The following is a 55,587-nucleotide window of genomic DNA, read 5'->3' on the forward strand; positions in this document are numbered from 1 at the left end:
CTGGAGCGGCGCGACGAGATCGGCGCGATTGCGCGAGCGCTCGGCGTGCTCAAGGTTCGGTTGGCGGAGCGTGCGACGCTTCAGCAAAGGCAAAGCGTGTCGGAGGCCGAGCAGCGCGACCGCCAGCAGGGCGTCGACATGGCGATCACGTCGTTTCGTAGCGAGGTCGGGCTCGCGCTGGAAGCGTTCAAGAACAATGCCGAGCGGATGCGCGAAGCCTCGGACGGGCTCGCGCGCGTCGCCGCCGAATCGTCCCAGCGCGCCGCTCGCGCCGCCGACAACGCCCATGGCGCCTCCGGCAACGTCGAGAATGCCGCGCAGGCGGCCGAGGAGATGGGCGCGGCGATTCGGGAGGTCGAGTTCCAGGTGCGGCGCGTCCGCACCGAGATCGTCGAGGCGGCTTCCGCCTCGCGCGACACGGCCGGCTCCGTGCGCGAACTCGACGAGACGGCGCGCGCCATCGGCGAGGTGGTCAACCTGATCCGCGACATCGCCGCGCAGACCAACCTGCTGGCGCTCAATGCCACGATCGAGGCCGCGAGGGCGGGCGAGGCGGGGCGTGGTTTCGCCGTCGTCGCCTCCGAGGTGAAGTCGCTGGCGGCGCAGACCGCGGACGCGACAGACCGTATCGTCGCTCAGGTCGCCGCGATCCAGGACGCCACCGGACAGGTCGTCGGCGCGATCCAGAACATCGCCGAGCGCATGAATGCCATCGAGAAGTTCGCCAACTCGGTCGCGACCTCGATCGAGCAGCAGGCGATCGCTACCGGCGAGATCGCCAGCGGCGTGGCGATGGCGAGTTCCTCCTCGCTCTCGGTGTCGAGCGATCTCAGCGTGCTCGCCGACAGTGTCGAGGAGACCGGCCGCTCGGCCGAGCAGGTGCGAGGCGCCGCCAGCGAGGTTGCCACCCAGGCGCAGCGTCTCGATTCGACGGTCGACCAGTTCCTGCGCAACGTCGCCGCCTGAGCGAAGTCGCATCACCGCAACGAAAAACGGGGCCGCAAGGCCCCGTCTGTATTTCCAGCCTGCGGTAAGGCTCAGGCCTTGGCGGCGTCGTAGAGCTCCGCGACGTAGTCCCAGTTCACCAGGCTCTCCAGGAAGGCCTTGAGATAATCGGGACGACGGTTGCGGTAGTCGATGTAGTAGGAGTGCTCCCAGACGTCGACGCCGAGGATCGGCGTGCCGCCATGGACGAGGGGGTTCTCGCCGTTCGGGGTCTTGCTGACGGCGAGCTTGCCGCCCTTGACCTCGAGCCAGGCCCAGCCGGAGCCGAACTGGCCGACGCCGGCCGCGGCGAAGTCTTCCTTGAATTTCTCGACCGAGCCGAAGGCATCGACGATCGCCTTCTCGAGCGCGCCCGGGATCTTGCCGCCGCCATTCGGCTTCATCCACTTCCAGAAATGGAGGTGGTTGTAGTGCTGGCCGGCATTGTTGAAGACGGGGGCGTTCTTGCCGTAGGAGCCCTTGACGATCTCCTCCAGCGACTTGCCTTCGAATTCCGTGCCCTTGATCGCGTTGTTGCCGTTGTTGACGTAAGCGAGGTGGTGCTTGTCGTGGTGGTACTCGAGCGTCTCCTTCGACATGAAGGGCTGGAGAGCATCATGGGCGTAGGGAAGATCAGGAAGAGTAAAAGTCATGAGGTCTCTCCTCGGGCTATGAAAATCGCTTGAATGAGAATGGCTTGCCATCACTGGACGGGGGCAGGGAAGCCCTGCCATTCCATGCGATAGTTAAGCCCCCCGGCGCCGGTCGACAACCGCTGCCACTGCGAAATGCGCATGTCTTCTCGACAGGCGGCCACAATCGCGCCAGATTCCTCCTTCTTAGCCGTCCGGATTGGAAACTCTCCCTTATTCAATACGTTAGATAGTCATGCGCCTTCGCTGCGTCCCAGCGCTGGTGCGGCTCATGCCAAGGATGCGAAATTGATCGCGATTTTTACCGTTCTGGGCCTCTTTCTCTTCGGTGGCGGCGCCTATGCCATCTATGACGGCTGGCCCTATCTGGTCCTCGAGCGCGGTTTCACCCAGGTCATCATCGGTTCGATCGCAAGCAGCGCCGGGTTGATCCTTATCTCGCTCGCCTGGGTCCTGCGTGAGATCCGCACGCTCAAGCGTTCGCTGGCCGAAGCCGCGCAGATGCGGCCCGATTTGCAGGCGCCGGCTACAGTCGATGTCGTGCGCGTGCCGTGGGAGGCCGCGCGTCCGGACAGCGCCTCGGGAAGTTCGGTGCTCGCGCCCGCTGCCATCGGCGCGGCAGCCGGCGCCGTCGCTGCCGGCGCGGTGGCGGATACGCTTGGGATGCCGGCCGTGGAGACGGCGCCGCCTGCGACCGAGGGCGCTTCCACCCCAGAGCGCGATCTGTTCGGAACGCTGGTGGCACGGCGCCTCGAGGAAGCGGAAGCGAAGCAGGACGATGTGCAGGAAGAAGCGGCGTTGATCGAGCCCGCCGAACCGCTGCCCGACATGTTCGAGGATGCGCCGTTCGAACAGGCCGAAGAGGCCGAGGAAGCGCCGATCGCGATCGCGACGGAGAGCCATGAGCCGGCGGAGATCGTCGCTGCGAAGATTCAGCCTGTAGCGGAGGATGAAGCTCTCGCGCATGCGGCCGAGCCGATCGTTGTCGCCCCCCCGCCTTCTGAGGAACATGCTGACGATCTTCCTGCCGCACAGGATGAAAACAAGCCTGTCACCGGGAGCGCGTCCGGCTTCGACGAGTTCAGCCTGCTGCGCGAGAGCCTGGCCGGCCATCTGAACGAACCCATCGGGGCCGACACGCGGGTGGAGCCCTCGCTCGCGCCGGAGGCCGATCCGTTCGCGCAGGCCGAGGCCTGGATGGACAAGGCCTCGCCACGCAAGGAGCCATGGTTCGAGACCCACGCTCCCACAGATGAGGATGCCCCCGAGGCAGCTTCGCTGCCCTGGCCCCCACGGACCGAAGCCCCGGATTTTACGGCTGCCTCAGAGCAGGTCGTGGCGGAGCCTGACGAAGAACCGGAGGCGGTGACAGCTTCGGACGATGTTCTGCCGGAGCATGAGGTCGTGCCGGAGCAGGATGAGCAGGAGACCCCCCCGACGACTGTAGCGGCCGGCGAGGATGCGGCAGAGGACGATCCGGCCCCGTCGTCGGAGCGCGCGGCTTCCGATGAGGGCATTGTCGGCGCGTATCAGGTCGGCGACGCCCATTTCACCATCTATGCCGACGGCTCGATCCAGGCCCGGACGCCCGACGGCGAGTACAGCTTCGCCTCGATGGACGAGCTCAAGGTCTATCTCGCCAGCGAGAAGAGCCGGCTGGGCGTCTGATCAGACGCCCTTCGTCGACGGCCAGCCATCCCCGGCCGTCTGGATCGCGAAGGCATAGGCCAGAGCCGTTTCCTTGAGCGAGTCGAACCGCCCCGCAGCACCGCCATGGCCCGCTTCCATGTTGGTGTGGAGCATGATCGGGCCGCCGCCCGTCATCGTGGCGCGCAGCCTCGCCACCCATTTCGCCGGTTCCCAATAGGTCACGCGCGGATCGGTCAGCCCGCCCATCGCCAGGATCGGCGGGTAGTCCTGCGCCGCGACGTTGTCATAGGGCGAATAGCTGCGGATCGTCTCGAACGCCTTCACGTCGCGGATCGGATCGCCCCATTCCGGCCATTCCGGCGGCGTCAGCGGCAGCGTGTCGTCGAGGATCGTGTTGAGCACGTCGACGAAGGGCACTTCCGCGACGATGCCGGCGAAGAGTTCAGGTGCCATGTTGGCGACCGCGCCCATCAGCATGCCGCCGGCGCTGCCACCTTCCGCGACGATCCGGCCATGGCTGGTGAAGCCGGCATCCGCCAGCGCTTCGGCAGCGGCGATGAAATCGGTGAAGGTGTTGCGCTTGTTCTCTCGCTTGCCGTCGAGATACCAGCGCCAACCCTTGTCCGTGCCGCCGCGCACATGGGCGATGGCATAGACGAAGCCGCGATCGACCAGGCTGAGCGGCCGCGTCCGGAACGAGGCGGACATCGCCGAGCCATAGGAGCCGTAGCCGTAGAGCAGGCAGGGAGCCGAGCCGTCGAGCGGCGTATCGGCGCGATGCAGGATCGAGATCGGCACGCGCGCACCGTCCTTGGCCGTCGCGAAGATGCGGCGCACCTTGTAGGCGGCAGGATCATGGCCGGAAGGGATCTCCTGGCGTTTCAGCAAGCTTCGCTCGCCTGTCGCGAGGTTGTAGTCGTAGGTCTCGGCCGGGCGCGCCATCGAAGCATAGATGAAGCGCAGCGTATCGGTGTCGAATTCGTAGCCGGCATCCATGCCGAGGCCATAGGCTTCTTCGTCGAAGGCAATGCTGCTTTCCGCTCCGCTGGCGAGGTCGCGGACGATGATCCGCGGCAAGCCATCCTCGCGTTCCAAGCGGATCAGGCGCCCCTTCAGGCAGACATGGCTGATGACCAGCCGTCCCGGCTTGTGCGGCACCAGATCGCGCCAATGCTCGGGCGCGGGTCCGGCCACCGGCACGCTGACGATCTTGAAGTCTTCGGCTTCGTCGGCATTGGTCAGGATCAGGAAGTCGCCGCCATGATGCTCTAGCCCGTATTGCCGGCCGATCTGGCGCGCAGCTATCAGGGTCGGCCTGGCGGTGGCGTCGTCGAGATCGACCACCCGCGTCTCGGATGTCTCGTGGTCGCCGATGGTGATCAGCAGGAAGCGGCCGGATTGCGTGCGGTCGATGTCGACGAACATGCCCGCATCCGCCTCGTCATGCAGCAGCTCGTCCGCGCTGCTCGGCGTGCCCAGTTGATGGCGCAGCACCCGCGACGGGCGATGGTCGGCATCGAGAGCGACATAGAAGAACGCGCGCGAATCATTGGCCCAGACGATGTCGCCGGTCGTATCGCGGACCTCGTCCGGCAGGTCCGTGCCGCTTTCCAGGTCGCGAACGCGGATGGTGTGCAGTTCCGAGCCGGCTTCGTCGGCGCTCCACGCCAGCAGCTTTTGGTCCGGGCTATGCGCGGTGTCGCCGAGATCGAAGAAGTCCTTCCCTTCGGAGAGGGCGTCGGCATCGAGCATGATCTGCTCGCGCGCCTTCTTCGGGCCGACGGCTTCATCGCGGGGGCGACGGCAGATCAGAGGACGCTCGGCGCCCTTGCGGTAGCGTGAATAGTAGAGAAACGGGCCATCCGGCTGCGGCACGCTGGAATCGTCTTCCTTGATCCGTCCGCGCATTTCCTTGACGAGGTCGCGCTGTAGCGCTCGCGTCGTGGCCATCAGGTTCTTGCAATACGCGTTTTCGGCTTCGAGATAGTCGCGGATGTCGTCTGGCAGTGCATCGGGATCGCGGAGGACGTCCTTCCAGTTCGATGCCCGCAGCCAGTCATAGTCGTCGCGCAGCACGACGCCGTGGACGACGGTTTCCTTCGTCCTGATTTCCGCTCTCGGCACCCTCGACCCTGATGGCGGCGCGCCGCGAACCTGACGATGCTGACCCGAGTGCATGGGAATTCTCCGATAGTGGTGGCGACAGGTAGAGAGCAGGGTGCATACTCTGGCAAGATGCATGCGAAATCGTACGTTTGATTTTACGGTGCAGTGAAAATTGCTCTCGCTGCGGTTGAATTATAGAGGTTCCAGAATTTCAATTGTTGGGAATTGTTCTCTTGCATGAATAGTCGGCATGGACTAAACGCATATCCCGATCAGTCCGCGTTGTCCGACTCTGAACGTGGTAGTGCTTGATCCGCTATCGCAAAGTTTGGTCACAAATCAGGCAGAGCAAAACGGGCGATCCTCAGAAAACCGCTTCCAAAAATGATAAGGAGTGACATCGCCATGGCCGATAACGAGGGGTCGGACTTCATCGAGCTGACAGCGGATATCGTCTCCGCTTATGTTTCGAACAATTCCGTGCCTGCATCCGAACTGCCTGCTCTGATCAGCGAAGTTCATTCGGCATTGAGCCGGGTCATTGGCGGCGCTGCCCCGATCGTTCAGATCGAGGCGCCGAAGCCCGCTATTCCGGTGAAGAAGTCGATCACGGCCGACTACCTGATCTGCTTGGAAGACGGCAAGAAGTTCAAGTCGCTGAAGCGGCACCTGCGCACGCAGTACAACATGTCGCCCGAGCAGTACCGCGAGAAGTGGGGCCTGCCGCCTGACTATCCGATGGTCGCGCCGAACTATGCCGAGGCGCGCTCCCAGCTTGCGAAGAAGATGGGTCTCGGCCAGCAGCGCCGCAAGCGTCGCTGAACCGACCCGCCGGTCTCCGGATCTGGCAATGAGGAAGCCGCCGATCGCTCGGCGGCTTTTTCATGCCTGTCACCTCGTGGCAGGAGCCGGGGATAAGGCCGAGTCCGAGCTTGCCAGCCAGAATTTAAGAATATAATCCTATTATCGAAATCGCCATCGAGGAAACCGGCGGGTCGATAATAGGAACATATCATGAACTCAAGCAATATCCAGAGCTGCGTTTCCTTGCATGCCGCGGCGGGTGCGCGTTTGGCCGAGGCCGCGGTCGCCGCAACGGCGCGGGTTCATCTCGCCGGCATGCGGGGCGCTACCCGCGGCCCGCAGCGGGAGGCTCTGGCGCGGCAAATGGCGATGTATCTCGCCCATGTCGCTTTCGGTCTCAGCCTGACACGCGTGGGCATCTGCTTCGGCCGTGACCGCACGACGGTCCGGCATGCCTGCGCCCTGATCGAGGATCGGCGCGACGATCTGCGCCTCGAATGCGGGCTCAACGCGCTTGAGGCGGCGCTTCTCGCCTTGAAGAGCAGCTTGGAACGTCACGCCGGGAGGGCATGCTGATGACGACCGAACAGGATCGCAACCAGCAGACGCGCCTGCTGCGGCATCTGGCGGCGCCGGGATGCTATGCCGTCGCCTCGCCGCTGGGCTGCGGCCGCATCGCCCTCTATCGGGAAGCGGGCGGCACCAGCCTGGGCGCAGGCTATGTTTCGGCGGAGACGGCGGCCGCACTGGTCGCGGATGGAGCTGTCGCCTGGACTGGAGCGGGGAGGGCGGCGAGACTCGGGCTGTGTGAGCATGTCCAGGGCAACCAGCAGGTTGAGGAAGCGCGCTCGGACACATCCGATCAAGCCAGGCCCGCGCTGGACGAGCGGGAGAGCCCGTTGCTCTGGCTTTATCGCCGCCCGGGGAAGGACGGAAAACCGCAGATCGGTGACGAGGAATTCGCGGCCGGCGAACGTTTTCGGGCCGATATCACCCTGGCACAGATGCTGCCGCGCACGACGATGAATTGGGACGCTGCGCTCACACCGGAGCAGCGCAGCCCGGGGCCTCGCGACGTGGGGGGAGCGTCCGATACCTCCCTCGCGGCGCGCCAGCGCGTCAGGATGGCCTGCGAGACGTTGGGGCCGGAACTGTCTGGGCTCGCCATCGATGTCTGCGGCTTCCTCAAGGGGCTCGATCTCGTCGAGAAGGAACGCCGCTGGCCGGCGCGCTCGGCCAAGGTGGTGCTCCGCATCGCTCTGGCGAGGCTGGCGACACATTATGGGCTGGACCGCCGGGCGCGACCCGCAGGACTTCGAAGCTGGCAGTCGCAGGATGCCAAGCCCGCCCTCCTTCCCGTGGCGGCCGAGTGAAGCCGCTCAGCCTGCCGCCGCCGCGCGGGCGTCGTTCTTGATCCGGTCGATCATCGCGCGCACGCCGTTCGAGCGCTGTGGCGTGAGATGGGCGGCGAGGCCGAGCTTCTCATAGATCGCGAAGGCATCGGTCGCGAGGATCTCGGAAGCCGGCCGGCCCGAGAAGATGGCGAGCGCCAGCGCAACCAGCCCGCGCACGATATGGGCGTCGCTGTCTCCCAGGAAATGCAGGCGTGTCTGCGGGCCGGGGCCACCCTCGCGATGGACATCGAGCCAGACCTGGCTCGCGCAGCCGCGCACCTTGTTGACGTCGTTGTGGGCAGCTTCGGACAACGGCTCGAGACCCTTGCCGAGCTCGATCAGGTAGCGATAGCGATCGTCCCACTCGTCGAGCAGTTCGAAATTGGCGACGATGTCGTCGAGAGATGTTGTCATGTCCTGCCTGGCCGCGGTCGCACATCCCTAAAGATGGGCGGCGCGACCTCTTCCCGCGAGGGGCGCGCGACGTCAAGCGCGCTAACGTGACGAGGGCTTCGCCGTCGCAGTCGTCATCGCCGTATTCAGGATGCGCTCGCGCATCACGGGGTCGAGCCCTGCCAGAATCTCGGCCGCCTCCCGCGCGGCCGTCAGGCTGCTGGCGGCGTTGCGTGCGCCCGCCTGGGCGCTCTCGACAGCCTGGCGGACGGCCTGCGGCAGCGTCGTATCGGCGGGCTTGCCGCTGTGAACCGGCGAGTTCACCGCGATAAACCCGATGATCGCGACCTTGCGCAGGAAGTGAGCCATCTCAATCTCCATCGCCGGCGCGTCTCGTTCGGCGCCGGATGACAGACACTACGCGCCGATCCGGAAAAATCGCGTCATTCCGAAGGCTCAAATGCGAGTCGAATGCAACGAGCGATCTTCAGTTTCCGTTCACCCTGCCGCGAACATCGCGATGCCTTCGAAAATTGCGCGGTCGCAGATTAAATGCATGAAAAACATCAGATAATTTTACTTGAATGGCCTGAATGAGAGTTTCGGCGCAATGGGCCTTAAGCCCCGCTTAAACCGCTCGTGGCGAGATGCAGGGCGCGGACGGTTGGTCCGCAGAGTTTGGGCGTTGCGTTCCGTATGGCGATCACGGCACTGAGGACACAGGCGGCGGCACTGGTGCACGCATCGGTGCGGTCGAACCCGGCCGAGCGGTTGCGTCACGAGCGCTTCGTCCTGTCGCGCCTGCTCGTCGGTGGCGGCGCGCTCAGTCTCGCTCCGGCCTATCTTGCGTGGCGCGGTGCGCTTGGCGCTTTCGAGGCCGCCATGGTCGTTGCGGCAGCCCTTCTGGTTCTGGCCGTCGTGCTGCTCTCCCGCACCGGCCGGCTGGAAATCGCGTATCTGATCTCGTCGGCGGCGCTGTCGCTCTTCATCGTCGCGCTCGCCGGAGCCACCGGCGGGCTGTCCTCCCCGCTGCTTCTCTGGCTCTTCGTCGTCCCGGTCGAGGCCGCCTTCTTCGGCTCCCGGGATTTCGTGCTGCGGGCTGGCTGGACGGCTGTCGCCGCTCTGCTTGCGGCCATCGGCCTGCAGCATCTCGGCCTGCTGGCCGGTCCTGCGACCTGGACCAGCGAAGCGATGTCGATGCTGGCCGTGGTCGCGCTGGCGCAGGCGCTGATCGCCGCCGCAGTCCTGCTGCGCCGGCGCGACGCCGAAGAGCGGACGCAGCGCGCGGCGGATGCACGCGCGCAACTGCTGCTCGATCATGTCGGTGATCTCGTCACCTGGCACGATGCCGGGGGCGCCGTCGTCTTCGCCAATGCGGCTGCGCGGACGCTGGCCGGCGCCGAGCCGCGTGACCTGATCGGGCGCGGGCTGCTCGACCGTGTCCATGTCGCCGACCGGCCTCTCTTCCTCAAGGCGCTGAGCGATGCCGCCCATGGCAATGGCGCTGCCACGATCTGCTTCCGCACTCTCTTCGTTCCACACGAGGGCGAGAACCGCCTGCCGGTATCGCTCTGGCTGGAGATGCAGGCCTATCGCACCGCCGAAGCCGGCTCCAGGGACGGCGCCGCGGTGGTCTGCGTGATGCGCGACGTCACCGCGCGCCGTGCTGCCGAGGAGGAGCGCGATCGCGGCCATGCCGAGGCGCTGCGGGCCAATGACGTCAAGGCGCACTTCCTGGCCACGGTCAGCCATGAGCTGCGGACGCCGCTGAACGCCATCATCGGCTTCTCGGAAATGCTGGGCGCCGAGGAAAACGGCTGGATCGATGCCGCCAAGCGGCTCGAATACACCCGGATCATCCATGCCTCCGGCCATCATCTGCTCGAGGTCGTCAACACCTTGCTCGACATCTCGAAGATCGAGAGCGGCGCGATGGAGATCGAGCGCGAGCCGCTGGATCTCGCCGCGCTGGCCCGCGATTGCTGCACGCTGATGGCGCTGCGCGCCGAGAGCGGCAACGTCGCGGTGGATCGCGTCGCCGGCCCGGCCCTGCCGATGGTGGAAGGCGATCGGCGCGCGCTGAAGCAGGTCGTGCTCAATCTCCTCTCCAACGCCATCAAGTTCACGCCGGCCGGCGGGCGCGTCGTCCTCGCCATCGTCCGCGACGGCGACACGATCGACCTTTCGGTTTCCGATACCGGCATCGGCATCGCTGCCGCCGATCTGCCGCGGCTCGGCGACCCCTTCTTCCAGGTCAAGGGCGCCTATGACCGCAACCACGAAGGGACCGGCCTCGGCCTGTCGGTGGTCCGGGGCCTCGTCGGCCTGCATGGCGGCCGCATGACGGTCGAGAGCGCGCCGGGCATCGGGACGCGCGTCTCGATCCGGTTGCCGGTCGGCGGCGCCGATGGCGTCGAGCAGCCTGCCAAGATCGTCACTTTCGCCCGGGCCCCGCGCAAGGGGCTCGAGACCAAAGAACCATTCCGCCTGACCGCCTGAAGACCGAGCTGAGCAATGTCCGTGACCATGGCCGCCCGCGCCCATTCCAGCGCTTCTCTCTCCGCACCGGTCCGGCGCGCCCAGCCGGCGCGTCGCAAGTCATCATGGCTCGGCCGGGTCGGCCGCATGGTCGGCCGGCGGCCGGGGAGGACACTCCTGTTCCTCGCCTTCGGCATCGCGACCTGCGCGATCCTCGCCAATGCCCTGATGTTCCAGAAGGCGCGTCATCCGGCACCGATGCTCTCGGCCGCGCCGGCACCCGCGCCTCGCGCCGCAGCCGAGCGCCGTGCCGAGCCGGTGCCCGTGCAGGAAGCCGCCACGACACCGTCTTCGGGCCCGGCGGCGGTGCCGTCTCGGCCGCCCGCACGGCCCGCAGACCTTTCGACGGCGCAGCCGGTGCGCGAGGCCGCGCCGCGTCCGCCGGCACCGATCGCCAGCCAGCCGCGCACGGCGCAGCCGGCCACGACATCGGTGCCTAAGGCGGCGCAGGCTCCGGCCCGCGACCCGATCGCCGATCTCCTCAATGGCGGCGACCTCCGTCCGCCGGCCGACGTCAAGGGCGCGGCCTCGCGCTCTGCCGCCGCGCCGCGCCGCTCGGCCGTGAACTGAGCCGGGCCGTCGGGCGATGGCGCGCCTGACCAGCGATTTCTGGGTATCGGCCTATCTGCGCCAGGCCGGGCATGACGGGCTCTTCGCGATGCTGCGTCGTCGCGGTGCGCGCGAGGCCGGCGCGATCTTCATCAAGCTCGATCGTCTCGACGGCACGGCGGCTCTTTATGGCCCGGCCCCGCAGTCGCTGGCCGAGGATGACGGCGAGCGCCGCTTCCAGCTGCTGATCGATGCCGATCCGCTGGCGGTCGAGGACCGGGTCGATCGCGAGCTGCGCTTCGACAGCGACCTCTGGCTGGTCGAGATCGAGAACCGGGCCGGCGATCCGCGCCTCGCTCTCGTCGACGCCTGAGCGTCTCGGCTCAGCCGCGATCGCGCCGGGCGCCGATCCGTCCCAAGACCTCGGATAGGCCCGGCTGAGCCTCCGGGCGGGCCGCGCCGGAGCGCGCCGGGGTCCCGCTCGGGTCCATTGCCGGCTGATGCTGGCCTTTCCGCTGCGACGCGGAGACGGGGTGGGCGCCCGCGATCAGCATCGCCAGCCTGAACGCGATCGACGGCCTGATCGTCCGCATCAGCGCAACCAGGGCGAAGATCCGCTCGACCGAATGCGCCGTGTCGTCGCCGAGGCGGATCAGAAAGCGTGTGGCTTCCTCGACGCTCGCCCCGCTGGCGACGAGGCTGAGCGCCGCGAGGTCGCGCGATCTGTCATTCGCGATCGCGGCGGCAAGGGGCGCGCCGCCGCCGAGATGTTCGGCGATGGCGCCGAACGCACTCGCGCGATCGTCGCCGGCCAGGCTGAGCCAGCCGGCAAAGGCATCGTTGGAGATGGCAGGCCGCCTCTCACCGGGATGCAAGGCCTCGCGCGCCATCAGCGATTCCACAATGGCGAGCCGGCGCTCCGGCCCCGCCCGAAGGAAAAGCGGTGCCAGTTCGAGATTGGACAGGTCTTCCCGCGCCAGCAATCCGGGCTGGTAGGCTGCGTCGCTGCGCGAGCGCGCGATCAGGATCTCGACGGCGGCGCGGGGCAGGGGCGCATCGACATTGCCGATCAGCGCCAGGTCGATGGCGCGATCGGCTTCGGAAACCAGCAGCAGCACTGCGGTATTGCTGAGGTCCGCGCGCACTGCCAGTCCGGCGCGGATCGCCTCGTCGCCGGTTTCGGCGAGGTGTTCAAGCTCGGCGACAGAGAGCGGCATGCCATGGCGCAACAATTCGACCAGCACGGAGCCGCCGCGTGCCGCCAGCGCGGCCAGCACGGCCCCGGGCGTATGGCGCCAGCCGGCAAGCTTGCGCGCCAGGATGAGGGCGGTGGGCTCGTCGATCGTCGGAATCAACGTGCTCGCCATCTCGCTGAAGGCGGCGATGTCCTCCTGCGGCGGCTGGGCCGCCGACATGAGCAGGTCCGCCTTCACCCGGAGCGAGACCTGGCTGAGGTCCAGGTCACCGTCGCGTGCGAGGCGGGCGAGGTCGGCGAGTTCCTGGGAAATACGGGCAGGCATGGCTGGCTCGGGTAAGGATCCGATGGATTCGCGAAGCTTATCCCCGAGGCATTAAGGCCACGTTAACCATGTCGGAGCCTGATGGGTCTTGAGGGCCTGCGACTCGGTGCGGCCTCGGGCACCAGGACGGCTCTCGCGATTGCAACTCAGCGCTGGATAGGAGGCGCTTCATGGCCGTCGTCATCCCTTTCGCGCTATACCGGCGCCGGCAGGATCGGTCCTGCCCGTTCCCGCAACGCTCGGCGGACATCCTGTTCTTTACCGGTGTCCGCTATGAGCGCCCCAGAGAGGCGCGGCCGCTGGAGGCCAAGGCCGCCGTCGTGCGGCGCCCGCGCAAGGTGTCCGCTCGCAAGACGGCTCGCAGGCAGCCTGCGTGAGACAGCCTCGGGTCGAAGAGCAGCGGCGCTCCTGGCGTCCGTCCGGAGCGGCTATCGCTCTTTCGCTGTCGTCAGCGTTGAGCCTGACTGCCTGTACTGCGACCGACGGGGATCTGGGGCGCCCGCGGCTGACGGTATGGTCGCAGATCATGGCGCCCGAGGCCGGCTTCTGGTCGGCGACCGCGCGCGGCGAGCAGGCTTCCTATTTCCGCCTCACCGACGATGAGGAGCAGATGCGCGACCGCGCCTGGCGCTTCATCATGCCAGCCAGCCCGCACAGCGTTTTCCAGGGGGAGGTTTCGAACCTCGCCCATTCGCGCATCGTGCCGGTCGCAAACCAGTCAACCGATGTCTCCGACTATTTCCGCGGGTTGACCTCGGTCTCCTTCGCCTCGCAGGCCTCGCGCTACAACCGCCTTGCCCAGGACAGCAACGCGGACCGCCTGCTGATCGGCCCCTTCCGCGCCAATGCGCTGCGGGTCGTGAGCATGGATCGCGTCCGGATGCGCACCGCCGAATCCTCTCCCGATATCGCTCCGGGCAAGCAGGAGCCGGCGATGGCGCGCGTGATCGAGAATGAAGGACTGATCTTCTGGGTCTGCGAGCGGCTCGATTTCCGGATCAGGAGCTATCGTTACGCCCTCGCCAACCTCGTCGTCGAGATGCCCTCCCGCGAGGCGGTTCGCGCCGAGCGCGCGATCATGGCGCTGGAGGCCGAGGCGGCCCCGCTCTGCCAGATGCCCCTGAATGGCGCCTTCGGCGAGGGTGGCAAGCGGCCGGTCGTCTACAAGGGCTGAGCCGCACCCTCGGAGCGTGCCTCGTTTTCATGGAAATGCGGGTCATCCCGGCCGAAGCGAAGCGGAGAGCCGGGATCCATGCCTGAACCTTGATCGGCGGCGCTCCGGCATGAATCCCGGGTCAAGCCCGGGATGACGGCGTGGTTTCGTGCAAAAACAGCACCCTCGGAGTTTCTCAGTTCGCGGGCCCGCATGCGACGCCCGTCGCGAGCGCTTCGGCATCGGCCTTGTCCGAAGGCAGGCGCACGAGGACCCGCGCCACGATCAGCCCCTGGCCGGCGTCGGAGACGATACGCAGCTCCCGGCTGCTCTCCCCTTCCTCGTCGGCGGCGATGCGCTCGTCGAGCTGGGCTTCGGTCATCACCAGGAATTCGAGCACGCCGCGGATCGCGGCGCGGTCGGTGATCGCGTAGATCACCCCGCCGCCTTGCCGGTGCAGCGTCAGGCCGAGCGGCAGCACGCCGGTCTTCGCGACGACGCGCATCGGCCCCGCAGAGAGGTCGTAGCTGCAGATCGCCGTGACGACGTCGGGGTCGGCCTCGCGCAGGGCGGGAATCCTGCGCCCCTGGCCCGGCGCCGGAACGAGCTCGGCATGGCCTTCGATGCCGATATCCCGATAGGCATGCGCGGCATCGTTCCGCGACAGCACGGGCACGGCGAGGATCGTGACGATATGCACGATCCCGGCCAGCATCAGCCCGGCCAGTGTCGTCATGACGATGCGCGCAAGGCCGCTGCGCAGATGGGCGCCCCAGTTCACCGAAGGCGGGACAGGGGTCTGCGCCACGTCGTGATCGATCGCACTCATCGGCAGTCGAGGCGCGTGATGCGGGGCAGGTTGGCGGCCCGCGTCTCGCCGGTCTGGCTGGAGATCGGGGTGTCGTAGAGCCGCAACCGCAGCTGGAAGCGGCCGCTCGCCGGCAGGGGCAGCCAGTTGCCCGCTTCGGGCGTCGCGGCGGCGGCGATCGCCAATTGGCCATCCTCCGGCCGGACGATCTCGGAATCGGTGAAGCTGCTGCGCTCAAGCGGCAGGCGGAAGGGCAGGCCGTCACCATCGCTGACGCTGAGCGTCCAGCCGCGCGTCGTCGGCGTCGCGCCGGAGAGGCTGTAGCGGCAACGGCCATCGAGCGGCCACCCCTCGTCGTCGCGCTCCGCGATCAGCTCGAGGCCCTCGCCGGAGCCCAGCGGCAGGTGTACCCCCCGGGCCAGATAGGCGCGCATATAGGGGTCGATGTCACGGCCGCCGCTGCGCGGCCAGGCCATCCAGGCGCCGACCTCGACCTTGCCGAGGGCAGGGCGCCCGGCCACGGCCCAATGCGCCGAGCCGAGGCCAAGGCCTGCTCCGAGTGCCAGGATATAGGTGAGATCGAGAATCCGCACGCTTGCCTTCCGGTTGCGTGATGCAGCTTGCCTGAGTTGAGCGGGGCCGTCCGCGATCGTCAACAACAAGGCGTTAGGCGAAGTGAATAGTTTCCAGAGACGAGTTTGTCGGAACCTCCGCCGTCATTCCGGGGCAGGCCGCAGGCCTGAACCCGGAACCCAGAACCGATGCTGCCTCCGCGAAAGGCGCGGTTGGGCGACCGATCAAACGGGGCACGGCATCGGTTCGGGTTCCTGGCTCTTCGCTGGCGCGAAGCCCCGGAATGACGGCGGCGACACGACTACGCCGAGGAGATCAACTGTTCACCGAGCCTAGCGCAGCCGCGTCTCGCCCGCCGAGACCTCGCGGATGCCGACCTGCACCGGCCGGCCGGCGACACGCGAGCGTTCGATCGTCTTGAACATCGAGCCGACGGCGGAGAGAACCTCGAAGGACTGCCTCGGCATGTGCCCGGCCCCCGGCCCCGGCGGATGACCCGCATCGGGCGCAGGCGCCCCGGCCTTGGCGACGGCGATGCCCTTCGGATCGGCGGCCGGCACGCCCGGAATGGGCTTCAGCTCCAGCCCCTGATGGGCGAACTGCATGATCTCCTTCCAGGTCATGGCCGGCAGGGAGCCGCCGGTCATGTTGGCGGTTTCCGCCGAATTGTCGTTGCCGAACCAGACCGCGCCGACAAGGTTGCCGGAATAGCCGACATACCAGGCGTCCTTGTAGCCGTTGGTGGTGCCGGTCTTGCCGGCCGTGACGACGCCGTCCAGGGCGGCGCGGCGCCCGGTGCCCTCGGTAGGCACCTTCGAGAGCATGAAGTTCATGTCCTGCGCCACCTGCGTGCTCAGCACCTGCTTCGGCTCGGGCTCGTCGCGGTCATGGCGATAGATGACGTCGCCCTGCGAGTTGCTGATCTCGAAGGCGGCGTAGGGTTTCGCCCGCTTGCCGCCATTGGCGAAGACGGCATAGCCCGCCGCCTGGTCAATGACCGTGACCTCGGCCGCGCCGATCGGCAGCGAGACGGTGTCGGTCAGCGGCGTCGTCAGGCCCATGGCGTGGCCGGTCGCGATGATCCTCTTGCGGCCGATCAGGGCGGCGCGCGCCTCATGCGTCTCGCCGGTGGCGCGCCCGATGGCGATCGACATCTGCACCGGGATCGTATTGATCGACTTCGCCAGCGCGACCGTGAGCGGCATCGAGCCGGCATAGGAGCGGCCGTAATTGTTCGGGCACCAGTTGCCGATGCAGACCGGGCGGTCGGTCACGATGGTGCTCGGCTTGTACAGGCCGGCCGAAAGCGCCGCGGCATAGACATAGGGCTTGAAGGACGAGCCTGGCTGACGCTGGCTCGCGGTCGCCCGGTTGAACTGGCTCGCGCCGTAGTCGCGGCCGCCGACGATGGCGCGCACCGCCCCGTCCGGGTCCATGATGACCGTTGCGGCCTGCTTGACCCGGTAGGCCGGCCCATGCTGGCGCAGGATCGCCTCGATCGCCTCGTCGGCCCGGGTCTGGATGGCGGAATCATGCGGCGTCTTGACCGTCAGCACGCGGTCGGGCCCGAGCTTGCCTTCGTTCGCGAGCTCCTTCACCGCGTCGAACGCCCAGTCGAGATAATAATCGGGGCTGGAATCGCGCTTGCGATCGACCGGCGTCGCCGGGTTGCGCTTGGCGCTGTCGACCTGGCCGGCGGTCATGAAGCCGGCATCGACCATGGCGTTGAGCACGTCGTTGGCACGGGCGCGTGCCGCCGGCAGGTTAACGTGCGGGGCATATTTCGTCGGCGCCTTGAACAGGCCGGCGAGCATGGCGGCCTCGGCCAGCGAGACGTCCCTCACCGACTTGCCAAAATAGTAATCGGCCGCCGCCGCGACGCCGAAGGTGCCGCCGCCCATATAGGCGCGGTCGAGATAGAGCTTGAGGATCTCGTTCTTGCTCAGCCTCGTTTCCAGCCACAGCGCCAGGAAGGCTTCCTTGATCTTGCGGTCGAGCGAGCGCTCGTTGTTGAGGAACAGGTTCTTGGCGAGCTGCTGCGTCAGCGAGGAGCCGCCCTGGACCACGCCCGACGCCCGTGTGTTGACCAGGAGGGCCCGGGAGGTGCCGATCAGGTCGATGCCGAAATGGTCGTAGAAGCGGCGGTCCTCGGTCGCGAGCACGGCCTTCAGCAGATGGTCCGGCATCTCCTCGAGCTTCAGTGAATCGTCGTGCCGGGCGCCGCGATGGCCGATCGTCGTGCCGTAGCGATCGAGGAAGGTGACGGCGAGAACCTGGTTCTTCAGCGCCTCCTCATTGCCGATGCGGAAGGCGGGCAAGGCGAGCATCAGGACGATGAGGGCGCCGACGATGCCGATGTTCAGCCCCTCGCTGGCGAATTCGGCGGCGAGACGCTTGCCGCCGGTCACGGTCAGGCGGTCGGCTAGGCTGCGGATGCGCTCATACGCCTCACCCGCGCGGCGGCCCGCACCCCACAGGCCGGCATCGAGCCATGAGTCCGCAGCGAGCGCGTAGCGCTTCAGCCGCGTCCTCCAGCCTGCCTTCCTGAACTCCATGGCCGTTCCAGGCTTTCCGAATGGCCCCCGACACTTTCCTGCCGCGCCATGGTCGTCTTGGCAACAGCATCGGGCCAGAGAATAGACACATAGTCACGCCCCGCTTCGAGTTAAGGGATGGGGCGCGAATATTCCGTTTGCGGCAGCAGAAACTGCGCCAACCCGGCTGTTTCGCTCTGGCACAAAAGCTGGCGTTGACGCTGCGCTCTTCCATCTTGGCGCCCGGCGGCGCATAAGCCGGTCATGACGCTGAAGCAGCCGAAAGACGAGCCGTTCTGGCGCACGACGCCGCTCGAGGCGATGTCGGTGGAGCAATGGGAATCGCTCTGCGACGGCTGCGGGCGCTGCTGCCTCGTGAAGCTCGAGGACGAGGATACCGGGCGCATCTTCGCGACCGATGTCGGCTGCCGGCTGTTCGACGCCGGAACCTGTCGCTGCAAGGATTATCCGAACCGCTCCGTCAAGGTGCCCGATTGCGTGACGCTGACGCCGCATGACGTGCGCACGCTGCCCTGGCTGCCGCCGACCTGCGCCTACCGCCTCGTCGCGGAGGGCAGGGATCTGCCGTGGTGGCATCCGCTCGTTTCCGGCGATCCGGAGACAGTGGTTGCGGCCGGCATCTCCGTCCGTGGACGTGTCTACGCGTCGGAAGACGATATCCCCGAAGACGAGGTCACAGAGCGCGTCGTCAACTGGCCGCTGCGCTGGCCGCGCGCCGCGCGCGCCAAGGCCAAGTGAAATACCCGCAAGTGAAACACCGGCAAGCGAAACACCGGCGAAATGAGCGTCGGCATTTGTGCGCTGCCGGGTATTTTGTTGCACCTGCTCATTGATTGTTCAGGTGGTTTTGGGCATGACCGCCCCATCCCGCTGCCGGTGTCCAAAGGGCATCGACGGCTCGCACACGAAACTTTCGCATCGCCGCGACGTTGCTGCGTCCGGCTGCCAACGAAGAGGTTGAAGTGATGGCTGGTGGGAAGTGGGTCTACACCTTCGGCGACGGCAAGGCCGAGGGTGAGGCGGGAATGAAGAACCTGCTCGGCGGCAAGGGTGCGAACCTGGCCGAGATGAGCAATCTCGGCCTGCCCGTCCCGCCCGGCTTCACCATCACCACCGAGGTCTGCACGGCGTATTACGACAACGGCAAGAGCTTCCCCGCCGATCTCGACGCCCAGGCCAGGGCCGCGCTCGCCGGCATGGCCAAGCTGACCGGCAAGACCTTCGGCGACCCCGCCAATCCGCTGCTCGTTTCCGTCCGCTCCGGCGCGCGCGCCTCCATGCCCGGCATGATGGACACCGTCCTCAATCTCGGCCTCAACGACGAGACGGTGGAAGCCGTCGCGAAGGCGTCCGGCGATGCCCGTTTCGCATGGGACAGCTATCGCCGCTTCATCACCATGTATTCCAACGTCGTGCTCGATATCGACCACGGCCTCTTCGAGGAGGCGCTGGAGGATTACAAGGAGCGCAAGGGCCTGCACCTCGACACCGATCTCAAGGCCGACGACTGGAAGGTGCTGGTCGGCAAGTACAAGGAGATCGTGAAGAAGGCGCTCGGCTCCGACTTCCCGCAGGATCCCGAGAAGCAGCTCTGGGGCGCCGTCGGCGCCGTCTTCTCCTCCTGGATGAACGCCCGCGCCATCAAGTACCGCGAGCTCAACAACATCCCGGCCTCCTGGGGCACGGCGGTCAACGTCCAGTCGATGGTGTTCGGCAATATGGGCGACACCTCCGCGACCGGCGTCGCCTTCACCCGCAATCCCTCGACCGGCGAGAACGCGCTCTATGGCGAGTTCCTGATCAACGCCCAGGGCGAGGATGTCGTCGCCGGCATCCGCACCCCGCAGGACATCACCGAGACGGCCCGCAAGGAAGCCGGCTCCGACAAGCCTTCGATGGAGCAGGAGATGCCGGAGGCCTATGCGGAGCTCTGCCGCATCTACGGCATCCTGGAGAAGCACTACCGCGACATGCAGGACATGGAGTTCACCATCCAGGAGGGCAAGCTCTGGATGCTGCAGACCCGCTCCGGCAAGCGCACGGCCAAGGCCGCGCTCCGGATCGCCGTCGAACTCGCCCAGGAAGGCCTGATCACGCAGGAGGAGGCGGTCGGCCGCGTCGAGCCCGGCGCGCTCGACCAGCTCCTGCATCCGATGATCGATCCCAAGGCGGAGCGCCGTGTGCTGACCACCGGCCTGCCGGCCTCGCCCGGCGCCGCCGCCGGCGCGATCGTCTTCAACTCCGATGACGCCGAGGCGGCGAAGAAGGCCGGCCGCAAGGTCATCCTGGTCCGTGTCGAGACATCGCCGGAAGACATCCACGGCATGCACGCCGCCGAGGGCATCCTCACCACGCGCGGTGGCATGACCTCGCATGCCGCGGTCGTCGCGCGCGGCATGGGCAAGCCCTGCGTCTCCGGCGCCGGCCAGATCCGAGTCGACTACGCCAAGGGTACGCTGGCGATTGGCCCCACGACGCTCAAGGCCGGCGATGTCCTCACCATCGACGGCGGCAACGGCCAGGTGCTGCTCGGCGAGGTCAAGATGCAGCAGCCGGAACTCTCCGGCGAATTCGCCACGCTGATGGGTTGGGCCGACAAGGTCCGCCGCCTCAAGGTCCGCGCCAATGCCGAGACGCCGGAGGATGCGAAGACCGCGCGCGAATTCGGCGCCGAGGGCATTGGCCTATGCCGCACCGAGCACATGTTCTTCGACGAGAGTCGCATCCAGTCGATGCGCGAGATGATCCTCGCCCCTGACGACAACGGCCGTCGCGCCGCGCTTGCAAAGCTCCTGCCTATGCAGCGCCAGGACTTCGTTCAGCTCTTCACCATCATGAGCGGGCTGCCGGTGACGATCCGCCTGCTCGATCCGCCGCTGCACGAGTTCCTGCCGCATGGCGACAAGGAGATCGCCGAGGTCGCCGCGGCGCTGGGCGTGACGCCCGATGCACTGAAGCACCGCGCCGCTGAACTGCACGAATTCAACCCGATGCTCGGCTTCCGCGGCTGCCGTTTGGCCGTAGCCTTCCCCGAGATCGCCGAGATGCAGGCCCGCGCTATCTTCGAGGCGGCGGTGATCGCGGCGAAGGAAACCGGCAAGCCGGTGATCCCGGAAGTGATGGTGCCGCTCGTGATGGGCAAGCCCGAGCTCGACCTCGTCAAGGCCCGCATCGACGCCATGGCGAAGGCCGTGATCGAGGAGAGCGGCACGAAGATCGACTATCAGGTCGGCACGATGATCGAGCTGCCGCGTGCGGCCTTGCGCGCCGCCGAGATCGCCGAGAGCGCCGAGTTCTTCTCTTTCGGCACCAACGACCTGACGCAGACGACGCTGGGCATCAGCCGCGACGACGCCTCGTCCTTCCTCGGTTCCTACACCGCCAAGGGCCTGCTCGACGCCGATCCCTTCGTCACCATCGACCAGGAGGGCGTCGGCGAATTGGTGAAGCTTGCGGCCGAGCGCGGCCGCAAGACCCGCCCCGACATCAAGCTCGGCATCTGCGGCGAGCATGGCGGCGATCCGGCCTCGATCGGCTTCTGCGAGAGCGTCGGGCTGGATTATGTCTCCTGCTCGCCCTTCCGCGTGCCGATCGCGCGGCTTGCGGCGGCGCAGGCGGCGCTGGGCGCGGTGAAGCAGAAGGAAGGCTGATCGCCTTCCGGAGTGTTCGCTTCTAAACGGGCAGGATCGAGCCGGGATAGCGGGCGACGACCTCATCGGCGGTGACGAGCGTGATGCTTTCGACCAGGGCCTGCGCCAGCAGGAGCCGGTCGAAAGGGTCCTTGTGCAGCGTCGGCAGATGCATCGTCGCCACGGCGTGTGCGCCGGAGATCGGCAACTCGATATAGCCGTTGTCGATCAGGCCGCGCCGCAGCTGTGCCGGATCGACCGTGAAGTCCCGCCTGTCGAGGCCGCGCTTGATAGCGATCTCCCACAGGCTCGCGGCGCTGAACAATAGCGTATTGGAGGGATCGTCGAGCAGGGCTCGTGCCTTCGCCGACAGCTTCTCTGGTTCGCCGGCAGCCCAGAGCAGCAGATGCGCGTCGAGCAGAAGCTTCACGGGGGGGAGCCAAACAGGCTCGCGATCTCGTCCTCGCCCATGCGGTCGAAGTCGTCCGGGACCTCGAACTGTCCGCTCATGAAGCCGACGCGACGACTTTGGGCTCGGGCGGGTGCGTCCAACGGAACGACCTTCGCCATCGCCTTACCGGCTTTGGCGATGATAAAGCTCTCACCCTTGGCGGCGCGCTCGACAAGGCGGGAGAGGTGGGTCTTCGCTTCGTGGATGTTGATGACGTCCATGGCTGGCCTCGCTGGACTTAGTTTAACAGACTTAGTTCAATAAGGAAGTGATGCCAAGAGGCTTTTATTACCGCTCTGTCGTCGAGCCTGGTTTTGAGGAGAGCCGGTACCGATGCCGCATTTGACCACCATCGGCTTCGACGCCGACGACACGCTCTGGCAGAACGAGCAGTTCTTCCACATGACGGAGGAGCGCTTCGTCGCGCTGCTCGGCGAGCACGGTGAGGCGGCCGAGATTTCCGGGCGCCTACTGGAGGCCGAGAAGCGCAACCTCGGCTTCTACGGCTTCGGCATCAAGGGCTTCGTGCTCTCGATGATCGAAACTGCGATAGAGATCACGCGCGGCCAGGTTCCGGCCTCGGTGATCGGCGAAATCCTCGCCGCCGGCCGGGAGATGGCGGCTCATCCGGTCGAGACCCTGCCGCATGTGCGGGAGACGCTGGCAACCCTGTCGGGCGATTATCGGCTGGTGCTGATCACCAAGGGCGATCTTTTCGACCAGGAGCGCAAGCTGGCCCAGTCCGGCCTCGGCGATTTCTTCCACGCGGTCGAGATCGTCAGCGACAAGAAGGCCGCTACCTATGACCGCATCTTCGCCCGGCATGGCGACGGGGCAGGGCGGGCGATGATGGTCGGCAACTCGCTGAAATCCGATATCCTGCCGGCGTTGGACGCGGGTTCATGGGCGGTGCATGTGCCGCATGAACTGACCTGGGTGCTCGAGCAGGCCGAGGAGCCCGTGGGGCACGGGCGCTTTCATGCGATACCGCATCTCGGCCTTTTACTTGGCCTTGTCGCGCGGCTCGCGCGATAACCTGTCCGCAGCCGGTCTTCAATCGACCCAAAGGCCGCGTTTGCGATGCCATTCCTCGATCGATTCCTCCGGGTAATCGTCGAAGCTCTGGTCGTTCGCTGCGATATCCGGCTCGACCCAGCTGGCCTTGAAGCGCAGCATGAGATGGGTCTTCTCGGGAGCGCGCGGCAGATGGCTGTCGATCGCCGAGGCAAATGGGTGCAGTAAATCCGGCCAGCGCGGGTCGAACAGCCATAGCGCCGTCCCGCAGATCTTGCAGAAGCGGCGCTGTGCTTGCGAGCGCTCGCAACTGCCGTCATCGCCGCGAATCTCGGCGCTGAAGGTGCCGGTGGCGTCTTCGCCCTCGACCTTCAACGTCGCGGCTTCGGCCGACAGGTTGATCGCGAAGCCGCCACCGCCGGCCGTCTTGCGGCAAATCGAACAGTAGCAAAGCTGGTAAGGGACGGGCGCATGGCTTTCGACCGAGAAGTGAACCGCTCCGCAGCGGCATGAGCCCTTCAGCATGATCGGCATGATCGACCTCCTTTTGCTGTCAAACATCCGCTTTCGCGGCCGGTTCCGCGATGTCTGCGGGTGCCTTGCTGGACCTGCCTTGCATTTCGTGCTAGGTCCCCCGATGTAAGACGAGATGCGGCCGGGTTCTGGCCACCCCTCCGCTCGGCGGCTTGTCCGGTCGGCGGTTACGAATCAGATCCACCACACATCGCTACAAGGCCATGGCGAGGCGTTCCGCGCGTCCCGCCGTGTCATCACGATAGACGCGGATCTGAAACGTAAGGACTAACCCATGAACAAGGGCACCGTGAAGTGGTTCAACGCCACCAAGGGCTACGGCTTCATCACCCCTGAGAACGGCGGCCAGGACGTTTTCGTCCACATCAGCGCCGTCGAGCGCGCCGGCCTGCGCGAGCTTCGCGAAGGCCAGGTCGTCTCCTTCGAGATGGTCGCCGATCGCAAGACCGGCAAGACCTCGGCCGGCAACCTCGCCGTCGCCTGATAACCTATTGACCGGGTGGGCTTTTGCCCGCTCGGTCCACGACAAGCCTGCCGGCGCTGTGGCTAGCGGTTCGCCGGCAGGATCGATTATCTGATATCAAGGCCGGATACGGGCCGGCGGCGCAGCCGAAACCACATGCGCCCCCCGTCATCACGGCGCCCAGAAAGCTACTTCTTGACCAAGTTCACTGATCTCGGCCTCGCCGAGCCGCTGCTCAAGGCGCTCGCGACCGAGGGTTATGAGACGCCCACGCCGATCCAGGCCCAGGCGATCCCCCACATTCTGAAGGGCCGCGACCTGCTCGGCGCCGCCCAGACCGGCACCGGCAAGACCGCTGCCTTCTCGCTTCCGATGCTGCACCGGCTGCTCGGCAAGCCGCGCCAGATGCCGCAGCGTGCGGTGCGCGTGCTGATCCTGTCGCCGACGCGTGAGCTCGCCGCCCAGATCGAGACCTCGATCCGCACCTACGCGCAGTTCACCACGGTTCGTTCGACGGTGATCTTCGGCGGCGTTCCGGTCGGCAAGCAGATCCGAGCCCTCGGCGACAAGATCGACATCCTCGTCGCCACGCCCGGCCGCCTGCTCGACCTCGTCGACCAGCGCGCCGTCTCGCTGCGCGAGATCGAGTTCCTCGTCCTCGACGAGGCCGACCAGATGCTCGACCTCGGCTTCATCCACGCGCTGCGCCGCATCTCCACGCTGATCCCGAAGGAGCGCCAGACGCTGCTCTTCTCGGCGACCATGCCGAAGCCGATCCGCGAGATCGCCTCCGCCTATCTGACCGATCCGGTCGAGGTCGCCGTGACCCCGGTTGCGACCACCGCGGAGAAGATCGACCAGCGCGTCATCTTCACCGAGCCGAACGACAAGCCGGCGCTGCTGGCGAAGACGCTGAGCGTGCCGGAGATGGAGCGGGCGATCGTCTTCACCCGCACCAAGCACGGTGCAGACAAGGTCGTGCGCCAGCTCGATCAGGCCGGCATCGAGGCGGCGGCGATCCACGGCAACAAGAGCCAGGGCCAGCGCGAGCGTGCGCTCGGCGCCTTCCGCGACGGTAGCTTGCGCATTCTCGTCGCGACCGACATCGCCGCCCGCGGCATCGATGTCGACGGCATCAGCCATGTCGTGAACTACGACCTGCCGAACGTGCCGGAGACCTATGTTCACCGCATCGGCCGTACCGCGCGCGCCGGAGCGGCCGGCGTTGCCATCGCCTTCTGCACGCCGGAAGAGCGCGGCGACTTCGCCGCCATCGAGAAGCTGACGGGCATCAAGCCGACGCCGGTCGGCGATGTGCCTTACTGGGATGGCCGCACGCCCAAGAAGCCGCAGCAGAATCGTGGCGGGCGCGGTCAGCAGCAGTCTCGCCCGCAGGGGCAGGGCCGTCCGCAGGGTCAGCCGGGCAAGCGTTCCGAACAGGGCGGCCACCACCATGCCGGTGGCGGCGCACGCCAGGAGCGCCATGAACGGCCGCGCAATCCCGAGCGCGCCCCGCGTCCCGAGCAGGCGGCACAGCGAAAAGACGGTGCTTCGGCAAAAGAAGGGCTTGGCGGCGTCGCGTTCTTGCAGCAAAGAACACAGCAACCACGCACCAACGGCGCCCGGCGGCGCGCGCGCTGACGCGCGATCGGCCAGAACAGGGCGGGCCTCACACCGGTTTTCTGACCGGGCGATGGCCCGCTTCCGCGCCAAAGGGCTCACGAAGGACGACAGATGGCGAAAGAAGAACTGCTTGAATTCGACGGCACCGTGGTTGAGGTGCTCCCGGACGGCAATTACCGGGTCAAGCTCGACAACGATCACGTGATCCTGGCCTATGCGGCCGGCAAGATGAAGAAGAACCGCATCCGCACCATCGCGGGCGACCGCGTAATCGTGGAAATGTCGCCTTACGATCTCGATCGCGGCCGCATCAACTTCCGCCAGAAGACGGCCGGTCCGGCCCCCGGCGGTCCTCCGCGTCAGAACTTCCGCCGTCGCTGAGCGATCTGCCGATGCGCCTGTCGCGAAATGAGCTTCTCTTCATCGCGCTGGGCGCCATTCTCGGTGCCGTGGTCGCTTACGCCGCGAAAGCCGGCTTCGTCGTTCAGGACGGAGCCTTTCCGCCTTTCGTCATCGTGCTGCTCGGCCTGGGGCTGACCGAGCTGCTGCTCGGTTATGTGGCCGGCCGTTCGCCGGGCACGTTGGTCGGCATGCCCGCCCGCTTCCTCGCCTTCGTCGTCGGGGTCGGCGTCTTCCTGCTCGGCGGCAAGTTCGTCTGAGCTGCTGCGGCGCGAAACACAGCTTTCGTGATGCTCGGGCTCGTCCCCAGCATCTCGCAAACCCGTGTTCTTCCTCCAGGACAATCTCGGTTCTAGGCTCGCTCCACCCGGAAAAGAGGACGCTTTCCCCGCGAGAAAAATGACCAAGAAAAAACCCCGGCGCGAGGCCGGGGTGAAAGTGGTCGTTTCCGTGGTAAAAAAGGGTCTGCGTAAAACTCTGCCCGACCGGCTCAGTAGCCGGCGCGGGACCAATACTGCGAGCCTTGGCTGACCAGGACCTGGCGCTGCCGCGTCTCGTAGACGGCGGGGATTTCTTCCCGCACGACTTCGGTAGGACGCACCATCACCTTGCGCTGACGCTGCGTGTAGACGGCCGGAACCATCTCGTATTCGACGGTCGCCGGCGAAACCTCGACCCGGCGGCTCTGCACGCCATATTGCGCGGGCACCACGACCCAGCAGCCGACCATGTTGCCCCAGGCGTCGCGGCTCACATCCCAGCGGCGGGTGGCCGGCGCGATCAAAACTGTCTCGGTCACCGTGTCGTAGACCGCAGCGCGGCGGTGCCCGATGCGCCGCTCCGGCGCGATCATTACATTGTCGGTCACGGTCTCGTATTCGGCGGGGACGACACGGTGCTGCGTCTGCGCCGGACGAACCTGGTAGGTCTCGTTGACCGTTCCGTAGACCGGCGGCGCGGTGACGAGGTTGTAGCAGGCGGAGCCGCGGCAACCGCCGGCCTGTGCGGCCGAGGCGCCGATGAGAAGAGCCGTCGTGAATGCAGAGGCTGCAATGATCCGGGATGACGAGAGCGAGCGCAGCATGTTGGGCCTGACCTGTCGGTTCCGGCGTCAGCGCGCCGTTCGTTGAGGTCAGGAAGCCCGCTTGAAGTGATGAACGCAAGGTAAACGCTAAAACAAGGTAAAATTAACCAAGTCCGGCCTTGTGCCAATTTCACTCACATTGCCTTCAAGTGAATGGAAACGCTCGATTTTTAGCGATCAGGTCTGGCCCGGCCGAAGCTGGTAGAACACGTGCTGGCCGATCGTGTCCATCTTCTTCAGCTTCTTTGCCCAGTACGGCCGGACATAGTTCGCGTGGTAGTGCGTGGAGGCGCCGACCTCCGGCAGGTAGGTCGTCCCGTCATAGACCTCGCGCGCGATCCTGACCGCGTCGCGCCAGGGACCGGGCTCGGTGATCCGCAGCGACTTGCCCTCGCAGGTGAAGGTGAACTGGCAGGCGAGGTAGCGGTTGCTGTTCTGGTAGACGACGCCGCAGACGCTGCTCGGATAGAGGCCGCTCTTGGCCCGGTTGAGCACCACCTGCGCCACCGCGGCCTGTCCCAGAAGCGATTCCGAACGCGCCTCGAAATAGACCGCTTCCGCCAGGCAGCGCTGTTCCTTCGCCATGTTTTCCGGCGCGATCAACGCGGTGTAGTCCTGCTTTACGCCGGGCTCGGCCAGGCGCAGGTCGCGGTTGGTCGGGGCGAGCGCGATGCGCCCGCGCTGCTGCGGCGCGCCGTGGGAGGGCAGGGCCGGCGGCGTGAGCGTGCCGATGACCGAGCCGACCAGCGGCGTCGACGAGGATTGCCGGCTCGCCTCCTGCACGGAAGGCGAGGAGCCGTCGATGCTTTCCAGATGGAGCTCGGCCTGTCGCGCCGAGGTGATCTTCGGCTTGAGCGAGACCGGCGAGGAATCCGACAGCGCCGGATCGGTCAGCCCTTCCTCGTTGGCATAGGGCTCGAAACCTGTTTGAGGGCCGTCGACGGCTTCCGCAGCGCGCATGGCGTCGATCGAGAAGCCGCCCGAGATCAGCTTCGGCTGGGTGTCGCCGAAGACGACGCGTTCCAGTTCGACTGAAGGATGTTCGGTGAGGCCGGGCCGCAGGTTCGGCAGCAGGTCGCCCTTGGCGCTGCGGTCGACCTCGGGGAAAGTTGCCACTGTGCGCTTGAGGTCCTCGCGCGGCGCGCGGGGATCGACGACGACGCGCCGCTCCGGATCCTCGAAGGAGAGCTTGGCCTGGGTGACAGCGGAGGTCAGCGCAAGGCCGGGCAGGCGGAAGGCGCTGGCTGCGACCAGCATCGACGGTCCTTCGGCGAGTTCCGAGGCCGGGCCGGGCGCGGCCCGCACGATGGCGCTGGAGGGCAGGCCGGTCGGCCCGAAATTCTGGCCGGCAGACGCGGTGAAGGAGACGAGCAGCCCGACCGACAGCGCCCAGGGCGCGACCGTGTTCGCGGCCCATTTGATGCCGAGGGGGCGCGCACCTCGCCCATGCCTGTGCTGACGCCAATGACTCAAAGCGACACACCCGTCCCGATCGCACGGAACGAAGACGCAGCCGACAACCCGCGCGCCTTCGTTGGAATCCGTTATCGCCTCGGTAAGGTTGAGCGGCGGTTAACGCCGCCGCCATGCGCGCCATTCCATGCCGCTCCGTGATGCCAAACGTCACGAAATCGCGCTGGTTGGCGCCTGGACAGGGCGATAACGTGTAGCCACACATTTGACTCGTCGCGACTCCCCGGAGATATCCATGACGCCTGCTCCAGCGCGCAGCTACGCACCGGAGGTCATCGTTGCCGCCGGCTGCCTGATCGCCCTGATCACCTTCGGGCCGCGAGCCAGCGCCGGCCTCTTCCAAATTCCGATGACGCTGGAGTTCCACTGGGGCCGCGACACCTTCAGTCTGGCACTCGCGATCCAGAACCTGCTCTGGGGCCTCGGCGCGCCCTTTGCCGGTGCGATCGCCGATCGTTACGGCACGGTGCGCGTGCTCTGCGTCGGCGCGCTTCTTTATGCAGCGGGCCTCGTGACGATGGCCTATGCCACCACCCCGCTCCAGCTCCATTTCGGCGCGGGCGTGCTGATCGGCTTCGGCCTCTCTGCCTGCTCGTTCAACCTCGTGCTCGCCGCCTTCGGCAAGCTCCTGCCCGAGCAATGGCGGCCGATGGCCTTCGGCGCCGGCACGGCGGCTGGCTCCTTCGGCCAGTTCCTCTTCCCGCCGATCGGCAACATCCTGATCGACACGTTGGGCTGGCAGCAGGCGCTGGTGGTCTTCGCGTTCACGCTGCTGCCGATCCTGCCGATCTCGATCGTCATGGCGACGCGCAAGACGGGCGCTGCGGCAGGCACCGCCGCGGCCAATCTGCCGAACCAGACGATCGTGCAGGCGCTGACCGAGGCCTTCAAGCATCGCAGCTACGTGCTGCTGGTGCTCGGCTTCTTCACCTGCGGCTTCCAACTCGCCTTCATCACCGTGCACATGCCGGCCTATCTCAAGGATGCCGGCCTGCCGGCCTGGGTCGGCGGCTGGACGCTGGCGGTGATCGGCCTCGCCAACGCGGTCGGCTCGCTCTCCTCCGGCTGGCTCTCGACGCGGATGCCGAAGCGCCATCTGCTGGCCTGGATCTATCTCGGGCGCGCCGTGGCGATCGCCGCCTTCATCATGCTGCCGCCGAGCCCGACGACCGCGATCACCTTCGGCGTCGTCATCGGCCTGTTCTGGCTCTCGACCGTGCCGCCGACATCCTCGCTGGTCATGCTGATGTTCGGCACGAAATACATGGCAATGCTCTATGGCTTCGCCTTCTTCTCGCATCAGGTCGGCGGGTTCCTCGGGGTCTGGCTCGGCGGCGTGCTCTACGAATCGATGGGCAACTACCAGTTCGTCTGGTGGCTCTCGGTCGCGCTCGGCGTCGCCTCGGCGTTGATCAACCTGCCCATCGTCGAGCGGCCGGTACAAAGGCCGGAGGCGCAACCGGCCTGATCCGGAACACGCTTGGGCGCACGATTTGCGGGGTTGCGGCGGCGGGCCGCCGCTGCAACCTTGTCGGTCGTTGCGCTTTCAGCGGTTCGGGAGACGGTGATGACGACGTTCAAGGCCCTCGTGGCGACCAAGGGCGAGGCCGGGCCGAATCTCGCCTTCACCGATTTCGCCGAGAGCGACCTGATGGAGGGCGACGTCACCGTCCGCGTCACCCATTCCACGGTGAACTACAAGGACGGGCTCGCGCTCACCGGCAAGGCGCCGGTGGTGCGCCGCTGGCCGATGATTCCCGGGATCGACTTCGCCGGCCGGGTCGAGGCCTCCGACAACCCTGATTTCAAGCCCGGCGATCTCGTCGTCCTCAATGGCTGGGGCACCGGCGAGACGCATCTCGGCGCCTACGCCCAGAAAGCCCGCGTCAAGGGCGACTGGCTGGTGCCGCTGCCGGAAGGGCTGACGCCCGCCGAGGCGATGGCGGTCGGCACCGCCGGCTACACCGCGATGCTCTGCGTGCTGGCGCTCGAAAGGCATGGGCTCAAGCCTGCCGATGGGCCGGTCGTGGTCACCGGCGCGGCGGGCGGTGTCGGCTCGGTCGCGATCACGCTGCTGGCCAAGGCCGGATGGCACGTCATCGCCTCGACCGGCCGTGCCGAGGAGGCCGACTATCTGAAGAGCCTCGGCGCGGCCGAGATCATCGATCGCAACGAGCTCGCCGCGCCCGGCCGGCCGCTCGGCAAGGAGCGCTGGATCGCGGGTGTCGATGCTGTCGGCTCGCATACCCTGGCGAACCTGCTCTCGATGACGAAATATGGCGGCGCCATCGCCGCCTGCGGCCTGGCGCAGGGCATGGACCTGCCGGCTTCCGTCGCGCCCTTCATCCTGCGCGGCGTCGCGCTGCTCGGCGTCGATTCGGTGATGTGCCCGAAGCCGCGCCGGCTCGAAGCCTGGCAGCGCCTCGCGGCCGATCTCGACCGCGACAAGCTCGCCCTGATCACCACGACGATCCCGCTGGAGGCGGTGATCGAGACGGGCAGGGCCATCGTCGAGGGCAAGGTGAAGGGCCGCGTCGTCGTCGAGATCGGCTGATATTCCGGCTGAGACTTTGACAATGAGATGGACCGCTACCAAGCGCGCTGACGCACGAACAGCGATCTAGCCAAGCCGCGCTCCGGCGCGGCGTGTCACGGCTTCGCGCGCTTCCTGGAAGGCAGCGGTGTCGGCGCGGACGGACGCGATCAACTCGGCCGGTGCCGTCGCGGGAGAGCCTCCACTGAAGGGCGGCTGCGGATCATATTCCATCTGTAGCTGCACTTTTCGCGCGCGCTCTTCCCCGAAGACGCTAGCTGCGAGGGAAAGCGCGAAGTCGATTCCGGAGGTGACGCCAGCGCCGGTGATGCGATTGCGGTCGTAGACGACGCGCTCGGCGACCGGCTCTGCTCCGAGCAGGCTCAACTGCGGCAGCGAGAGCCAGTGACAGGTGGCGCGGTAGCCTCTCAGGAGTCCCGCGGCGCCGAGCACCAGCGAGCCGGTGCAGACGGAGGTGATGTAGCGCGCGCTGCTGGCCTGTTCGCGGAGGAAAGCGAGGACGTCCTCGTCCTCCATCAGCGCGCCCTGACCCGGGCCGCCGGGAACGAACAGGATATCGGCCTGCGGGCAGGTCCGGAAATCGGCTGTCGGCAGGATTGTCAGCCCGTTGGCGTCCCGGACAGGCTCGATCGTTTTCCAGACCAGATCGATCTTGCACTCGCGGAAGCGCGCCAGAACTTCGAACGGGCCCGTCAGATCGAGTTGGGTCAGGCGCGGATAAAGAAGCATCGCAATCTGCATGAGCTTGTCACCGTCGAGAGGATGAGGCCCAGGCGCGCGGCTCGTGCGTTCGCGTTTCCCGATGGTGACCCATCTTGCTGCGCCAGTCGCGCGAACAGGATGAGTGTAGAGCGCTCGATTCGAACGAGCAACGCGGCTTTCGCCTACCCCTCGAAAAGCGCCCGCTGCCGGGCAAGCTCGCCGCTGCAGAAATCCATGAAGGCGCGCACGCGCGGGACGTGGCGGATGTCGGGATGGGTCAGCACCCACAGGCCCGTCGCGAAATCGGCGTTCGGCGGTGAAAGTCGCGTAAGTTTCGGCCGCTGGTCGGCGATGAAGCAGGGGACCGGGCCGATGCCGAGGCCATGCTCGACCGCTTCCGCAATGCCGAGCACGGCCGAGCTCTTCAGCGCGATCCGCTCCGGCGCGACATGTTCGCGCACGAAGCGGGCGGCCTTTACATGCGAGAGCTGGTCGCCGAGAGCGACCCAGTCGCGCTGGTAGAGCAGGGTCGGGTCGGCTTTTTCCTCGGCCGTCACGCCATCCTCGCTGCGGCCATAGATCGCCCAGGCGATGGTGGCGATGCGCCGGCCGACCAGCGTCTCGCCCGGGGTGTCGCTCGCTCGGATGGCGATGTCCGCGTCGCGCTTCGACAGGTTGAGCGCCTGGTTGCCGACGACGACATCGAGCCGGATCAGCGGATGCGCCCGGCGAAAGGCGGCGAAGATCGGCAGCAGCACGTTCTGATAGAGCGTGTCGGTGGTGGTGATGCGCAGTTCGCCCGAAGGGGCGACGTCCCGCCCGGCGAGGCGGCGGGCGAAGGCGGTGACGTCCTCGTCCATGCGGATCGCCAGCGCCGCCATCTCGGCGCCGGCGACGGTCGCGACATAGCCGGTCTTGCGCCGCTCGAAGAGCGGCATGCCGACGATCTCCTCGATCTGTCCGAGGCGCCGGAACACCGTGGAATGGTTGACCGACAGCGCTCCGGCCGCCCCGGTCAGCCCGTCATGATCGGCGATCGCCTTGACCAGCCGGAAATCGTCCCAGGCGAGCTTGGCATTCATTGTTGTTGCTTCCTCCAGCGCCCACGCAAGCCGAAATCTTGCATCGATGCAAGCTGGAGGAATTCAAATCCGAGAGAGCGGAGTGCTAGCGCGGTGCCGCCGCGCGCCGCAGCCGGTCGTTGATGGCCTCGCCAAGTCCGTGCTCGGGGATGCGCGCGACGGCGATCGTCCGGGGGCCCATCTCGTCGAGCCGGCGCATATAGCCGAAGAGATTGCTGGCGGCCTCGCGCAGGTCGCCGGCCGGGCTGAGGTTGAGCGAGGCCGGGACATCCGGCCCCGGCCCGAAGCCGAGCCAGGCCTCGCCGTCTTCAGGTGCATCGGCATCGAGCCGGACCCGCGCCGCCGGCGCATAATGGGAGCTGAGCATTCCCGCCGCGATCGGCGCATTCCCGGCTTCACCCGCCAGCACCAGCGGGCGCCCGATCAGATGCTCGATGGCCGCGCGCGGCACGCCGCCCGGCCTCAGCAGCCGCGGCGCACCGTCAAGGCAAGCGACGATGGTCGATTCCACGCCGACCTCGGTCGCGCCGGCATCGATGATGGCGTCGATCCGTCCGTCGAGATCGGCGAGGACATGCTGGGCGCTGGTGGCGCTGATCCGGCCGGAGCGATTGGCTGAGGGTGCGGCGATCGGCCGGCCGGCCGCTTCGAGAACGGCATGCGCCACGGGATGGGCCGGCACGCGCAGCGCGACGGAGGGCAGGCCCGCCCGCGCCAGTTCGCTCACCGTGCAACCGGATGATGCGGGCACGACCAGCGTCAGCGGCCCAGGCCAGAAGGCTTGCGCCAGCGCCAACGCATTGGCGTCGAACAGTCCCTGCCGGCGCGCGCTGGCGAGATCGGGCAGATGCGAGATCAGCGGGTTGAAGCTCGGCCGCTCCTTGGCGGCATAGATGCCGGCGACGGCCGTGCCGGAGGTCGCATCGGCCGCGAGCCCGTATACGGTCTCGGTCGGCATCGCGACGAGCCCACCATCGCGCAACAGCGCCGCCGCCTCCGCGATGCCGGCGGCGTCGGCTGAGAGGAGCTTGGTCGGGCGGGGGGCGGGCAGGGCTTGGCTCAAGGCGAGATTGACCGGGTATCGTTTACATATAAACTAACTGGCGGGCACGACACGGAACGAAGGTCGCGCTTGGCCAGCGTGGCATAGGCGATAGTTCCTCGCTACCATCGCGGCAACGGCAAAAGCGGGCTGCGGCGTCCTTCAGTGTCAGCGCCGGCCTCAGGGAGACGACCTATGAGCTATCGCGCCCCGGTTTCCGACATGCTCGCCACCATGCGCCATGTCGCAGGCCTCGACCGGCTGATCGGCGACGGGCTGACCCCGGAGCTGGAGGGCGGCGTCACCGAGGCCGTGCTGGATGAAGCCGCGAAATTCGCCGCCGACGTCATCGCGCCGCTGAACCGGGTCGGGGACGCCTATGGCTCGAAGCTTAAGGACGGCGCGGTCACCACCCCGCCAGGCTGGAAGGAAGCCTACAAGGCCTGGGCCGACGCCGGCTGGAACGCGCTGCCGGGGCCGGAGGCCTATGGCGGGCAGGGCCTGCCGACCCTGCTGCAATCGGCCTGCATCGAGATGTGGAACTCGGCCGCCTTCGCCTTCGCGCTCGGCCCGCTGCTGACAGTTGGCGCCATCGAGGCGATTTATGCCCATGGCTCGGATCATCTCAAGGAGACCTATCTCGCCAAGCTCGTCTCGGGCGAGTGGATGGGCACGATGAACCTGACCGAGCCGCAGGCGGGCTCGGACCTCAATGCGCTCCGCAGCAAGGCCGAGCGCCAACCGGACGGCACCTACCGCATCACCGGCCAGAAGATCTTCATCACCTATGGCGAGCACAACCTGACGGACAACATCGTCCATCTCGTCCTGGCGCGCCTGCCTGATGCCCCTCCCGGCACGCGCGGCATCTCGCTCTTCCTCGTGCCCAAATATCTGGTCAATGCCGATGGCTCGCTGGGCGCGCATAACGACCTGCGCTGCTCCGGCATCGAGCATAAGCTCGGCATCCACGCCTCGCCGACCTGCTCCATGGCTTTCGGCGACAAGGACGGCGCGATCGGCTGGCTGATCGGCGAGGAAAATCGCGGCCTCGCCTGCATGTTCACGATGATGAACAACGCCCGGCTCAATGTCGCGCTGCAGGGGGTTGCCATCGCCGAGCGCGCCTATCAGCAGGCGCTTGCCTTCGCCCATGATCGCAAGCAGGGTGCGGCGCTCGACGCGCCGAAGGGCGCGCCGATGAGCTCGATCATCGTCCATCCCGACGTTCGCCGCATGCTGATGGACATGCGCGCCAAGACGCAGGGCGCGCGGGCGATCTCCTATCTGGTGGCGGAGGCGCTCGACCGCTCGCATCGCGAGACGGACGAAGCCGGGCGCAAGGTGGCCGCCGAGCGCGCCGCGATCCTCACCCCCGTCGCCAAGGCCTATGCCACCGATATCGGCATCGACGTCGCCTCGACCGGCGTGCAGGTCCATGGCGGCATGGGCTTCGTCGAGGAGACCGGCGCTGCCCAGCATCTGCGCGACGCCCGCATCGCCGCGATCTATGAGGGCACCAACGGCATCCAGGCGATCGACCTCGTCACCCGCAAGCTGCAGCTTTCGGGCGGGGACGCGGTCCACGCGCTGATCACCGAGATGCGCTCTGTCGTCAGTGAGGTCGAGCGCGCCAACACGCCGGGCTTCGGCCATACGGCCGCCCGCCTCGGCGCAGCCGTCGATGCCCTGGAGAGCGCCACCGAATGGATGCTGGGCGCGATCGGCACGAAGCCGGCGGACGCGCTGGCCGGCGCGACGCCCTACCTCAAGCTCTTCGCGCTGGCGCAGGGCGGCACGGGACTGGCGAAGAAGGCGCTCGCGACCCGCTCCGAGGCGGACGGCACCGGCGATCTCGCCACGGCCCGCTTCTATGCCGAATGCATCGCGACCGAGGCGCCGGCGCTCGAACTCGCGGTGACGGAAGGCGCGGGCGCCATCGCCGACGCGGCTGCGGTCTTCGCGGCGTGAGCGCTGCGGCGTCCGGTTCAGGCGGCCGCGCCCTTGCGGGCGCGGATATGCAGGAAAAGCGGCGCGATCAGCGTATCGGCCAGATAGGGCCTGGCTTCCGCGGTCCGCGCATCGACGCTCGGCTCGGCCATGTGCTCGATCGTGAGGCCGGCGGCGACGATCATCGCGACCCATTCGCTCAGCGTGCGGTGGAAGCGAGGGACGCGGAAGGGCTCGACGCCCGCCTTCTCGTGCTCGGGCGCCGCGCCGAAGCGCCAGACCTCGATCGCTCCGGCGGGATCGCTGAAATACTCGGTGATGAGCAGCCCGGTCACGTTGCCCTGCGCATCGCGCAGGACCTTGCGGTTCGGCGGCGCGAAGCAGGGATGCAGGATCGAGAACTGCAGAAAACCGCCGGGCCTCAGCACGCGCGCGGCCTCGGCGATGCCGAGATCCTGCCGATGCATGTCCATCAGCGACATGAAGGCGGTGGCGAAGTCGAAGCTGTCGTTGGCGAAGGGCAGGGCGGTGCCGTCGCTCTCCAGATAGGTGATGCCCAGCGGCGCCTGCGTTTCGGCCTCGCGGGCATGGCGGATGAAGGTCGGCGCGATGTCGATCGCCGTCATCCGCGCCCCGCGCTCGGCGAGCTTGCGCGTATTGCCACCTTCGCCGCAGCCGATGTCGAGGCCGTTCAACCCGGCGATATCAGGCAGGTTCGCCAGGAAGACCGGGGTGTTCTGCAGATCGCGATAAAGGTCGTAGCCGGCGCGGGCATGCCGCGTCCAGGTTTCGGCATTGGCCTCCCAGCACGCCGCTACATGCGTTCTGTCCATGATGCTGCTCCGCTGCGAGGGGAGCGGGGCTATAGAGCAGAGGGCGGAGCGTGGCTAGCTCGTTTTTGTTCAATCCGCGCAGTCATTCCGGGGCGCCGCGAAGCGGTGAGCCCGGAACCCAGAACCGACGCCTTGTATAAGGAAGCGTGCGGAGACGGATCGTTTCCTTGTCCAAGCACATCGGTTCTGGGTTCCGGGCTCTTCGCTTGCGCGAAGCCCCGGAATGACGATAGCGCCTATAAAATCGCGCAGTCCGGATCGGCAGCCTGGCGGAGCCTGGAGCCATGACCGCCGTTTCTCCCCCGCTCGCCGGCCGCATCTGCCTCGTTGCGGGCGCATCGCGTGGACTTGGGCGGGGCATCGCGCGGGCGCTGGGCGAAGCGGGCGCGACGGTCATCGTGACCGGGCGCTCCAGCGAGGCCGGTCCGCATACCGACCAGCGGCCGGAGACCTTCGAGGACGCCGCGCGCGAGGTCGAGGCGGCCGGCGGCAAGGGCCATCCCTATCGCTGCGACCACACCAGCGAGCGGGAGGTCGACGGGCTCGTCGCCTGGGCGCTGCGCCGTTTCGGCAGGCTCGACTGCGTCGTCGATGCGGTCTGGGGCGGTAACGAGGGCTATGACGGCGAGCGTTATCCCGATGGCTCGGCCTTCGGCACGCCCTTCTGGCGCCGCCCCGCCGCACGGCTGGGCGAGAGCTTCGAGAGCGGCGTCTATGCGCAGCTCCTGCTGGCACGGGCTGTGGCGCCGGCCATGGCGCAGATGCGCTCCGGTCTCATCGTCACCGTGAGCTTCGATACCGAGACCGGCTATCTCGGCGACGTCTTCTACGATCTCGCCAAGGCGGCGATGAATCGGTTGAGCTTCGCGATGGCGCAGGAACTCAGGCCGTTCGGAGTGACCGCGCTCGGGCTCTCGCCCGGCCATGTCCTGACCGAGCGCGTCCGCGACGCGGGTCTCGCAGCCGAGACGACCGAGACGCCGCTCTATGCCGGCCGTGCCGTCGCGGCGCTGGTGGCAGATCCCGAATTGGCGCGCCATGCGGGCCGAGTCCCCCATGTCGCCGATCTCGCGCGCGAATACGGCTTCACCGACCGGGATGGCTCGCAGCCGGGCCGCTACGTCATTACGAACGAACAGGGAGGCGGCGATGTCGCTCAAGGGTAAGACGCTCTTCATCACCGGTGGATCGCGCGGCATCGGGCTCGCCATCGCCATCAAGGCGGCGCGCGACGGGGCGAACGTCACGATCGCCGCCAAGACCGCCGAGCCGCATCCGAAACTGCAGGGCACGATCTATACCGCTGCCGCCGAGATCGAGGCGGCCGGCGGCAAGTGCCTGCCGCTGATGGTCGACGTCCGCGACGAGCAGAGCGTCGCGGAGGCGATCGCCAGGACCGCCGAGACCTTCGGCGGCATCGACATTGTCGTGAACAACGCCAGCGCGATCTCGCTGACCAACACGCAGATGACCGACATGAAGCGCTTCGATCTGATGCAGCAGATCAATACGCGCGGCACCTTCATGGTCTCGAAATACGCCATTCCCCAGCTGGAGAAGGCCGAGAATCCGCATATCCTGATGCTCTCGCCGCCGCTCGACATGAAGACGCACTGGTTCGCGCCGCACCTGGCCTATTCCATCGCCAAATACGGCATGAGCCTGTGCGTGCTCGGCCTCGCCGGCGAGCTCGCCTCGAAGGGCATCGCCGTCAACGCGCTCTGGCCGCGCACGACGATTGCCACCGCCGCCGTCCAGAACCTGCTCGGCGGCGACAAGATGGTGCAGGCGAGCCGGACGCCTGAGATCCTCGCCGACGCCGCACACATGATCTTCTCGAAGCCTTCGCGGGAGTTTTCCGGCAACTTCCTGATCGATGACAGCTTCATGGCCGGCGAGGGCGTCACCGACTTCACGCCCTATCGCGTCGATCCCTCGGTGCCGCTCATGCCGGACTTCTTCGTGCCGGCCGACAGCAAGCCGCCGCAGGGCGTCAAGGGCGGGGTCTGAGGCGTCGCCGGTTTGACATCGCCCTCGGATCAGCGTTCCTGCCGGTCTCCATCCTGACCGTGCAGCGAGATTCGTGCCCATGCTGATGATCCACGGCATCTGCCCCGATTCGCGCAACAAGCTTCGCCATGCCGAGCTCGGGCTCGATGAGGCCTTTCCGGCCGAGGCGGTCTGGATCGACCTGCTCAACCCGACGCCCGAGGAGGACCGGCGGGTCGAGCAGCATCTCGGCATCTCCATACCGACACGCGAGGAGATGCACGATCTCGAGCCTTCCGAGATCATCTATACCGAGAACGGCGCGCGCTACATGACGGCGCGCGTCATCTGCCAGTCCGAGACGATCGTCCCCAAACTGGCTGATGTCACCTTCATCCTGACCGAGAAGGCGCTGGTGACGGTGCGCTATGACGAACCCGGCGCCTTCAACATCTTCCTCAACCGCGCCACCAAGCCCGGCGGCTGCGGCCCGCAGCCGGAAGCGGTGCTCGACGGGCTGATCGAGGCGATCGTCGACCGCGCCGCAGAAGTGCTGCGCGGGGTCGGCGACAAGGTCGACATGGCGTCGCGGCGAATCTTCGCCGGCCGCGGCCAGGATGTCGAACGGGGCGGCGTCTATCAGGTGGTGATCCAGCATATCGGCCAGCACGAGCACATCATCTCGAATGTCCGGGAGAGCATGATGTCGGTCGAGCGCGTGCTGCTGTTCCTGTCCGCCAACTACACCCGGCCGAAGAAGGCGCAGACCGGCTTCTCGGCCGAATGGCGCTCGGCCGTGCGCGACGTGCAGGCCATCGAGGAGCACGCCACCTTCCTCTCCAACAAACTGCAGTTCATGCTGGACGCCACGCTCGGCCTCGTCTCGATCGAGCAGAACAAGATCATCAAGCTGTTCTCGGTCGTCTCCGTGGCGCTGATGCCGCCGACCCTGATCGCCTCGATCTACGGCATGAACTTCAAGACGATGCCGGAGTTGGAGTGGCAATGGGGATACCCCCTGGCGATCGGGCTGATGATCCTGTTCGCCGTGCTGCCCTATCTGCTCTTTCGCTGGAAGAAATGGCTCTGAAGCCAGGCTTGCGGCGGCTGCCCTGACGACCGGATGACCCAGCCTCAGATTCTCTCCGTTCTCCTCGTCGCCGGCATGATGGCGGCCTTCCTGTGGGGCCGCCTGCGCTACGACATCGTCGCGATGCTGGCGCTGCTGCTCGGCGTCGCGCTCGGATTGGTCCCGACCGCGGACGCCTTCAAGGGCTTTTCGGACGACATCGTCATCATCGTCGGCAGCGCGCTGGTGCTGAGCGCCGCCGTGGCGCGCTCCCGCATCATTGAGCGGCTGTTCGCCAGGCTCGGCTCGCGCCTGAGCTCGACACAGCTGCAGGTGCCGCTGCTCGTCTTCATGGTCGCCATCATGTCGGCGATCATCAAGAACATCGGCGCGCTCGCGATGATGCTGCCGATCGCTTATCAGCTCGCACGCAAGGACGGGAAATCGCCTTCGGTCTTCCTGATGCCGATGGCCTTCGGCTCGCTGCTCGGCGGCATCGTCACGCTGGTCGGCACCTCGCCGAACGTCATCGTCGCGCGTGTGCGGCAGGAGCTTGGCGGCGAGCCCTTCCGGATGTTCGATTTCGCTCCCGTCGGCATCGTCGTGGCGCTGGCGGGCTGCATCTTCCTCAGTGTCGGCTACCGTTTGCTGCCGCGCGACCGGCGCGGCGCGGTCTCGCTCGATCAGGCGATCGACATCAAGGATTATCTCACCGAGGCGAAGCTCCGCCGGCAGGACGGTCGCCGACCTCAAGGCCATCGCCGGCAGTGGCGCCGAGATCGTCTCGATCCTGCGCAACGAGCGGCGCGTGCAGGCGCCGCTGCCGGATGCGGGCCTGCGGGCCGGCGACATCCTGCTGCTGCGCGGCGACGCCGCCGTGCTGGAGCGCGTCGTCGCGGAAGGCGGGCTCGATCTCATCGGCAAGGACCGCCCGACGCAGAAGGGCGACGCGCTGGACCCCGACCGCATCGCCGAGGCGATCGTCGGGCCGGATTCGGTGCTCATTGGTCAGTCGGCCGGCGACATGGCGCTGCACAGCCGTTTCGGCGTCAACATGCTGGCGATCAGCCGTTCCGGCGAGCGCTTCAGCCAGCGGCTGCGCGACATCAGGCTGCGAGCCGGCGACATCGTCGTCATCCAGGGCGACGAGAAGCTCCTGCCGGAGAAGCTCTCGGAACTGGCGCTACTGCCGCTTGCCGACCGGCTCGTGCCGCTGGGCTCGACACGCCGCGTGGTGCTGACCGTGACGATCGTGCTGGCGGCCATCATAGCTCTCGCCGCCGGCTTGGCACCGGTGCCGCTCGTCTTCTTCGCGGCGGCTGTCCTGCTGATCGCCTGCCGATGCGTGCCGCTGCGCGAGGCTTATCAGAGCATCGACGCGCCGATCCTGCTCATGCTGGCGGCGCTGATCCCGGTCAGCGACACCTTGCGCAGCACGGGCACCACCGATCTCTTCGCCTCCTGGCTCGCCACGATCGGCGGCGGGTTGCCCGGCTGGGCCTCGGTCGCGCTGATCCTGGTGGCGGCGATGGCGGTGACGCCCTTCCTCAACAACGCCGCGACGGTGCTGGTCATGGCGCCGATCGGCGCCGGCTTCGCCAAAAATCTCGGCTACAATCCCGATGCCTTCCTGATGGCGGTGGCCATCGGCGCCGCCTGCGACTTCCTCACGCCGATCGGCCACCAGTGCAACACGCTGGTGATGGGGCCGGGCGGCTATCGCTTCGGCGACTATGCCCGTCTCGGCGCCCCGCTTTCGCTCATCGTCATCCTGCTGGCCGTGCCGATGATCCTGCTGGTCTGGCCCCTGCGCTGACGGGTAACGCCCTCGGAAATCGCCGCTCGCTACAGCCAGCCATTGCGCTTGAAGCGCCAGTACAGGATGGCGCAGGACGTGACGATGACCGAGAGCACGGCGTAGTAGCCGTAATGGAGTTCGAGTTCCGGCATGTTCTTGAAATTCATGCCGTAAACGCCAGCGACGGCCGTCGGGACCGCCAGGATGGCGGCCCATGACGCCAGCCTCTTGGTGATCGCATTCTCCTGGCCCTGGCCGACGAGCAGGCTCGCTTCGAAAGCGAAGGCCAGCACCTCGCGCAAACTGTCGATCTTCTCCTGCACGGTGCGGACATGGTCGGTGACGTCCCGAAACATCGGCGCGAGCGTCGGCCGCACCTGCGGCACGCTGCCATTGGTCAGCCGCTGGCAGACATCGACCAGTGGCGCGATGGCGTTGCGCAGGCGCAGCAGGTCGCGCCTGAGCATGTAGAGCCGCTCGATATCGGCGCGAGCCATCGGCCTGGCGAGAACCATGTCCTCGATCTCCTCGACCTCTTCATGGATCGCCTCGAGCACCGGCATGTAGTTGTCGACGATGAAATCGAGGATCGCATAGAGGATGAAGTCCTCGCCCTTCGCCAGCGAGGTCGGGCAGGTTTCCCAGTGCTGCCGGACCGATGTGTACGAGGTCGAGGCACCGTGGCGCACGCTGACGATGTAGCCGCGGCCGACGAAGATATGCGTCTCGCCGAAGGCGATACGGCCCTCGATCAACTGCGCGGTGCGCGCCACCACGAACAGGGCGTCGCCATATTGCTCCAGCTTGGGGCGCTGATGGGCGTTCGTCGCGTCCTCGACCGCCAGGGGATGCAGGTTGAACTGCTGCTGCACGCATTTGAGCAGGGCGGCTTCGGGTTCCAGCAGCCCGATCCAGACGACATGGCCGTCTTTCTGCGCCCAGTCCCCGGCTTCCTCCACCGGAATATCGGCGATGCGGACGCCATGGGCATAGACGCTCGATGCGACGACGCCGGCCGCATGGACGTGGCCCGGTTCGGCGGCAGCGTCACGGGGCCGTTGTTCCGGAGCCACCGAAGCGGCGAACCTGACATTCGAGACTGCCATGCGACCACCTCGTCGATCGCGGGATAACCAAAGGGCAGGCTAGAACTGTTGCAGCCCGGTGGAAATCACTTTTCTGGCAAAATGACCCGGGTGCCGGCGGGTCCGCCGACTCTTACGCCAGCACCTTCGACATGACCTGCTTCAGGCTGGAATCGTCCCGCTCCAGCCAGCCCGGCACCGGCAGGTCTTTCGAGCGCAGGAATTCCGGGTTGAACAGCTTCGACTGGTAGCGCGTGCCGTAATCGCAGAGCACGGTCACGATCGTGTGGCCGGGGCCCATCTGCTTCGCCAGTCGAATCGCGCCGGCGACGTTGATGCCGGACGAGCCGCCGAGACAGAGTCCCTCGTGCTCCAGGAGATCGAAGACGATCTGCACCGCCTCCGCATCCGGGATCTGGAAGCCGGCATCGACAGCCAGACCTTCGAGGTTGGCGGTGATCCGCCCCTGGCCGATGCCCTCGGTGATCGACGAGCCTTCCGATTTGAGCACGCCGCTCGTGTAATAGGAGTAGAGCGCCGCGCCCATCGGGTCGGCGAGCCCGATCATCACCTTCGGATTGCGCGCCTTGAGGGCGATGCCGACGCCAGCGAGCGTGCCGCCCGAGCCGACGGCGCAGATGAAGCCGTCGACCTTGCCAGCCGTCTGATCCCAGATCTCCGGGCCGGTCGTGTCGATATGGCCCTGACGATTGGCGGTATTGTCGAACTGGTTGGCCCAGACGGCGCCGTTCGGCTCGGTCTTCGCCAGCTCTTCGGCGAGCCGGCCGGAAACCTTCACATAGTTGTTCGGGTTGGCGTAGGGCGCGGCCGGCACCTCGACCAGCGTCGCGCCGGCGAGCCGCAGCATGTCCTTCTTTTCCTGGCTCTGCGTATCGGGGATCACGATCACCGAGCGATAGCCCAGCGCGTTGCCGACGAGCGCGATGCCGATGCCGGTATTGCCCGCCGTGCCCTCGACGATGACGCCGCCCGGCTTGAGCTGCCCCTTTGCCTCGGCGTCGCGGATGATGGCGAGCGCGGCGCGATCCTTCACCGACTGACCGGGATTCATGAACTCGGCCTTGCCGAGGATGGCGCAGCCGGTCTCCGCCGAAGCGCGCGCGAGCTTGATGAGCGGGGTGTTGCCGATGGCTTCGATGACGCCGTCGCGGATGGTCATGGCGAAATTTCCCAATTCGTCCTCGACCTGATAGGCGAAAGCCTTGTTCCCGTCATCAGCAGGCCGGCGCCGTGCCGGAAATTGTCATCATGCCCGCCGTCCGTACGAATCCGCCGCAGGGTTCCGCACCGAAACTTGACATGAACGAGACGCTGGTCATCGATCGCCTCGGACAGCGCGGCGACGGCGTCGTGCAGGCGCCTTCCGGCCAGGTGTTCGTGCCCTATGCGTTGCCGGGCGAGACGGTGCGTGCCGTGGTCGATGGCGAGCGCGGCCAGCTCGTCGAGATCATCGCGTCCGCTTCCCGCATCGCCGCGATCTGCCCGCTCTTTACCCGGTGCGGCGGCTGCGCCGCGCAGCACATGGCGCCCGGCCTCTATCGCGAATGGAAGCGCCAGCAGGTCGTGACGGCACTGAGCCGCGCCGGCGTCGAGGCGCCTGTCGCCGATCTGATCGATGCCCATGGCGAGGGCCGTCGCCGCGTCACCTTCCATGCCCGCCGGCAGGGCGAGACCATGTTGGTCGGCTTCATGGCGGCGCGCAGCCATGAACTGATCGCCGTCGAAGCCTGCCCGGTTCTGGCGCCGGGGCTGGCGCGGGCGCCGGCCGTCGCGCAGATGCTGGCGAACCGCATGGGCGGAGCGAACAAGCCGCTGGATATCCAGATCACCGCCTCCGAAGCCGGGCTCGATGTCGATATGCGCGGCCATGGCCCGCTCGGCGACAAGCTCAGGCTCGCCTTGACCCAACTCGCGGAACGGCTGGATCTCGCACGGCTCTCCAACCATGGCGAGATCGTCGTCGAGCGTCGCCCGCCCTTGCAGCATATGGGCAAGGCCCTGGTCGCGCCGGCCGCAGGCGGTTTCCTGCAGGCGACGGCAGCTGGCGAGGAGATTCTGGCCGGGCTTGTCATGGCGGCGCTGCCGAAGGGCAAACGCGTCGCCGATCTCTTCGCCGGCTGCGGCCCGTTCAGCTTCCGCCTCGCCGAGCGCATGCAGGTCCTCGCCATCGAGAGCGACAAGGCGGCGACGCTGGCGCTGAGCCGGGGAGCAGGGGCGACGCAAGGCCTCAAGCCCGTCACGACCGAGACGCGCGATCTCTTCCGCCGTCCGCTGCTGGAGCATGAGCTCAACGGCTTCGACGCCATCGTGCTCGATCCGCCGCGCGCCGGTGCGGAGGCGCAGGTCAAGCGATTGGCGGCCTCGAAGGTCAGGGACGTGATCTACGTCTCCTGCGACGCCGGCAGCTTCGCGCGCGACGCTGCGACGCTGGCTGCGGGCGGATATGCGCTGGAAGGCGTGACACCGGTCGACCAGTTCCGCTATTCCGCCCATGTCGAACTTGTCGGCGTCTTCCGGCGCGGCAAGAAGGGCTGAGGGCAGGGCTTCAGGATGAGTGCAATTCTCGATCGCATGGCCGGTATCGTCGGTGCGAAGAACATCATCACCGATGCCGACGCGATGGTGCCCTATCTCAAGGAGTGGCGCGATCTCTTCCGTGGCAAGGCTCAAGGCATCGTTCGCCCCGGCTCCACAGCTGAGGTTGCCGAGCTGGTGAAGCTCGCGGCCGAGACCGGCACGACGCTGGTGCCGCAAGGCGGCAATACCGGCCTCGTCGGCGGCCAGATCCCGACCGCGGATGGCAGGGAGGTCATCCTCTCGCTGCAGCGCCTCGACAAGGTCCGCACCGTCGACACCGAAGGCGATACGATGATCGTCGAGGCCGGCGTCACCCTGAAGCGGGCGCAGGATGCGGCCGAGGCTGCCGGGCGCCTGTTCCCGCTCTCGCTCGCTTCCGAGGGCTCCTGCACGATCGGCGGCAACCTCGCCACCAATGCCGGCGGCACCGCCGTGCTCGCCTATGGCAATGCCCGCGAACTCTGCATGGGCCTGGAAGTTGTGCTGCCGGACGGCCGCATCTGGAACGGGCTGCGCCAGCTCCGCAAGGACAACACCGGCTACGATCTGAAGAACCTCTTCATCGGCGCCGAAGGCACGCTCGGCATCATCACGGCCGCGGTGCTCAAGCTCTTCCCGCTGCCGGCGGCGCGCGCCACGGCCTTCCTCGCCGTGCCCAGCCCGGAAGCGGCGCTGGAGCTGCTGAACGATGCCAAGGCCGGCGCAGGCGGCACGCTCACCACCTTCGAGTTGATGCCGCGCGTCGGGCTCGAATTCGTCCTGCGCCACGCCTCCGGCGCGCGCGACCCGCTCTCGGAGCCGTCGCCCTGGTATGTACTGATGGAGGTTTCGGCTCAAGTTGCCGCCGGGCTCGACGAGCATGTCGAGGCCTTCCTCGGCGACGCCCTGGAGAAGGGCATCGTCACCGACGCTGCACTCGCCGGCTCGCTGACCCAGCGCGCCGATTTCTGGAAGCTGCGCGAGATGATGTCGGAGGTGCAGACCTATGAGGGCGGCTCGATCAAGCACGACGTTTCCGTGCCGATCCATGCCACGCCGGAGTTTCTGAAGCGCGCCATCGCGGTGGTGGAGGCGATGGTGCCGGGCTGCCGGCCGGTGCCTTTCGGCCATCTCGGCGACGGCAACATCCATTTCAACATCAGCCAGCCCGTGGGCGCGGACAAGGCCGCCTATCTTGCCCGCTGGAGCGAGATGAACGAGGCGGTGCATGCCATCGTCACCGAGCTGCATGGCTCGATCTCGGCCGAGCACGGCATCGGCCGCCTCAAGCGCGACCTGTTGCCGGGCGTGAAGGATCCGGTCGAGCTCGATCTGATGCGCACGCTGAAGAAGACGCTCGATCCGAAAGGGATTCTGAACCCGGGCTCGGTGCTGGCGCAGGGCTGAGCCCGCTGGGCGCACGTCATGCTCGGGCTTGGCCCGAGCATCTGGCGCAGGAGGTTCCAGCGCCTCGTTCAGCCGGAGGTCCCCGGGTCTGCGCTTCGCTCCGCCCGAGAATGACGGCAGCTTAATGAGCAGCCTGCCGCGCGCAAATACTCCTCCGAGCTTCTCTGCCTAAAAAAATGGCAGGACCAGTCTTCCGCCTGATTGACCGCTTTTCGCCGCGTCTCTAGCCTTCGGCCCATAAAGAAAACATGAGGGGTTGGCTGGAATGATCGGCGTGGCGCGGATGCTGTCGAATTGCGCATGGGCGAAGGGCTTTGGGCCGACGCGGCGCAGCCTTGTCGGCGCGGCTTTGGTCGGAGCGGCTGCGTTGGCCGGCGCGATGCCCGCGGCCGCCCAGACCCCTATCAAGTTCACGCTCGACTGGGTCTTCCAGGGGCCGACCTCGCCCTTCCTCGTCGCGCTCGACAAGGGTTACTACAAGGCCGAGGGGCTCGACGTCACGATGGATCCCGGCCAGGGCTCGGCCGGCGCCGTCCAGCGCGTCGCCACAGGCGCTTACGACATCGGCTTCGCCGACGTGAACTCGCTGATCGAGTACAACGCCAAGAACGCCGGCAAGGAGATCCTCTGCGTCTTCATGGCCTATGATTTCCCGCCCTTCGGCGTCCATGCGCTGAAGAAGAGCGGCATCGCCAAGCCGGGCGATCTCGCCGGCAAGAAGCTCGGCGCCCCCGTCTTCGACGCCTCCTTCCGGCTGTTCCCGGCCTTCGCCAAGAAGGTGGGGCTCGACGCCGCGAGTGTCCAGCACGTCAACCTGACGCCGCAATTGCGCGAGCAATCGCTGGTCCAGGGCACGGTCGATTTCATCTCCGGCCACTATTTCTCGTCGATCCTCGACCTGAAGGCGCGCGGCGTGAAGGCGGAGGACGTCGTCTCGTTCAACTATTCCGACTTCAAGATGGACGTGTACGGCAACGGCATCATCGTCTCGCCGGCGCTGGCGGCGAAGCCCGAGGTCGTGACCGGCTTCCTGCGCGCCACCGCCAAGGCCTGGAAGGAGGTCGCCGCCAATCCGGCGCTCGGCATCGCCGCCGCCAAGAAGCGCGACCCGCTGATCGATGAGAAGCTGGAAACCGAGCGCCTCGACATGTCGCTGAGGCTGAACGTGCTGACGCCCTTCGTGAAGGAGAACGGCATGGGCGACGTCGAGCCGGCCCGCTTCGCCCGCTCGGTCAAGGACGTCGCCGAAGCCTTCGGCCTGCCTGCGGCTCCCGAGCCGGACAAGGTCTTCACCGGCAAGTTCCTGCCGCCGAAGGCCGAGCGGATGGTCGCGCCCTGACCGCTGCCGTCATGGCCGGGCCTGACCCGGCCATCTCCTTGGAGCCCTTCCTTCCCGAGATTCTCGGGGCAAGCCCGAGAATGACGCCCGGATGGCCGTGACAACAGAACCGCCTCTCGTCGAGCTGCGTCAGGTCAGCCTCGCCTATGGCAGCGGCCCTTCGCGCATGCAGGCGCTGGAGGATGCGACGCTCTCCATCGCCAAGGGCGAATTCATCGCCGTGGTCGGGCCTTCCGGCTGCGGCAAGTCGACCCTGATGAAGCTCGTCACCGGGCTGCTGCCGCCCACCGGCGGCGAGGTACGGGTCCACGGGCAGGTGGTCAAGGGTCCGATCCGCGGCGTCGGCATGGCCTTCCAGGCGCCGACGCTGATGCCCTGGCGCACGACGCTCGACAACATCCTGCTGCCGCTCGAGGTGGTCGAGCCGCACAAGCGGCGCTTCCGCGCCAACAAGGCCGAATATGTCGCGCGCGTCGAGGCGTTGCTGGCCTCGGTCGGTCTCGGCGGCTTCGGCGAGAAATACCCGTGGCAGCTCTCGGGCGGCATGCAGCAGCGCTCCAGCCTGTGCCGGGCGCTCATCCACGACCCCGACATCCTGATGCTAGACGAGCCCTTCGGCGCGCTCGACGCCTTCACGCGCGAGGAGCTCTGGGGCGTGATGCAGAAGCTCTGGATGGAGCGCCGCTTCACCGCCGTGCTCGTGACGCACGACCTGCGCGAGGCGGTCTATCTCGCCGACACCGTCTATGTGATGAGCCGCCGCCCAGGGAAGATCGTCAAGATCCGCAGGATCGAGCTGCCCCGCCCGCGCACGCTGGAGACGACCTTCACGGTCGAGTTCGTCGACATCGTCCACGAACTGCGCGAGCGCATCCATCTGGAGCATGCGTGACCATGACCTGTGATCATGGACGCTCGCCGTCATTCCGGGGCCCCGCGTCAGCGGCGAGTCCGGAACCCATGAACACGCCGCTGCTTGATGAAGCGCGACGGCGACTTGCGCCTGCTCCGGCTCCCACGGTCTTCATGGGTTCCGTGCTCATGCCTGCGGCATGCCCCGGAATGACGGAGTAGTCCGATGACCGAGACGCAAAGGCGCCTGCTGCTGGTCGCCATGCCCTGGCTCGCCATGATCGGCCTGCTGCTGATCTGGGAGCTGGCCTGCATCGTTTTCGATGTGCCGGAGATTCTGGCGCCGCGCCCGACGCGGATCATCGAGACGATGATCCTGCGCTGGGACATCCTGCTGCGCTTCTGCCTGGAGACGCTCTGGACCACCCTGATCGGCTTCGCGCTGGCGATCGGTTTCGGCCTGCTGCTCGGCCTCGCCATCGGCGCCTCGCCCTTCGTCTATTCGGGTCTCTACCCGCTGCTGATCGCCTTCAACGCGATCCCGAAGGTGGCCATCGTGCCGATCCTGATGATCTGGGTCGGCGTCGGCGCCTTGCCGGCGGTGATCACCGCCTTCGTCATCTCCTTCTTTCCCATCGTCGTGAATGTTGCCACGGGGCTCGCCACCATCGAGCCTGAGATGCGCGACGTGATGCGCTCGCTCGGCGCGAGCCAATGGCAGATCCTGACCAAGGTCGGTGTTCCCCGCGCCATGCCCTATCTCTTCGCCAGCCTGAAGGTCGCGGTGACGCTCGCCTTCGTCGGCTCGGTGCTGTCCGAGACGGTTGGCGGCAATCGCGGCATCGGCTTCCTGATGCTCTCGGCCGGCGCGCGCAACGACGCGCCGACGACCTTCGCCGGCCTGTTCTCCATCGCCATCATGGGCATGGCGCTCTATGCGCTCTGCGCCCTGGTCGAGCGACGGATGACCCGCTGGGCCTTCCGCGGCGAGATCGTCGCCTGAGATTTCCCGGCTGGGCTGCCCTCGGAGCCGCCCCGTCATTCCGGGGCATGGCGAAGCCATGAGCCCGCAACCCAGAACCGATCCGCCCCATCGTAACGCGGGCTGGTCGTCTACATCTTCTCGATGAACGGCATCGGTTCTTGGTTCCGGGCTCGATCCTTCGGATCGGCCCGGAATGACGGGGAGATTCCTCGCAAAATGTTCTACGGCGTCGCGACGTAGCCGTCGCGGCGCGGATCGGCGGCCCCGGTGAAGATGCCGGTCGCCGGATCGACCGCAACCCCCTGCATGCCGCCGCAGCGCATCGTCCAGCCGACATCGAAAGCCCTGGCGTCGTGCCCGCGCCGTATGAGCTCGGCGATGGTCTCGGGCACGATCCGGTTCTCGATCTCGACGAGGCGCCCATCCCAGAGCCGGGCGCGGGGTGCCTCGATCGCGTCCTGCAACGGCAGGCCGAAGTCGAGATGCTGCACTATGGCCTGCGCCTGCGTCTGCATGATGCCGTAGCTGCCGGGCGTGCCGAGCGCGAGCACCGGCTTGCCGTCCTGGGTCGAGATGGACGGAGACATGCACATCGGCAGCGCATCGCCGGGCTTGGAGCGGTTCGGGCTCTCCGGCTGCACATCCGCCCAGTAGAGGAAGTTGTTGAGGCACAGGCCAGTGCCCGGCACGACCACGCCGCTGCCGAACGGGCTGCCGAGGCTCTGCGTGATGCAGATCAGGTTGCCCTCGCTGTCGGCGATCGAGAACGAGGTCGTGTGCGCCTGATCCTCGTTCTCCTGCGGCGTCCACTGCTCAGTCGGCCCGGTCACCCGCTTGCCGTCTGTGAGACGCTTGCGCAGCCGTTCGATCGCAGCGTCGGACAGCATCTCGGCAAGCTTCTCCGGGCTCGGATTGTTGTGGGCGATGCGCTCGCCGGCGGCGAGGCGGATCGCGCGGTAGACGAGGTCGAGATGATCCGGCCCATCCTTCGGCAGGGCGGCGAGATCGAGCCCATCGAGGAGGCGCAACGTCAGCAGGAGCTGGAAGCCCTCGCAGGACGGCGGCGGCACATGCACGGAAAGCCCGCGATAGGAAGCCGCCAGCGGCTCGCGCCAGACGGTCTTCACCGCGGCGAGGTCGGCCATGGTCAGCGAGCCGCCGAGTGCCTGCAGATGCGTGACGACGCGCTCGCCCAGCGCGCCGCGGTAGAAATGATCGGGTCCCTTCTCGGCGATCTCGCTCAACGTCCTGGCAAGGTCGGACTGGACCAGCAGCGAGCCGAGATGCAGCGTCTCGCCACCGGGCTGATAGTTCGCGGACCAGGCCGGATAGAGAGCGGGATAGGTCTTCAGCAGCGGGTCGTTCTCCTCGAACTCCGCGGCGCCGAACTCGGCCAGCGCGAAACCATCCCGGGCCAGAGCGATCGCCGGCGCGAAGACATCAGGCAGCGGCTTGCGGCCATAGCTCTTCACGAGTTCGCACCAGCCGGCGAGATTGCCGGGGGAGGCGACGGCGAGCGCGCCCCGCTCGAGGTCGGTGCGCTTGCTGAAGCGCTCTGCCGGGAAGCTGGCGGGCACCGGCGGCACGAAATCGAGCACGCGCACGCGCTGCTCGGCCGCGACCCACATCGTCGCGAAGCCCATCCCGGCGAGGCCCGACATGAAGGGTTCGACGACGTTGAGCGCGGCGGCGGTCGCGGCGGCGGCATCGAAGGCGTTGCCGCCCTGCGCCAGGACGCGCGCGCCGGCCTGTGCCGCCAGTGGATGGGCCGCGGCGACCATGCCGTGGCGGGAGGTCATGGTGGGGCGGCGGCCGTGCATGCTTCGTCTCCTCGTCGTCTTCTGCAACGATCAGAGCATGATTCCGGCCCTAGAACAGGCTGCCTTGCCCATCATCGGCGGGAGGCCGGGCCGCTTTGCGCGCATGACGCTTCGGCTCTTCGCTCGGTTCGGAGCGAGGCAGGTCGGCGAGAGGCAGCTGCACCTCCGGCGCGTCGTTGGCGACCTTGTTGACGGCGCTGCCGATGGCGACGGCCTCCAGAAGATCGTCCGGCGGCGGCTTCAGCAGCCGGGCCGTCTGCTGCGGGGTGCTCTGAGGATCGAGCCAGGCGTCATGGTCATCAGGGTCCAGGATGATCGGGCTGCGGTGATGGATCGGTGCCATCAGTCCATTGGCGGGTCCGGTCATCATCGCCACCGTGTCGATCTCGGAACCATCCGGCGAATTCCAGGTCTCCCACAGCGCGGCGAAGGCGAAGAAGCCGCGATCCGGCCGGCGGAACAGGAAGGCTTCGTTCTGCGCCTGGCGGCCGGAGCCGCTGCGCCGCCATTCATAGAAGGCATCGGCCGGCAGCAGGCAACGCCGGCGCGTCAGCGCGTTGCGGAAGGAGGGCTTCTCGGCCGCGCTCTCGCTGCGCACATTGATGACGAGCGGGAAATCCTTGGCGTCCCGGACCCAGCCGGGGATGAAGCCCCAGCGCATCAGCAGGAAGCGCCGCGCCCCGTCATGCGGCAGCACGACAGGAATCGGCTGCGTCGGTGCGATATTGTAGCGCGGCGGGAAATTCGGCTGCTCGCGATAGCCGAAGGTCTCGCGCATGGCTTCAGGGGGCAGGGTGATCGCATAGCGTCCGCACATGCCGGCTGTTTACGTCGAGACGAGGCGGTCAGATCAACACTTTCTTTCCGGTTGGCCAAACATAGTCGCCCCGATTCGGGGCAGAAGATGAGCGCCATCGCGACGAATGTGCCGGTCGATGCGCCGGCAAACCGGGCCGGAAGCGTCGACGCACCCCGTATGTCGACCGATTTCCTCAACCGCTACAGCGAAGCCCTGATGCTCATCGAGATGGCGGCGCTGGATGACACCGTCCTCGCCGATCTCCAGGCCTGGCACAGCATCAGCTATCGCGAGCATTTCCGCTCCTCTCAGCTGCGCTGTGCGGCCTCGGCGCTCGCGGCCTATGACCGGGTCGATCTCGTCCGGGCAAGGGCTTTCGAGGATATCTGCCTGTCGATGACCCGGCTGGTGCGGACAGTGTGCGCGCTTCTGACCGAAAAGCCGCAGCCGCCTGAGTTGCCGATGATCATCGAGGTGGCCGGTGAGGCCCTGCGCCGGCAGATCGGCCGCGCGACGCAGTTCATCAACGCCAACGGCATGATCGATATCGCCATCTTCGAGGACGCCGCCCTGCAGGAGGAGATCGACGCGCTGCTCGCGCGTTGATCAGGGCTTGCGCCGCGCTCCGACGAGAAACTCGCGATTGCCGTCGCCGCCTTCGATCGGGGAGGGGATCGGTCCTTCGACGGTGAAGCCCAGCGTGCCGAACAGCGCGACGATGTCGTCGCAGACTTGCTGCTGGATCGCCTCGTCCCGGACGATGCCCTTCTTGAGCGCCGCCCGTCCGGCCTCGAATTGCGGCTTGATCAGCGCCGCGATCCCGGCTTGCGGCACGAGCAAGGCCGCAACCGCCGGCAGGACGAGCTTGAGCGAGATGAAGCTGACATCGATGGCGGCGAGGGCTGGCATTTCCGGCATAGCCTCCGGCGCCAGCGTGCGAATGTCCTGACCCTCGAAACTCGTCACCCGCGGATTTGCGCGCAGCGAAGCGTGGAGCTGGTCGCGGCCGACATCGACGGCGACGACATGGCGCGCGCCGCGCTTCAGTAGAAGATCGGTGAAGCCGCCGGTCGACGACCCGACATCCAGGCAGACCTGCCCGGCCGGATCGAAGCCGAAGGCATCGAGCGCGCCTGCCAATTTCAGGCCGCCGCGTGAGACGTAAGGATGCGGCGCCTCGGCCGTCAGCGCAGCATCCCGCGCCACCATCTCCGAGGCCTTCCGCACCGGCTGACCATTGGCGCTGACCAGCCCGGCAGCTATCGCAGCCTGCGCCCGCGCCCGGCTTTCGAAGAAGCCGCGTTCGACGAGCAACTGGTCCGCGCGGCTCTTCATCGCGATCCGCCCGCGCCGGCGCGGCTTTCTCTCCAGCCCTCATCCTGAGGAGCCATTTCGCCAGAAATGGCGTCTCGAAGGATGCTCCAGATGGTTCCGGAGTTTCCTGGAGCATCCTTCGAGACGCGATCCTCCGGATCGCTCCTCAGGATGAGGGCTGAAGGGGGCGAGACCACTGCCATGGCTGTCGGCCTGAATCAGGCGCGCTTGACGACGCTTGGCGCTCCGAGCGCGCCATCGACGGCAGCGACGATGCCGCCGGCGTCGAGCCCAGCGGCGGCATACATCGCGTCCGGCTTGTCATGATCCTGGAAGACGTCCGGCAGTGTCAGCGTCCGCACCTTCAAGCCGGTATCGAGCGCGCCGTTGCGGGCGAGCAGATGCAGCACATGGCTGCCGAAGCCGCCGACCGAGCCTTCCTCGATCGTGATCAGGATCTCGTGCTCGCGGGCGAGCTTAAGGATCAGCGACTCGTCGAGCGGCTTGGCGAAGCGCGCATCCGCGACCGTGGTCGAAAGCCCGCGCTGCGCCAGCAGATCGGCCGCCTTCAACGCTTCGGCGAGGCGCGTGCCGAGCGAGAGCAACGCGATCCGCGTTCCCTCCCGCACGATGCGGCCCTTGCCGATCTCCAGGGGCATGCCGACGTCGGGAATTTCGACGCCGACGCCCTCGCCGCGCGGATAGCGGAAGGCGATCGGCCCTTCGTCATAGGCTGCGGCGGTCGCGACCATATGGGTCAGCTCCGCTTCGTCGGCCGCGGCCATCACCACCATGTCCGGCAGGCAGGCGAGATAGGCGACGTCGAAGGAGCCGGCATGGGTCGCGCCATCGGCGCCGACGAGCCCGGCCCGGTCGAGCGCGAAGCGCACCGGCAGCTTCTGGATCGCCACGTCATGGACGATCTGGTCGTAGGCGCGCTGCATGAAGGTCGAGTAGATCGCGACGAAGGGCTTGTAGCCTTCGGTGGCGAGCCCGGCCGCGAAGGTCACCGCGTGCTGCTCGGCGATCCCGACATCGAAGGTGCGGCCGGGGAATTCCTTCCCGAAGGCATCGAGCCCGGTGCCGGATGGCATGGCGGCGGTGACGGCGACGATCTTGTCGTCCTCCCGCGCCTCCTTCATCAGGGCATTGGCGAAGACGCCGGTATAGCTCGGCGCATTCGCCGGGGCCTTGGCCTGCAGGCCGGTGATGGGGTCGAACTTGACGACGCCGTGATATTTGTCGGCGCTGGCCTCGGCCGGGGCATAGCCCTTGCCCTTCTGCGTCACGACATGGACGAGGATCGGCCCGTTGCCGGCGTCGCGGACATTGCGCAGCACCGGCAGCAGATGGTCGAGATTATGCCCGTCGATCGGCCCGACATAGTAGAAGCCGAGCTCCTCGAACATCGTCCCGCCCGTCCAGAAACCGCGGGCGTATTCTTCGGTGCGCTTGGCCTTGTCGTGGAAGAAGCGCGGCAGCCTCTCGGCGAGCTGCTTGGCGACCTCGCGCAGCGAGCGATAGGTCCGGCCCGAGACGAGCCGCGCGAGATAAGCCGACATCGCGCCGACCGGGGGGGCGATCGACATGTCGTTGTCGTTGAGGATGACGATCAGGCGCGAGCCGAGCGCGCCGGCATTGTTCATCGCCTCATAGGCCATGCCGGCCGACATCGCGCCGTCGCCGATCACGGCGATGACATTGTTGCCCTCGCCCTTGAGATCGCGCCCGACGGCCATGCCGAGCCCGGCCGAGATCGAGGTCGAGGAATGGGCGGCGCCGAACGGGTCGTAGGCGCTCTCGGAGCGCTTGGTGAAGCCGGAGAGCCCGCCCGGCTGGCGCAGCGTGCGGATGCGCTCGCGCCGCCCGGTCAGGATCTTGTGCGGATAGGCCTGGTGGCCGACATCCCAGATCAGCCGGTCGCGCGGCGTGTCGAAGACATGGTGCAGCGCGACGGTCAGTTCGACCACGCCGAGCCCCGCGCCGAGATGCCCGCCCGTCACGGAAACGGCGTCGATCGTCTCCAGCCGCAGCTCGTCG

General features: G+C 67.0%; 52 protein-coding genes, 1 pseudogene and 1 riboswitch (2 of these 54 cut by a window edge). Of the genes and pseudogenes, 30 read left to right on the forward strand and 23 right to left on the reverse strand.

The features are described 5' to 3' along the window. Positions 1-966 carry the 3' portion of a methyl-accepting chemotaxis protein gene (locus NWE53_RS26640; protein ID WP_265052296.1) on the forward strand. It extends 909 nt beyond the left edge of the window, so the window shows 966 of its 1,875 coding nt (coding positions 910-1,875); its start codon lies off the left edge, out of view; its stop codon occupies positions 964-966. Between the two features lie 71 nt (positions 967-1,037). Here NWE53_RS26640 and NWE53_RS26645 read toward each other — a convergent pair whose 3' ends face one another. Continuing rightward, positions 1,038-1,637, reverse strand: a complete 600-nt coding sequence (locus NWE53_RS26645; RefSeq protein WP_265052297.1) for a superoxide dismutase — start codon at positions 1,635-1,637, stop codon at positions 1,038-1,040. Positions 1,638-1,925: 288 nt separating this feature from the next. Between NWE53_RS26645 and NWE53_RS26650 the strand changes: the two genes are divergently transcribed. Beyond that, positions 1,926-3,305 (forward strand): hypothetical protein, encoded by a 1,380-nt coding sequence (locus NWE53_RS26650; RefSeq protein ID WP_265052298.1) that lies wholly within the window; start codon positions 1,926-1,928, stop codon positions 3,303-3,305. Here the strand turns inward: NWE53_RS26650 and NWE53_RS26655 are convergent, their stop codons facing one another. Next, positions 3,306-5,465: a S9 family peptidase gene (locus NWE53_RS26655; protein ID WP_265052299.1), complete on the reverse strand. Its 2,160-nt coding sequence runs from the start codon at positions 5,463-5,465 to the stop codon at positions 3,306-3,308. Positions 5,466-5,798: 333 nt separating this feature from the next. Here NWE53_RS26655 and NWE53_RS26660 point away from each other — a divergent pair, with 333 nt between their 5' ends. From NWE53_RS26660 to NWE53_RS26670, 3 genes are all read left to right on the forward strand, one after another. Next, positions 5,799-6,215 carry a Ros/MucR family transcriptional regulator gene (locus NWE53_RS26660; RefSeq protein ID WP_265052300.1) on the forward strand — a complete coding sequence of 139 codons (417 nt, stop codon included), beginning with the start codon at positions 5,799-5,801 and terminating at the stop codon, positions 6,213-6,215. A 192-nt stretch (positions 6,216-6,407) separates the two neighbouring features. Beyond that, the gene (locus NWE53_RS26665; protein ID WP_265052301.1) at positions 6,408-6,773 is read left to right on the forward strand and encodes a helix-turn-helix domain-containing protein; all 366 of its coding nucleotides are present in this window, start codon (positions 6,408-6,410) and stop codon (positions 6,771-6,773) included. Then, a complete protein-coding gene (locus tag NWE53_RS26670; RefSeq protein ID WP_265052302.1) occupies positions 6,773-7,570 on the forward strand; it encodes a DUF6456 domain-containing protein in 798 nt (265 codons plus the stop codon). Before NWE53_RS26665 ends, NWE53_RS26670 begins: the two co-directional genes overlap by 1 nt. A gap of 6 nt (positions 7,571-7,576) precedes the next feature. Here the strand turns inward: NWE53_RS26670 and NWE53_RS26675 are convergent, their stop codons facing one another. Further along, positions 7,577-8,005 carry a SufE family protein gene (locus tag NWE53_RS26675; protein ID WP_265052303.1) on the reverse strand — a complete coding sequence of 143 codons (429 nt, stop codon included), beginning with the start codon at positions 8,003-8,005 and terminating at the stop codon, positions 7,577-7,579. 81 nt (positions 8,006-8,086) lie between these two features. Continuing rightward, entirely contained in the window at positions 8,087-8,353 is a 267-nt protein-coding gene (locus NWE53_RS26680) for a hypothetical protein (protein ID WP_265052304.1), read from the reverse strand. A gap of 327 nt (positions 8,354-8,680) precedes the next feature. On the opposite strand from NWE53_RS26680, the gene NWE53_RS26685 reads away from it, so the two are divergent. From NWE53_RS26685 to NWE53_RS26695, 3 genes are read left to right on the forward strand one after another with little or no spacing between them, the layout of a single operon-like run. Beyond that, entirely contained in the window at positions 8,681-10,483 is a 1,803-nt protein-coding gene (locus tag NWE53_RS26685) for a PAS domain-containing sensor histidine kinase (protein WP_265052305.1), read from the forward strand. A gap of 15 nt (positions 10,484-10,498) precedes the next feature. Then, the gene (locus NWE53_RS26690) at positions 10,499-11,092 is read left to right on the forward strand and encodes a hypothetical protein (protein WP_265052306.1); all 594 of its coding nucleotides are present in this window, start codon (positions 10,499-10,501) and stop codon (positions 11,090-11,092) included. A 16-nt stretch (positions 11,093-11,108) separates the two neighbouring features. Beyond that, positions 11,109-11,444 (forward strand): DUF1491 family protein, encoded by a 336-nt coding sequence (locus NWE53_RS26695; protein ID WP_265052307.1) that lies wholly within the window; start codon positions 11,109-11,111, stop codon positions 11,442-11,444. A 10-nt stretch (positions 11,445-11,454) separates the two neighbouring features. Here NWE53_RS26695 and NWE53_RS26700 read toward each other — a convergent pair whose 3' ends face one another. Next, a complete protein-coding gene (locus tag NWE53_RS26700; protein WP_265052308.1) occupies positions 11,455-12,591 on the reverse strand; it encodes a DUF2336 domain-containing protein in 1,137 nt (378 codons plus the stop codon). A gap of 170 nt (positions 12,592-12,761) precedes the next feature. Between NWE53_RS26700 and NWE53_RS26705 the strand changes: the two genes are divergently transcribed. Together NWE53_RS26705 and NWE53_RS26710 are read left to right on the forward strand one after the other, a co-directional pair. Then, complete coding sequence (locus NWE53_RS26705; protein WP_265052309.1) at positions 12,762-12,968, forward strand: hypothetical protein; 207 nt, start codon at positions 12,762-12,764, stop codon at positions 12,966-12,968. A 149-nt stretch (positions 12,969-13,117) separates the two neighbouring features. Further along, the gene (locus NWE53_RS26710; protein WP_265052310.1) at positions 13,118-13,765 is read left to right on the forward strand and encodes a hypothetical protein; all 648 of its coding nucleotides are present in this window, start codon (positions 13,118-13,120) and stop codon (positions 13,763-13,765) included. A gap of 175 nt (positions 13,766-13,940) precedes the next feature. Here the strand turns inward: NWE53_RS26710 and NWE53_RS26715 are convergent, their stop codons facing one another. The 3 genes from NWE53_RS26715 to NWE53_RS26725 form a co-directional block, all read right to left on the reverse strand. After that, the gene (locus NWE53_RS26715) at positions 13,941-14,573 is read right to left on the reverse strand and encodes a DUF1254 domain-containing protein (RefSeq protein ID WP_265052311.1); all 633 of its coding nucleotides are present in this window, start codon (positions 14,571-14,573) and stop codon (positions 13,941-13,943) included. Next, the gene (locus tag NWE53_RS26720; RefSeq protein ID WP_265052312.1) at positions 14,570-15,145 is read right to left on the reverse strand and encodes a DUF1214 domain-containing protein; all 576 of its coding nucleotides are present in this window, start codon (positions 15,143-15,145) and stop codon (positions 14,570-14,572) included. The genes NWE53_RS26715 and NWE53_RS26720 overlap by 4 nt, the downstream gene beginning before the upstream one ends. A 312-nt stretch (positions 15,146-15,457) precedes the next feature. Next, positions 15,458-17,680: a transglycosylase domain-containing protein gene (locus NWE53_RS26725; protein WP_265052313.1), complete on the reverse strand. Its 2,223-nt coding sequence runs from the start codon at positions 17,678-17,680 to the stop codon at positions 15,458-15,460. 243 nt (positions 17,681-17,923) lie between these two features. Between NWE53_RS26725 and NWE53_RS26730 the strand changes: the two genes are divergently transcribed. Together NWE53_RS26730 and ppdK are read left to right on the forward strand one after the other, a co-directional pair. Beyond that, a complete protein-coding gene (locus tag NWE53_RS26730; RefSeq protein WP_265052314.1) occupies positions 17,924-18,418 on the forward strand; it encodes a YcgN family cysteine cluster protein in 495 nt (164 codons plus the stop codon). A gap of 227 nt (positions 18,419-18,645) precedes the next feature. Beyond that, positions 18,646-21,330, forward strand: coding sequence for a pyruvate, phosphate dikinase (gene ppdK, locus NWE53_RS26735; RefSeq protein ID WP_265052315.1), 2,685 nt, complete (start codon positions 18,646-18,648; stop codon positions 21,328-21,330). Between the two features lie 22 nt (positions 21,331-21,352). Here ppdK and NWE53_RS26740 read toward each other — a convergent pair whose 3' ends face one another. Next, positions 21,353-21,739, reverse strand: coding sequence for a type II toxin-antitoxin system VapC family toxin (locus NWE53_RS26740; protein WP_265052316.1), 387 nt, complete (start codon positions 21,737-21,739; stop codon positions 21,353-21,355). Next, the gene (locus NWE53_RS26745) at positions 21,736-21,981 is read right to left on the reverse strand and encodes a type II toxin-antitoxin system Phd/YefM family antitoxin (RefSeq protein WP_265052317.1); all 246 of its coding nucleotides are present in this window, start codon (positions 21,979-21,981) and stop codon (positions 21,736-21,738) included. The genes NWE53_RS26740 and NWE53_RS26745 overlap by 4 nt, the downstream gene beginning before the upstream one ends. A 112-nt stretch (positions 21,982-22,093) precedes the next feature. Here NWE53_RS26745 and NWE53_RS26750 point away from each other — a divergent pair, with 112 nt between their 5' ends. Beyond that, positions 22,094-22,795, forward strand: a complete 702-nt coding sequence (locus NWE53_RS26750; RefSeq protein ID WP_265052318.1) for an HAD family hydrolase — start codon at positions 22,094-22,096, stop codon at positions 22,793-22,795. An 18-nt stretch (positions 22,796-22,813) separates the two neighbouring features. Here the strand turns inward: NWE53_RS26750 and NWE53_RS26755 are convergent, their stop codons facing one another. Continuing rightward, positions 22,814-23,308, reverse strand: coding sequence for a GFA family protein (locus NWE53_RS26755; protein WP_265052319.1), 495 nt, complete (start codon positions 23,306-23,308; stop codon positions 22,814-22,816). Between the two features lie 274 nt (positions 23,309-23,582). Between NWE53_RS26755 and NWE53_RS26760 the strand changes: the two genes are divergently transcribed. From NWE53_RS26760 to NWE53_RS26775, 4 genes are all read left to right on the forward strand, one after another. After that, on the forward strand, positions 23,583-23,792 hold the full coding sequence (locus tag NWE53_RS26760; RefSeq protein ID WP_265052320.1) for a cold-shock protein: 210 nt from the start codon (positions 23,583-23,585) through the stop codon (positions 23,790-23,792). 174 nt (positions 23,793-23,966) lie between these two features. After that, positions 23,967-25,412, forward strand: a complete 1,446-nt coding sequence (locus NWE53_RS26765) for a DEAD/DEAH box helicase (RefSeq protein WP_265052321.1) — start codon at positions 23,967-23,969, stop codon at positions 25,410-25,412. Positions 25,413-25,505: 93 nt separating this feature from the next. Continuing rightward, positions 25,506-25,775 (forward strand): translation initiation factor IF-1, encoded by a 270-nt coding sequence (infA, locus tag NWE53_RS26770; protein ID WP_047578165.1) that lies wholly within the window; start codon positions 25,506-25,508, stop codon positions 25,773-25,775. A gap of 11 nt (positions 25,776-25,786) precedes the next feature. Further along, a complete protein-coding gene (locus NWE53_RS26775) occupies positions 25,787-26,053 on the forward strand; it encodes a hypothetical protein (RefSeq protein ID WP_265052322.1) in 267 nt (88 codons plus the stop codon). Positions 26,054-26,283: 230 nt separating this feature from the next. Here the strand turns inward: NWE53_RS26775 and NWE53_RS26780 are convergent, their stop codons facing one another. Together NWE53_RS26780 and NWE53_RS26785 are read right to left on the reverse strand one after the other, a co-directional pair. After that, complete coding sequence (locus NWE53_RS26780; protein WP_265052323.1) at positions 26,284-26,877, reverse strand: hypothetical protein; 594 nt, start codon at positions 26,875-26,877, stop codon at positions 26,284-26,286. 177 nt (positions 26,878-27,054) lie between these two features. Next, complete coding sequence (locus tag NWE53_RS26785; RefSeq protein WP_265052324.1) at positions 27,055-28,350, reverse strand: cell wall hydrolase; 1,296 nt, start codon at positions 28,348-28,350, stop codon at positions 27,055-27,057. 235 nt (positions 28,351-28,585) lie between these two features. On the opposite strand from NWE53_RS26785, the gene NWE53_RS26790 reads away from it, so the two are divergent. Both NWE53_RS26790 and acuI read left to right on the forward strand, forming a co-directional pair. Beyond that, positions 28,586-29,818 (forward strand): MFS transporter, encoded by a 1,233-nt coding sequence (locus tag NWE53_RS26790; protein WP_265052325.1) that lies wholly within the window; start codon positions 28,586-28,588, stop codon positions 29,816-29,818. A gap of 99 nt (positions 29,819-29,917) precedes the next feature. After that, a complete protein-coding gene (acuI, locus tag NWE53_RS26795; protein ID WP_265052326.1) occupies positions 29,918-30,904 on the forward strand; it encodes an acrylyl-CoA reductase (NADPH) in 987 nt (328 codons plus the stop codon). A 66-nt stretch (positions 30,905-30,970) separates the two neighbouring features. Here the strand turns inward: acuI and NWE53_RS26800 are convergent, their stop codons facing one another. The 3 genes from NWE53_RS26800 to NWE53_RS26810 form a co-directional block, all read right to left on the reverse strand. Continuing rightward, positions 30,971-31,633, reverse strand: coding sequence for a DJ-1/PfpI family protein (locus NWE53_RS26800; protein ID WP_265052327.1), 663 nt, complete (start codon positions 31,631-31,633; stop codon positions 30,971-30,973). Positions 31,634-31,664: 31 nt separating this feature from the next. After that, positions 31,665-31,745, reverse strand: a riboswitch (ZMP/ZTP riboswitch). 43 nt (positions 31,746-31,788) lie between these two features. Further along, complete coding sequence (locus NWE53_RS26805; protein ID WP_265052328.1) at positions 31,789-32,688, reverse strand: LysR family transcriptional regulator; 900 nt, start codon at positions 32,686-32,688, stop codon at positions 31,789-31,791. 85 nt (positions 32,689-32,773) lie between these two features. Further along, positions 32,774-33,751 carry an L-threonylcarbamoyladenylate synthase gene (locus NWE53_RS26810; RefSeq protein WP_265052329.1) on the reverse strand — a complete coding sequence of 326 codons (978 nt, stop codon included), beginning with the start codon at positions 33,749-33,751 and terminating at the stop codon, positions 32,774-32,776. Positions 33,752-33,925: 174 nt separating this feature from the next. Here NWE53_RS26810 and NWE53_RS26815 point away from each other — a divergent pair, with 174 nt between their 5' ends. Further along, a complete protein-coding gene (locus NWE53_RS26815; protein ID WP_265052330.1) occupies positions 33,926-35,701 on the forward strand; it encodes an acyl-CoA dehydrogenase in 1,776 nt (591 codons plus the stop codon). 17 nt (positions 35,702-35,718) lie between these two features. Here NWE53_RS26815 and NWE53_RS26820 read toward each other — a convergent pair whose 3' ends face one another. Beyond that, the gene (locus NWE53_RS26820) at positions 35,719-36,513 is read right to left on the reverse strand and encodes a class I SAM-dependent methyltransferase (protein ID WP_265052331.1); all 795 of its coding nucleotides are present in this window, start codon (positions 36,511-36,513) and stop codon (positions 35,719-35,721) included. Between the two features lie 284 nt (positions 36,514-36,797). Between NWE53_RS26820 and NWE53_RS26825 the strand changes: the two genes are divergently transcribed. The 4 genes and pseudogenes from NWE53_RS26825 (at position 36,798) to NWE53_RS26840 (ending at position 41,387) form a co-directional block, all read left to right on the forward strand. After that, on the forward strand, positions 36,798-37,679 hold the full coding sequence (locus NWE53_RS26825; protein WP_265052332.1) for an SDR family NAD(P)-dependent oxidoreductase: 882 nt from the start codon (positions 36,798-36,800) through the stop codon (positions 37,677-37,679). After that, positions 37,663-38,523: an SDR family oxidoreductase gene (locus NWE53_RS26830; RefSeq protein ID WP_265052333.1), complete on the forward strand. Its 861-nt coding sequence runs from the start codon at positions 37,663-37,665 to the stop codon at positions 38,521-38,523. The genes NWE53_RS26825 and NWE53_RS26830 overlap by 17 nt, the downstream gene beginning before the upstream one ends. Before the next feature lie 79 nt (positions 38,524-38,602). Next, entirely contained in the window at positions 38,603-39,592 is a 990-nt protein-coding gene (locus tag NWE53_RS26835; RefSeq protein ID WP_265052334.1) for a magnesium transporter CorA family protein, read from the forward strand. A gap of 33 nt (positions 39,593-39,625) precedes the next feature. Next, positions 39,626-41,387, forward strand: a pseudogene (locus tag NWE53_RS26840) (SLC13 family permease). Between the two features lie 29 nt (positions 41,388-41,416). Here the strand turns inward: NWE53_RS26840 and corA are convergent. Both corA and NWE53_RS26850 read right to left on the reverse strand, forming a co-directional pair. Then, the gene (gene corA / locus NWE53_RS26845) at positions 41,417-42,475 is read right to left on the reverse strand and encodes a magnesium/cobalt transporter CorA (protein WP_265052335.1); all 1,059 of its coding nucleotides are present in this window, start codon (positions 42,473-42,475) and stop codon (positions 41,417-41,419) included. Positions 42,476-42,587: 112 nt separating this feature from the next. Beyond that, positions 42,588-43,634, reverse strand: coding sequence for a cysteine synthase A (locus NWE53_RS26850; RefSeq protein ID WP_265052336.1), 1,047 nt, complete (start codon positions 43,632-43,634; stop codon positions 42,588-42,590). Positions 43,635-43,774: 140 nt separating this feature from the next. Between NWE53_RS26850 and NWE53_RS26855 the strand changes: the two genes are divergently transcribed. The 5 genes from NWE53_RS26855 to NWE53_RS26875 all read left to right on the forward strand — a co-directional run bounded on the left by NWE53_RS26855 (position 43,775) and on the right by NWE53_RS26875 (position 49,632). After that, the gene (locus NWE53_RS26855; RefSeq protein ID WP_265052337.1) at positions 43,775-45,010 is read left to right on the forward strand and encodes a class I SAM-dependent RNA methyltransferase; all 1,236 of its coding nucleotides are present in this window, start codon (positions 43,775-43,777) and stop codon (positions 45,008-45,010) included. 15 nt (positions 45,011-45,025) lie between these two features. Next, a complete protein-coding gene (locus tag NWE53_RS26860; RefSeq protein ID WP_265052338.1) occupies positions 45,026-46,438 on the forward strand; it encodes an FAD-binding oxidoreductase in 1,413 nt (470 codons plus the stop codon). A 265-nt stretch (positions 46,439-46,703) separates the two neighbouring features. Then, positions 46,704-47,777 carry an ABC transporter substrate-binding protein gene (locus NWE53_RS26865; protein ID WP_265055040.1) on the forward strand — a complete coding sequence of 358 codons (1,074 nt, stop codon included), beginning with the start codon at positions 46,704-46,706 and terminating at the stop codon, positions 47,775-47,777. Positions 47,778-47,868: 91 nt separating this feature from the next. Next, complete coding sequence (locus tag NWE53_RS26870) at positions 47,869-48,669, forward strand: ABC transporter ATP-binding protein (RefSeq protein ID WP_265052339.1); 801 nt, start codon at positions 47,869-47,871, stop codon at positions 48,667-48,669. Between the two features lie 186 nt (positions 48,670-48,855). Next, on the forward strand, positions 48,856-49,632 hold the full coding sequence (locus tag NWE53_RS26875; RefSeq protein WP_265052340.1) for an ABC transporter permease: 777 nt from the start codon (positions 48,856-48,858) through the stop codon (positions 49,630-49,632). A gap of 203 nt (positions 49,633-49,835) precedes the next feature. Here NWE53_RS26875 and NWE53_RS26880 read toward each other — a convergent pair whose 3' ends face one another. Both NWE53_RS26880 and NWE53_RS26885 read right to left on the reverse strand, forming a co-directional pair. Beyond that, a complete protein-coding gene (locus NWE53_RS26880) occupies positions 49,836-51,434 on the reverse strand; it encodes a gamma-glutamyltransferase family protein (protein ID WP_265052341.1) in 1,599 nt (532 codons plus the stop codon). Between the two features lie 49 nt (positions 51,435-51,483). Then, a complete protein-coding gene (locus tag NWE53_RS26885; RefSeq protein WP_265052342.1) occupies positions 51,484-52,251 on the reverse strand; it encodes an SOS response-associated peptidase in 768 nt (255 codons plus the stop codon). 87 nt (positions 52,252-52,338) lie between these two features. Here NWE53_RS26885 and NWE53_RS26890 point away from each other — a divergent pair, with 87 nt between their 5' ends. After that, positions 52,339-52,839, forward strand: a complete 501-nt coding sequence (locus tag NWE53_RS26890) for a hypothetical protein (RefSeq protein WP_265052343.1) — start codon at positions 52,339-52,341, stop codon at positions 52,837-52,839. Here the strand turns inward: NWE53_RS26890 and NWE53_RS26895 are convergent, their stop codons facing one another. Together NWE53_RS26895 and dxs are read right to left on the reverse strand one after the other, a co-directional pair. Further along, positions 52,840-53,568: a TlyA family RNA methyltransferase gene (locus tag NWE53_RS26895; protein ID WP_265052344.1), complete on the reverse strand. Its 729-nt coding sequence runs from the start codon at positions 53,566-53,568 to the stop codon at positions 52,840-52,842. Between the two features lie 197 nt (positions 53,569-53,765). Beyond that, on the reverse strand, positions 53,766-55,587 hold the 3' portion of the coding sequence (gene dxs / locus NWE53_RS26900) for a 1-deoxy-D-xylulose-5-phosphate synthase (RefSeq protein WP_265052345.1). 89 nt of this gene lie beyond the right edge of the window; 1,822 of the gene's 1,911 nt are visible here — the last part of the coding sequence; the start codon falls outside the window, past its right edge; it ends in the stop codon at positions 53,766-53,768.

Origin of the sequence: Bosea sp. NBC_00550 (genome assembly GCF_026020075.1) — a bacterium.
Lineage (GTDB): Bacteria > Pseudomonadota > Alphaproteobacteria > Rhizobiales > Beijerinckiaceae > Allobosea.

Bases quoted from the DNA above. Each gene is read 5' to 3' on its own strand.
- NWE53_RS26870 (WP_265052339.1), top strand. From the start codon at position 47,869: ATGGCCGTGACAACAGAACCGCCTCTCGTCGAGCTGCGTCAGGTCAGC.
- NWE53_RS26805 (WP_265052328.1), bottom strand. From the start codon at position 32,688: ATGAATGCCAAGCTCGCCTGGGACGATTTCCGGCTGGTCAAGGCGATC.
- NWE53_RS26685 (WP_265052305.1), top strand. From the start codon at position 8,681: ATGGCGATCACGGCACTGAGGACACAGGCGGCGGCACTGGTGCACGCA.
- ppdK (WP_265052315.1), top strand. From the start codon at position 18,646: ATGGCTGGTGGGAAGTGGGTCTACACCTTCGGCGACGGCAAGGCCGAG.
- NWE53_RS26725 (WP_265052313.1), bottom strand. From the start codon at position 17,680: ATGGAGTTCAGGAAGGCAGGCTGGAGGACGCGGCTGAAGCGCTACGCG.
- NWE53_RS26875 (WP_265052340.1), top strand. From the start codon at position 48,856: ATGACCGAGACGCAAAGGCGCCTGCTGCTGGTCGCCATGCCCTGGCTC.
- NWE53_RS26885 (WP_265052342.1), bottom strand. From the start codon at position 52,251: ATGTGCGGACGCTATGCGATCACCCTGCCCCCTGAAGCCATGCGCGAG.
- NWE53_RS26865 (WP_265055040.1), top strand. From the start codon at position 46,704: ATGATCGGCGTGGCGCGGATGCTGTCGAATTGCGCATGGGCGAAGGGC.
- NWE53_RS26860 (WP_265052338.1), top strand. From the start codon at position 45,026: ATGAGTGCAATTCTCGATCGCATGGCCGGTATCGTCGGTGCGAAGAAC.
- NWE53_RS26665 (WP_265052301.1), top strand. From the start codon at position 6,408: ATGAACTCAAGCAATATCCAGAGCTGCGTTTCCTTGCATGCCGCGGCG.
- NWE53_RS26705 (WP_265052309.1), top strand. From the start codon at position 12,762: ATGGCCGTCGTCATCCCTTTCGCGCTATACCGGCGCCGGCAGGATCGG.
- NWE53_RS26760 (WP_265052320.1), top strand. From the start codon at position 23,583: ATGAACAAGGGCACCGTGAAGTGGTTCAACGCCACCAAGGGCTACGGC.
- NWE53_RS26780 (WP_265052323.1), bottom strand. From the start codon at position 26,877: ATGCTGCGCTCGCTCTCGTCATCCCGGATCATTGCAGCCTCTGCATTC.
- NWE53_RS26775 (WP_265052322.1), top strand. From the start codon at position 25,787: ATGCGCCTGTCGCGAAATGAGCTTCTCTTCATCGCGCTGGGCGCCATT.
- acuI (WP_265052326.1), top strand. From the start codon at position 29,918: ATGACGACGTTCAAGGCCCTCGTGGCGACCAAGGGCGAGGCCGGGCCG.
- NWE53_RS26670 (WP_265052302.1), top strand. From the start codon at position 6,773: ATGACGACCGAACAGGATCGCAACCAGCAGACGCGCCTGCTGCGGCAT.
- infA (WP_047578165.1), top strand. From the start codon at position 25,506: ATGGCGAAAGAAGAACTGCTTGAATTCGACGGCACCGTGGTTGAGGTG.
- NWE53_RS26890 (WP_265052343.1), top strand. From the start codon at position 52,339: ATGAGCGCCATCGCGACGAATGTGCCGGTCGATGCGCCGGCAAACCGG.
- NWE53_RS26690 (WP_265052306.1), top strand. From the start codon at position 10,499: ATGTCCGTGACCATGGCCGCCCGCGCCCATTCCAGCGCTTCTCTCTCC.
- corA (WP_265052335.1), bottom strand. From the start codon at position 42,475: ATGGCAGTCTCGAATGTCAGGTTCGCCGCTTCGGTGGCTCCGGAACAA.
- NWE53_RS26815 (WP_265052330.1), top strand. From the start codon at position 33,926: ATGAGCTATCGCGCCCCGGTTTCCGACATGCTCGCCACCATGCGCCAT.
- NWE53_RS26880 (WP_265052341.1), bottom strand. From the start codon at position 51,434: ATGCACGGCCGCCGCCCCACCATGACCTCCCGCCACGGCATGGTCGCC.
- NWE53_RS26645 (WP_265052297.1), bottom strand. From the start codon at position 1,637: ATGACTTTTACTCTTCCTGATCTTCCCTACGCCCATGATGCTCTCCAG.
- NWE53_RS26895 (WP_265052344.1), bottom strand. From the start codon at position 53,568: ATGAAGAGCCGCGCGGACCAGTTGCTCGTCGAACGCGGCTTCTTCGAA.
- NWE53_RS26835 (WP_265052334.1), top strand. From the start codon at position 38,603: ATGCTGATGATCCACGGCATCTGCCCCGATTCGCGCAACAAGCTTCGC.
- NWE53_RS26710 (WP_265052310.1), top strand. From the start codon at position 13,118: ATGGCGCCCGAGGCCGGCTTCTGGTCGGCGACCGCGCGCGGCGAGCAG.
- NWE53_RS26655 (WP_265052299.1), bottom strand. From the start codon at position 5,465: ATGCACTCGGGTCAGCATCGTCAGGTTCGCGGCGCGCCGCCATCAGGG.
- NWE53_RS26850 (WP_265052336.1), bottom strand. From the start codon at position 43,634: ATGACCATCCGCGACGGCGTCATCGAAGCCATCGGCAACACCCCGCTC.
- NWE53_RS26750 (WP_265052318.1), top strand. From the start codon at position 22,094: ATGCCGCATTTGACCACCATCGGCTTCGACGCCGACGACACGCTCTGG.
- NWE53_RS26820 (WP_265052331.1), bottom strand. From the start codon at position 36,513: ATGGACAGAACGCATGTAGCGGCGTGCTGGGAGGCCAATGCCGAAACC.
- NWE53_RS26745 (WP_265052317.1), bottom strand. From the start codon at position 21,981: ATGGACGTCATCAACATCCACGAAGCGAAGACCCACCTCTCCCGCCTT.
- NWE53_RS26800 (WP_265052327.1), bottom strand. From the start codon at position 31,633: ATGCTTCTTTATCCGCGCCTGACCCAACTCGATCTGACGGGCCCGTTC.
- NWE53_RS26715 (WP_265052311.1), bottom strand. From the start codon at position 14,573: ATGAGTGCGATCGATCACGACGTGGCGCAGACCCCTGTCCCGCCTTCG.
- NWE53_RS26790 (WP_265052325.1), top strand. From the start codon at position 28,586: ATGACGCCTGCTCCAGCGCGCAGCTACGCACCGGAGGTCATCGTTGCC.
- NWE53_RS26825 (WP_265052332.1), top strand. From the start codon at position 36,798: ATGACCGCCGTTTCTCCCCCGCTCGCCGGCCGCATCTGCCTCGTTGCG.
- NWE53_RS26695 (WP_265052307.1), top strand. From the start codon at position 11,109: ATGGCGCGCCTGACCAGCGATTTCTGGGTATCGGCCTATCTGCGCCAG.
- NWE53_RS26730 (WP_265052314.1), top strand. From the start codon at position 17,924: ATGACGCTGAAGCAGCCGAAAGACGAGCCGTTCTGGCGCACGACGCCG.
- NWE53_RS26830 (WP_265052333.1), top strand. From the start codon at position 37,663: ATGTCGCTCAAGGGTAAGACGCTCTTCATCACCGGTGGATCGCGCGGC.
- NWE53_RS26675 (WP_265052303.1), bottom strand. From the start codon at position 8,005: ATGACAACATCTCTCGACGACATCGTCGCCAATTTCGAACTGCTCGAC.
- NWE53_RS26755 (WP_265052319.1), bottom strand. From the start codon at position 23,308: ATGCCGATCATGCTGAAGGGCTCATGCCGCTGCGGAGCGGTTCACTTC.
- NWE53_RS26700 (WP_265052308.1), bottom strand. From the start codon at position 12,591: ATGCCTGCCCGTATTTCCCAGGAACTCGCCGACCTCGCCCGCCTCGCA.
- NWE53_RS26660 (WP_265052300.1), top strand. From the start codon at position 5,799: ATGGCCGATAACGAGGGGTCGGACTTCATCGAGCTGACAGCGGATATC.
- NWE53_RS26855 (WP_265052337.1), top strand. From the start codon at position 43,775: ATGAACGAGACGCTGGTCATCGATCGCCTCGGACAGCGCGGCGACGGC.
- NWE53_RS26680 (WP_265052304.1), bottom strand. From the start codon at position 8,353: ATGGCTCACTTCCTGCGCAAGGTCGCGATCATCGGGTTTATCGCGGTG.